The sequence below is a fragment of the Dyadobacter sp. 3J3 genome, assembly GCF_009801115.1.
Classification (GTDB): domain Bacteria; phylum Bacteroidota; class Bacteroidia; order Cytophagales; family Spirosomataceae; genus Dyadobacter.
In genome coordinates, this window is the sequence record NZ_VTOL01000017.1 from 57,672 (window position 1) to 104,330 (window position 46,659).

General features: G+C 38.8%; 40 protein-coding genes (1 of these 40 cut by a window edge). 19 read left to right on the plus strand and 21 right to left on the minus strand.

Annotation, left to right across the window (positions count from 1 at the left end; genetic code table 11):
* Nucleotides 1-11, plus strand: partial view of a thioredoxin domain-containing protein gene (locus FZF08_RS27145; protein WP_159476418.1) — the final stretch only. It extends 514 nt beyond the left edge of the window; only the last 11 of its 525 coding nucleotides appear in the window; the start codon falls outside the window, past its left edge; it ends in the stop codon at nt 9-11.
* Nucleotides 12-397: 386 nt separating this feature from the next.
* A complete protein-coding gene (locus FZF08_RS27150; RefSeq protein WP_159476421.1) occupies nt 398-2,338 on the plus strand; it encodes a KUP/HAK/KT family potassium transporter in 1,941 nt (646 codons plus the stop codon).
* A gap of 124 nt (nt 2,339-2,462) precedes the next feature.
* Here the strand turns inward: FZF08_RS27150 and FZF08_RS27155 are convergent, their stop codons facing one another.
* Both FZF08_RS27155 and FZF08_RS27160 read right to left on the minus strand, forming a co-directional pair.
* Nucleotides 2,463-3,008, minus strand: a complete 546-nt coding sequence (locus tag FZF08_RS27155; protein WP_159476424.1) for a DUF421 domain-containing protein — start codon at nt 3,006-3,008, stop codon at nt 2,463-2,465.
* A 30-nt stretch (nt 3,009-3,038) separates the two neighbouring features.
* Nucleotides 3,039-3,764 carry a hypothetical protein gene (locus FZF08_RS27160; RefSeq protein WP_229216716.1) on the minus strand — a complete coding sequence of 242 codons (726 nt, stop codon included), beginning with the start codon at nt 3,762-3,764 and terminating at the stop codon, nt 3,039-3,041.
* 304 nt (nt 3,765-4,068) lie between these two features.
* Here FZF08_RS27160 and FZF08_RS27165 point away from each other — a divergent pair, with 304 nt between their 5' ends.
* The 3 genes from FZF08_RS27165 to FZF08_RS27175 all read left to right on the plus strand — a co-directional run bounded on the left by FZF08_RS27165 (nt 4,069) and on the right by FZF08_RS27175 (nt 10,343).
* Entirely contained in the window at nt 4,069-4,620 is a 552-nt protein-coding gene (locus FZF08_RS27165) for a ferritin-like domain-containing protein (protein ID WP_159476427.1), read from the plus strand.
* Between the two features lie 20 nt (nt 4,621-4,640).
* Nucleotides 4,641-6,830: a catalase gene (locus FZF08_RS27170; RefSeq protein ID WP_159476430.1), complete on the plus strand. Its 2,190-nt coding sequence runs from the start codon at nt 4,641-4,643 to the stop codon at nt 6,828-6,830.
* A gap of 336 nt (nt 6,831-7,166) precedes the next feature.
* A complete protein-coding gene (locus FZF08_RS27175; protein WP_159476433.1) occupies nt 7,167-10,343 on the plus strand; it encodes an efflux RND transporter permease subunit in 3,177 nt (1,058 codons plus the stop codon).
* A gap of 64 nt (nt 10,344-10,407) precedes the next feature.
* Here FZF08_RS27175 and FZF08_RS27180 read toward each other — a convergent pair whose 3' ends face one another.
* Nucleotides 10,408-10,941, minus strand: coding sequence for a YceI family protein (locus tag FZF08_RS27180; RefSeq protein ID WP_159476436.1), 534 nt, complete (start codon nt 10,939-10,941; stop codon nt 10,408-10,410).
* A gap of 164 nt (nt 10,942-11,105) precedes the next feature.
* Here FZF08_RS27180 and FZF08_RS27185 point away from each other — a divergent pair, with 164 nt between their 5' ends.
* Together FZF08_RS27185 and FZF08_RS27190 are read left to right on the plus strand one after the other, a co-directional pair.
* Nucleotides 11,106-11,813 (plus strand): GNAT family N-acetyltransferase, encoded by a 708-nt coding sequence (locus tag FZF08_RS27185; protein WP_159476439.1) that lies wholly within the window; start codon nt 11,106-11,108, stop codon nt 11,811-11,813.
* Between the two features lie 661 nt (nt 11,814-12,474).
* The gene (locus FZF08_RS27190) at nt 12,475-12,810 is read left to right on the plus strand and encodes a hypothetical protein (RefSeq protein WP_229216717.1); all 336 of its coding nucleotides are present in this window, start codon (nt 12,475-12,477) and stop codon (nt 12,808-12,810) included.
* 6 nt (nt 12,811-12,816) lie between these two features.
* On the opposite strand, the gene FZF08_RS27195 is transcribed toward FZF08_RS27190, so the two are convergent.
* Nucleotides 12,817-13,920, minus strand: a complete 1,104-nt coding sequence (locus FZF08_RS27195; protein ID WP_159476441.1) for a Fic family protein — start codon at nt 13,918-13,920, stop codon at nt 12,817-12,819.
* Nucleotides 13,921-14,379: 459 nt separating this feature from the next.
* On the opposite strand from FZF08_RS27195, the gene FZF08_RS27200 reads away from it, so the two are divergent.
* A complete protein-coding gene (locus FZF08_RS27200) occupies nt 14,380-14,778 on the plus strand; it encodes a RidA family protein (protein WP_159476444.1) in 399 nt (132 codons plus the stop codon).
* Between the two features lie 32 nt (nt 14,779-14,810).
* On the opposite strand, the gene FZF08_RS27205 is transcribed toward FZF08_RS27200, so the two are convergent.
* Both FZF08_RS27205 and FZF08_RS27210 read right to left on the minus strand, forming a co-directional pair.
* Complete coding sequence (locus tag FZF08_RS27205; RefSeq protein ID WP_159476447.1) at nt 14,811-15,977, minus strand: glycosyltransferase family 87 protein; 1,167 nt, start codon at nt 15,975-15,977, stop codon at nt 14,811-14,813.
* Between the two features lie 221 nt (nt 15,978-16,198).
* The gene (locus FZF08_RS27210) at nt 16,199-17,044 is read right to left on the minus strand and encodes a sugar phosphate isomerase/epimerase (RefSeq protein WP_159476452.1); all 846 of its coding nucleotides are present in this window, start codon (nt 17,042-17,044) and stop codon (nt 16,199-16,201) included.
* 222 nt (nt 17,045-17,266) lie between these two features.
* Between FZF08_RS27210 and FZF08_RS27215 the strand changes: the two genes are divergently transcribed.
* Genes FZF08_RS27215 through FZF08_RS27225 form a run of 3 tightly spaced genes read left to right on the plus strand, consistent with a single transcriptional unit; the run spans nt 17,267 to nt 23,117 of the window.
* Complete coding sequence (locus tag FZF08_RS27215) at nt 17,267-20,032, plus strand: M14 metallopeptidase family protein (RefSeq protein ID WP_159476455.1); 2,766 nt, start codon at nt 17,267-17,269, stop codon at nt 20,030-20,032.
* 54 nt (nt 20,033-20,086) lie between these two features.
* Nucleotides 20,087-21,418 (plus strand): TldD/PmbA family protein, encoded by a 1,332-nt coding sequence (locus FZF08_RS27220; protein WP_159476458.1) that lies wholly within the window; start codon nt 20,087-20,089, stop codon nt 21,416-21,418.
* A 55-nt stretch (nt 21,419-21,473) separates the two neighbouring features.
* A complete protein-coding gene (locus FZF08_RS27225) occupies nt 21,474-23,117 on the plus strand; it encodes a TldD/PmbA family protein (RefSeq protein WP_159476461.1) in 1,644 nt (547 codons plus the stop codon).
* Nucleotides 23,118-23,321: 204 nt separating this feature from the next.
* Here FZF08_RS27225 and FZF08_RS27230 read toward each other — a convergent pair whose 3' ends face one another.
* Complete coding sequence (locus FZF08_RS27230; RefSeq protein ID WP_159476464.1) at nt 23,322-23,834, minus strand: molybdopterin-dependent oxidoreductase; 513 nt, start codon at nt 23,832-23,834, stop codon at nt 23,322-23,324.
* Between the two features lie 762 nt (nt 23,835-24,596).
* Between FZF08_RS27230 and FZF08_RS27235 the strand changes: the two genes are divergently transcribed.
* Nucleotides 24,597-24,965 (plus strand): BlaI/MecI/CopY family transcriptional regulator, encoded by a 369-nt coding sequence (locus FZF08_RS27235; RefSeq protein WP_159476467.1) that lies wholly within the window; start codon nt 24,597-24,599, stop codon nt 24,963-24,965.
* 13 nt (nt 24,966-24,978) lie between these two features.
* Complete coding sequence (locus FZF08_RS27240; RefSeq protein WP_159476475.1) at nt 24,979-26,283, plus strand: M56 family metallopeptidase; 1,305 nt, start codon at nt 24,979-24,981, stop codon at nt 26,281-26,283.
* Nucleotides 26,284-26,523: 240 nt separating this feature from the next.
* On the opposite strand, the gene FZF08_RS27245 is transcribed toward FZF08_RS27240, so the two are convergent.
* On the minus strand, nt 26,524-26,916 hold the full coding sequence (locus tag FZF08_RS27245; protein WP_159476480.1) for a LytTR family DNA-binding domain-containing protein: 393 nt from the start codon (nt 26,914-26,916) through the stop codon (nt 26,524-26,526).
* 603 nt (nt 26,917-27,519) lie between these two features.
* On the opposite strand from FZF08_RS27245, the gene FZF08_RS27250 reads away from it, so the two are divergent.
* Nucleotides 27,520-29,187: a glycosyltransferase family 39 protein gene (locus FZF08_RS27250; protein ID WP_159476484.1), complete on the plus strand. Its 1,668-nt coding sequence runs from the start codon at nt 27,520-27,522 to the stop codon at nt 29,185-29,187.
* 11 nt (nt 29,188-29,198) lie between these two features.
* On the opposite strand, the gene FZF08_RS27255 is transcribed toward FZF08_RS27250, so the two are convergent.
* The 3 genes from FZF08_RS27255 to FZF08_RS27265 all read right to left on the minus strand — a co-directional run bounded on the left by FZF08_RS27255 (nt 29,199) and on the right by FZF08_RS27265 (nt 31,684).
* Nucleotides 29,199-29,792: an outer membrane beta-barrel protein gene (locus FZF08_RS27255; RefSeq protein WP_159476490.1), complete on the minus strand. Its 594-nt coding sequence runs from the start codon at nt 29,790-29,792 to the stop codon at nt 29,199-29,201.
* A 66-nt stretch (nt 29,793-29,858) separates the two neighbouring features.
* A complete protein-coding gene (locus FZF08_RS27260) occupies nt 29,859-30,530 on the minus strand; it encodes a CAP domain-containing protein (protein ID WP_159476495.1) in 672 nt (223 codons plus the stop codon).
* A 179-nt stretch (nt 30,531-30,709) separates the two neighbouring features.
* Nucleotides 30,710-31,684: a DUF1080 domain-containing protein gene (locus tag FZF08_RS27265; RefSeq protein WP_159476498.1), complete on the minus strand. Its 975-nt coding sequence runs from the start codon at nt 31,682-31,684 to the stop codon at nt 30,710-30,712.
* 177 nt (nt 31,685-31,861) lie between these two features.
* Between FZF08_RS27265 and FZF08_RS27270 the strand changes: the two genes are divergently transcribed.
* Nucleotides 31,862-33,322 carry a TlpA disulfide reductase family protein gene (locus tag FZF08_RS27270; RefSeq protein WP_159476500.1) on the plus strand — a complete coding sequence of 487 codons (1,461 nt, stop codon included), beginning with the start codon at nt 31,862-31,864 and terminating at the stop codon, nt 33,320-33,322.
* A 24-nt stretch (nt 33,323-33,346) separates the two neighbouring features.
* Here FZF08_RS27270 and FZF08_RS27275 read toward each other — a convergent pair whose 3' ends face one another.
* From FZF08_RS27275 to FZF08_RS27285, 3 genes are all read right to left on the minus strand, one after another.
* Nucleotides 33,347-33,811 (minus strand): SRPBCC domain-containing protein, encoded by a 465-nt coding sequence (locus tag FZF08_RS27275; protein WP_159476502.1) that lies wholly within the window; start codon nt 33,809-33,811, stop codon nt 33,347-33,349.
* A 314-nt stretch (nt 33,812-34,125) separates the two neighbouring features.
* On the minus strand, nt 34,126-34,362 hold the full coding sequence (locus FZF08_RS27280) for a hypothetical protein (protein ID WP_159476504.1): 237 nt from the start codon (nt 34,360-34,362) through the stop codon (nt 34,126-34,128).
* A gap of 499 nt (nt 34,363-34,861) precedes the next feature.
* The gene (locus tag FZF08_RS27285) at nt 34,862-35,095 is read right to left on the minus strand and encodes an acyl carrier protein (RefSeq protein ID WP_159476506.1); all 234 of its coding nucleotides are present in this window, start codon (nt 35,093-35,095) and stop codon (nt 34,862-34,864) included.
* 495 nt (nt 35,096-35,590) lie between these two features.
* Between FZF08_RS27285 and FZF08_RS27290 the strand changes: the two genes are divergently transcribed.
* A complete protein-coding gene (locus tag FZF08_RS27290) occupies nt 35,591-36,823 on the plus strand; it encodes a PepSY domain-containing protein (RefSeq protein WP_159476508.1) in 1,233 nt (410 codons plus the stop codon).
* Nucleotides 36,824-36,848: 25 nt separating this feature from the next.
* Here the strand turns inward: FZF08_RS27290 and FZF08_RS27295 are convergent, their stop codons facing one another.
* Nucleotides 36,849-37,970 carry an AI-2E family transporter gene (locus tag FZF08_RS27295; protein ID WP_159476510.1) on the minus strand — a complete coding sequence of 374 codons (1,122 nt, stop codon included), beginning with the start codon at nt 37,968-37,970 and terminating at the stop codon, nt 36,849-36,851.
* A gap of 127 nt (nt 37,971-38,097) precedes the next feature.
* On the opposite strand from FZF08_RS27295, the gene FZF08_RS27300 reads away from it, so the two are divergent.
* Complete coding sequence (locus FZF08_RS27300; RefSeq protein ID WP_159476512.1) at nt 38,098-39,369, plus strand: MFS transporter; 1,272 nt, start codon at nt 38,098-38,100, stop codon at nt 39,367-39,369.
* Here the strand turns inward: FZF08_RS27300 and FZF08_RS27305 are convergent.
* On the minus strand, nt 39,366-40,751 hold the full coding sequence (locus FZF08_RS27305; protein WP_159476514.1) for a sensor histidine kinase KdpD: 1,386 nt from the start codon (nt 40,749-40,751) through the stop codon (nt 39,366-39,368). The genes FZF08_RS27300 and FZF08_RS27305 overlap by 4 nt on opposite strands.
* Before the next feature lie 143 nt (nt 40,752-40,894).
* Nucleotides 40,895-41,713 carry a phytanoyl-CoA dioxygenase family protein gene (locus FZF08_RS27310; RefSeq protein WP_159476517.1) on the minus strand — a complete coding sequence of 273 codons (819 nt, stop codon included), beginning with the start codon at nt 41,711-41,713 and terminating at the stop codon, nt 40,895-40,897.
* 137 nt (nt 41,714-41,850) lie between these two features.
* Here FZF08_RS27310 and FZF08_RS27315 point away from each other — a divergent pair, with 137 nt between their 5' ends.
* Nucleotides 41,851-42,705 carry an AraC family transcriptional regulator gene (locus FZF08_RS27315; RefSeq protein ID WP_159476520.1) on the plus strand — a complete coding sequence of 285 codons (855 nt, stop codon included), beginning with the start codon at nt 41,851-41,853 and terminating at the stop codon, nt 42,703-42,705.
* 82 nt (nt 42,706-42,787) lie between these two features.
* On the opposite strand, the gene FZF08_RS27320 is transcribed toward FZF08_RS27315, so the two are convergent.
* The 4 genes from FZF08_RS27320 to FZF08_RS27335 all read right to left on the minus strand — a co-directional run bounded on the left by FZF08_RS27320 (nt 42,788) and on the right by FZF08_RS27335 (nt 46,185).
* Nucleotides 42,788-43,081 carry a Dabb family protein gene (locus FZF08_RS27320; RefSeq protein WP_159476523.1) on the minus strand — a complete coding sequence of 98 codons (294 nt, stop codon included), beginning with the start codon at nt 43,079-43,081 and terminating at the stop codon, nt 42,788-42,790.
* A 150-nt stretch (nt 43,082-43,231) separates the two neighbouring features.
* Nucleotides 43,232-43,813, minus strand: a complete 582-nt coding sequence (locus tag FZF08_RS27325; protein ID WP_159476526.1) for a porin family protein — start codon at nt 43,811-43,813, stop codon at nt 43,232-43,234.
* 376 nt (nt 43,814-44,189) lie between these two features.
* Nucleotides 44,190-44,588: a two-component system response regulator gene (locus FZF08_RS27330; RefSeq protein WP_159476529.1), complete on the minus strand. Its 399-nt coding sequence runs from the start codon at nt 44,586-44,588 to the stop codon at nt 44,190-44,192.
* Nucleotides 44,575-46,185 (minus strand): ATP-binding protein, encoded by a 1,611-nt coding sequence (locus FZF08_RS27335; protein WP_159476532.1) that lies wholly within the window; start codon nt 46,183-46,185, stop codon nt 44,575-44,577. Before FZF08_RS27335 ends, FZF08_RS27330 begins: the two co-directional genes overlap by 14 nt.
* A gap of 134 nt (nt 46,186-46,319) precedes the next feature.
* On the opposite strand from FZF08_RS27335, the gene FZF08_RS32405 reads away from it, so the two are divergent.
* On the plus strand, nt 46,320-46,659 hold a 340-nt coding region (locus tag FZF08_RS32405), incomplete at its 3' end, for a transposase family protein (RefSeq protein ID WP_200837179.1).

Here is a 46,659-nt window from a genome sequence, read left to right on the forward strand (position 1 = left end):
CGACAGACTAATATTTCTAAAATCTAAATCGAAATCTGGAAAACCTGCTGCAAGTCTTTTGACGTCCAGCGGGTTTTGTTTTTTGGATTGTAGTGAAAAAAAAGTTAAAATTTTAATAATCAATTGATTGGATATTATTTTTGATTTAAAATAATAGTGAAATCCCGCCTGTAAAAATTGCTGCTTTTAACAGAACGGTTGCGAATCTGTAAATGATTAGAAAATGAAATTCTTTTTTTGCAGAAAACAAAATGGGATAAAATAAAAGATTAGCGAATTGGTATGATACTTTTAAGCAAATTAAACACCTTTGCAGCTGCAAAGGCCTGTTTGCGGTCTTTCTGAGATAGAATTAAGTTATTATTTTTATAAGCATATTACATTTTTAAAAACAAAAATGAGTTCTCTTAAACACAGTGACAGGGCTTCGGCAGCCGGTCTTTTGATTGCACTCGGGATTATATACGGAGATATCGGGACTTCTCCTTTATATGCGATGCAGGCTATTATTGGCAAAGAACGGATTTCCCTGGATGTGGTTTACGGTTCTGTATCTTTGATTTTCTGGACCCTTACGCTACAAACAACATTAAAATATGTAATTCTGATTCTGCGGGCAGATAACAATGGAGAAGGAGGCATTCTGGCACTTTATGCGCTGGTGCGGAAAAACGCCAGGTGGCTTACGATTCCGGCTATTATTGGTGCGAGTACATTGTTGGCAGATGGTATCATTACACCGCCAATTTCAGTTTCATCAGCGGTAGAAGGACTAAGAATTCTTTATCCAAACATCGAAACAATACCAATCGTCATCGGTATCCTGACACTTTTATTCATAATTCAGGTTTTTGGAACAACCATTGTTGGCCGGGCTTTTGGTCCTGTAATGACGATCTGGTTTTTAATGCTGCTTGTTCTTGGCCTTTCCCAGGTTATTTACCATCCTGAGATCTTCAAAGCGTTCAATCCTTATTACGGTTACGCGCTTTTGGCAAAACATCCTGGCGGATTTTGGCTATTAGGATCGGTTTTTCTTTGTACAACAGGTGCAGAAGCACTTTATTCCGACCTTGGACATTGCGGAAGAGGCAATATCAGGATCAGTTGGATTTTTGTAAAAAGCTGTCTGGTTATCAATTATTTTGGTCAGGGTGCATGGCTTGCACTTCATAATGGAGAATTTTTAAATGATCGCAAGCCATTTTATGAAATCATGCCGGATTGGTTTTTGCTGCCGGGAATTTGTATTGCCACAATGGCAGCGATCATCGCAAGCCAGGCCTTGATCAGTGGTTCATTCACGCTTATCTCCGAAGCGATCCGGCTTAATTTATGGCCGAAAGTGCGTCTCGTTTATCCCAGTGATCAAAAAGGACAGCTTTATGTGCCAAGCGTCAACTGGCTTTTGTGGGCGGGATGTGTCGGTATCGTACTTTATTTCAAGGAATCATCAAATATGGAAGCGGCTTACGGGCTTGCTATTACGCTGACGATGATCATGACTACGCTGCTGTTTTCGTTTTATCTGTATGTTCATAAAATCAATAAACTATGGATTGCCGCTTTTATGATCGTCTATCTGGCTATTGAAGGGTCATTCCTGGCGGCCAATCTGTTGAAATTTACACACGGGGGTTGGGTTTCGCTACTTCTGGCGATCATCATTGCGGATATTATGGCGATGTGGTTAAAGGCGAATTCGATTAAACTTCGTCTGACGGAATTTGTCAATCTGGATGAACACATACCGGCATTGAGAGAACTGAGCAATGATATCAGCATCCCGAAATATTCTACACATTTGATATTTATGTCAAATGCAGCCGGAGAAAATGAAATTGAAAGCAAAATTATTTATTCAATATTTCAAAAAAGGCCCAAACGTGCCGATATATTCTGGTTTGTTCATGTTGAAACAACGGATGAACCTTACACGATGGATTACCACGTCAATATTATGGCTGAGGACGATGTAATTAAAATCACATTCCGTCTTGGTTTCAGGGTTGAGCAGCGTATTAATCTTTTTCTCAGGAAAGTGGTACAGGATATGGTGCTGAATAAGGAAGTGGATATCACCAGCCGTTATGAATCACTGAACCGTCAGAATATTATGGGTGATTTCCGTTTTGTTGTGCTGGAACGTTATCTGTCGGTAGAAAACGATCTTCCCTGGTATGAAGAATTTGTCATGAATTTTTACTTCGCAATTAAAAATATTACTAACTCGGAAGATAAGTGGTTTGGTCTCGACAGTAGTTCTGTGAAGGTGGAAAAAGTGCCGTTGGTGATCCGGAGTAATGTTAAGATAAAGATGAAAAGGGTTTACAGCTAATGAATTATCACCGACAGATCGGGGAAATAGCTGCTAAATTTTAGTGTTTAAAATATTTCAAAAAGGGATGATTTAGCTTTAAAGCCATATCATCCCTGTTGTCAATATCTAACAAACTAAAATATTAAACTACACTATTTTCAGATTGTTTTTTTTGAGACAAAGGCCCGGCATCCAGTTTTTGTATAATACTGATATTACCACTTCCTTCAAGGCAGCAGGATTTTACCTGACTTATATCGTCAATACCCTGTTCCCTCAAAATCCCAAACATTTCATCCTCAGTGATCAGTTGACTTTGAAGGTTCTTCTTCTGTAATTCTCCATTTTTAATCAAAGACAATGGCTTGGGCTGGGCAAATTTACCAAATGCAATGGAATGATATCCAAGCCAGTTGATCGTGAAATCCCAGAAAACCAACGTTGCGATTAAAGCGATTCCTTCCGTTACAGACTTGTATTCCCCTGCCATTGAATTTTGTGCGGCGTCAGCAACTAATATGATAAACAGTACATCATTAACGCCAAGCTGACCGGCTCCACGGCGAAAAAACCTGAGCAAAAGAAAAATTACCCAATACGTAATACTACCGCGAATAATTATTTCCAGCACGGAACTGCTGGGTTTCCACATCGTCTGCCAGTCAACTGAAAAAAGTATATGTTCCATTTTTTTGAACGGTTAGCTATCAATTTTTAATTATTGAGGTAAAAATGTGAGCTGAAGAACGGCTCCCTGAGAACCATCCCGATTACTTCGTTGCCAGCCCAGTGAAAGGGGAAGGCGCTGGGTTAGAAAAATCTCCAGGCCCAGAGTCAACCTTCCTTTGTCGTGAGAACCAGAGATCCAGTCTGCCATAAGATGAAGCTTTTTGTACCACAGCCCCGCATCCACAGCACATTGAAATCCATAAGAGGGTCCCTGGCTCAAATATCTATGATTACTTATATATGGACCTGCCGCAACCTGATACTGATCCTGTTCCCCGGCAGATGCCAGCATATTTGCATAGCTGTAATAAACAAATTTTCTGTTATGAGAGCTTGTCAGGTTTGTACCTGCTATTGCGCCTAAGCCAAAAGATAATATGTCATTGATTTCAAAAACCTTTTGGGCATTGGCTAGCAGCAAAGGCGCGTAAGGTGATACAATTGAGGAGTCGTTGGTGTTAATTGATTTCTCTTTGATATTGTAATTAAGGTTGACAAGATTAAGACCTATTTCCCACTTTTTCCCTAAACCATAGGTGAGTGTCGTTGAAGATTCGATTTGATCCTGAATCTCAAACTGCTGCTGAACACTGATCTTACTTTTATCTGTAATGGTGGACGAGGAAACGTTAAATACGGTGAGCTGTGCTGATACCTTTGTAACGGGTGTTGCAAGCAAAAGCCAGCAAATTTTGTATGGTTTAAGTTTTAGCATATGCTACCATTTAAGTGAAGGAAATATCCCGTTGGGAAATCACTATTCAAAAAGTTTGCCAGCCTCATTGTGAGAATATTGATGTAGTTAATCTGCTATAAAATATATTTGTTAAACATAAGTATCTCACAATAAGAATATTGTTTCTTTTTAAAATGATTATAGGATTTCATTTAACGATGAAATTTGATGCAGGAATTACCCAGAAAGCACAATTTTTTTTGTGATCCAGGCCTTTTGACTTAGGTGCTGGTCTGGAACAGTTTTGTATGGATTAGAGCATACAAACAAATTATTCATCATCATGGAAAATCAGACTGGATCAGAACCAAAATTTAAAACTAAAACTTCGGCTCATGCAGAGCCGGCACTCATGGAATTATTTATGGATAGTATCCGTGATATTTACTGGGCAGAAAATCACCTTGTCAAAACACTGCCAAAAATGATCAGCGCCGCAACTTCGCCTGAACTTGCCAAGGCGCTTGATAGTCATTTGGCGGAAACTAAGGAACACGTAACACGGATTGAACAGATTTTTGATCTGCTTAACGAAAAGGCGATCGCAAAAAAATGTGATGCTATGGAGGGAATCTCAAAAGAAGGTGAAGGAATTATTGAAAGTACAGACGAAGGTACAGCAACAAGAGATGTTGGTATCATCTTGGCTTCTCAAAAAGTAGAGCATTATGAAATTGCAACATACGGCGGATTGACTCAATTGGCAAAAACACTTGGCCTGGACGACGTTGCAGAGATTCTGTATCTGACTTTGACAGAGGAAAAAAAGGCAGATGAGCTGCTTACCGAAATTGCAGAAAACGATGTCAACTATAAGGCTTCGGAAGAGGCATAATTAACTTTCAACCCATTTATATGGCAACCAATAAAACTCCCACAGATTCAGGCCAGAAGCCTGAAAATGATAAAATTGCAGATCTGCAACCTTTTATAAATGATGCACAAGGTCAGTCGATGACAACCAATACAGGTTTGAAAATAAACGACGATCAAAATTCTTTAAAAGCAGGCGAGCGCGGAGCTTCATTGCTGGAAGATTTTATTCTCCGTGAGAAAATAACACATTTTGATCATGAACGTATCCCGGAGCGCGTCGTACATGCACGCGGTTCAGGTGCTCATGGTGTTTTCAAGGTGTATGATTCACTTTGGTCTGTTACCAAAGCACAGTTTCTTTTGGATCCGTCCATTGAAACGCCGGTTTTTGTACGTTTTTCAACCGTAACGGGTTCAAAAGGTTCTTCCGATCTTGCCCGGGACGTCAGAGGTTTTGCTGTTAGGTTTTATACTCAGGAAGGTAATTTCGATCTTGTTGGTAATAATATGCCAGTCTTTTTTATTCAGGATGCGATTAAATTTCCTGATTTGATTCACGCTGTAAAACCCGAACCCGACAGCGAAATGCCTCAGGCAGCATCTGCACACGATACTTTCTGGGATTTCATTTCTCTTATGCCGGAATCCGCTCATATGATCATGTGGGTAATGAGCGACCGTGCTTTACCAAGAAGTTTACGTATGATGGAAGGATTTGGCGTGCATACATTCCGTTTTGTAAATAAGGAAGGCGTTGCAAGTTTTGTCAAATTTCACTGGAAACCAATACTGGGCGTTCATTCCGTTGCTTGGGATGAGGCGCAGATTATTTCCGGGAAAGATCCTGATTTCCATCGTCGTGATCTTTGGGATGCTATTGAAAGTGGTGCATTTCCTGAGTGGGAACTTGGTGTACAGATCGTACCAGAAGAAGATGAATTTAAGTATGACTTTGACCTGCTGGACTCAACAAAACTGATTCCGGAAGAACTGGTTCCGGTACAAAGAATTGGAAAAATGACTTTGAACCGAAATCCGGATAATTTCTTTGCAGAGACAGAACAGGTTGCCTTCCATTTGGGAAATATTGTTCCGGGTATTGATTTTACAAATGATCCGCTTTTACAGGGACGTTTGTTCTCCTATACCGATACGCAACTGTTACGTTTAGGCGGACCGAATTTCCATGAAATTCCAATCAATAGACCCGTGGTTGGCGTGTATAACAACCAAAGAGACGGTCATATGCGCCAGACTATCAATAAAGGTAAAGTAAGTTACAGTCCCAATTCACTTGGGGGCAATGATCCTGCCCAGGTGAAAGAGTCTGAAGGTGGATTTGTAACCTATCCGGAACGTATTGATGCCAAAAAGATAAGGGCAAGAAGCAAAAGCTTTTTAGATCATTTCTCACAGGCCAGATTGTTCTTTAACAGTCAGTCAGATCCGGAAAAAAATCACATTGTAGATGCGTTGAGTTTTGAACTGGGTAAGGTGAAAACGGTAGCCATTCGTGAAAGAATGCTTGGAATTCTATCACTGATAGATAATAATCTGGCGGCAGAAGTTTCATTTGCACTCCGTATTCCAGTTCCGCAGGATCCTTCGCTGCCGTTAAATCACAGTATGCCTGCTGATGCCGATCCGGCAGATTACGATTCAGAAATGGTTGAAAGTTCACTGGTTTCTTCAGATGCTTTAAGTATGGCCAACACGCCAAAAGATACGATAGAAACACGTAAAATCGCTTTTTTAACTGCTGACGGTGTTGACGGTAAATCACTTAACACTGTAAAAAATGCCTTGATGGCCGAAGGTGCTATCGTAGAAATAATTGCGCCAAGACTAGGATATGTTCTGACCGAAGACGACGAGCAAATTCCTGTTGATCACAGCTATTTAACTGCCGCTTCGGTACTTTATGATGCTGTGTATGTTCCGGGAGGGACTAATAGCGTGGCCACTGTTGAAGCTGAGGCCGATGCCATACATTTTTTAAACCAGGCATTTAAACACTGCAAAGCCATTGCTGCCGATGCGCAGGCCATTCAGGTTTTGGAAGCGACTTATTTCAATAGCAAACTTCCTTCCGATTTCTCAGAAGAAAATGTTTTAACGGAAGGTCTGATTGTAAGTGATGACGCTGCATATCTTGCAGAAAAGTTTGTTTTGGCAATTGAACAACACCGTTTCTGGGAGCGTGAAAAACCAAGAAAAATACCTGCATAGCCAATTTTAATATTAAAAAAAATCACCCGCTGATTATTATTGGCGGGTGATTTTTTATTGAGGGGATGGCATAAAAATATCTCGTATTTTTAGTCAGGTATTTGATATTGTCATAAATCAGAACAGACAAACTTTTATAAAAGCTTATCTATTGATTAAAATTCGATTATAATATATGGACAGTTACATTTTAATTGAATTGTAAACTTATCGTGCATTAATTTAGTGAATTCGGGATTGACAAACAGTTAATCTCTGATTTTGTATCGTTTCAAATGCCTTATGTAAATTGTCAACTAAAATATAAGTTTCCTATTTCTTTACCTTTACTCTATCATGAATTTAATTCTCTTAGCATTAAGGAAACCCATTACCATCATGGTAATTGTGGCGACCATGCTGTTTTTTGGGATCAATGCACTCCGCACGATCAAGATTGATATTTTCCCAAAACTTGATATGCCGGTTTTGTATATATCCCACCCGTTTGGAGGTTATACGCCTAACCAGATGGAAACCTTTTTTGCCAAACCATACATCAACCTTCTTTTGTATGTAAATGGTATCAAAAGTATTGAAACCAAAAATATTCAGGGATTAACTTTAATCAAGGTGAATTTTTACCCGGGTACCAATATGGCCCAGGCTGCTGCTGAAGTGAGCGCCTCTTGTAACCGGGCACAGGCAATTTTCCCCCCGGGTTCTTCGCCACCTTTTATTCTCCGTTTTGATGCTTCAACACTGCCTATCGGTGAGCTTATTGTAAGTAGTGATGTTAGAGGAAATAATGAGCTTCTGGATCTTGCCAATACTTATGTAAGGTCTTCATTTACAACGATTCCAGGCCTGGTTTCAGCGCCTCCTTTTGGTGGAAATATCAGGACTATCGTTATCAAAGCAGATCCTGCGTTGCTTCGTTCACATAATATGACTCCGGACCAATTGGTGGAAGCTATCAGGATCAATAACCAGACTGCACCTTCCGGAAATGTGCGGATGGGGAGCAAAAATTATATCACACCTACGAACACAACGATTCATAACATCAAGGATTTTGCCGATATTCCTTTGTTTAAAGGGGGCGTTCAAAATCTTTATCTGCGTGATGTGGCCACCGTTGAAGATGCTGCCGATATCACAGTTGGTTATGGATTGGTTAACGGCAAACGCTCTGTTTATCTCAGTATTGCCAAAAGTGCGGATGCATCGACGTGGGAAGTGGTACAAAAATTGAAAGCCAATCTGCCGAAAATGCAGGCTTTGCTTCCGGCAGATGTGCAACTTACTTATGAATTTGACCAGTCCGTTTACGTAATTAATTCGGTTAAAAGTCTTGTCACAGAAGGAGCGCTTGGTGCAGTTTTAACAGGCTTGATGGTACTGCTTTTTCTGGGTGATCCACGAGGTGCTTTAATTGTAATTTTAACGATTCCGACTTCCATCATCGCCGGTGTTTTGTTCCTGAATTTATTTGGGCAAACCATCAACATCATGACTTTGAGTGGTCTGGCACTTGCCATCGGGATTTTGGTTGATGAAAGTACGGTAACAATTGAGAATATTCACCAGCATCTCGACATGGGAAAACCCAAGCGGCTGGCCATCTGGGATGCCTGTCGGGAAATTGCCTTTCCAAAACTGCTCATCCTTTTTTGTATTCTCGCAGTATTTGCGCCTGCCTTTACCATGGGCGGTATTCCCGGATCGCTTTTTCTCCCGCTGGCCCTTGCGATCGGTTTTAGTATGATTATTTCGTATTTTCTCTCCCAGACTTTTGTACCCGTAATGGCCAACTGGATTATGAAAGGACATAAAGCCAAAGCAGATGACGCGCCGGAAGAAAAATTGTCACGGTTTGAAAAACTTCGTTTACGTTTTTTAAGATTCGTCGACCGGACCTTGCCTCTCAGAAGACCTATCGTTATTTCTTATTTGGTCGTCACCATTGCGCTAACCGCTCTTTTACTTTCCATTATTGGAAAAGATGTACTTCCGAAGGTGAATGGCTCACAATTTCAGGTAAGGCTCCGGGCCGCGGAAGGTACACGTATTGAAAGAACAGAAGAGAAAACGCTGGGCATGATCCAGATCATCAAAAATATTGTCGGTCCTGAAAATGTTTCTGTAACTTCTGCCTATGTTGGGCAGCATCCGGCACTTTTTTCTTCCAACCCTATTTATCTCTGGATGGCAGGGCCGCAGGAAGCTGTTTTACAGGTTGCCCTTGAAGAAGGTTTCAAGACTAATCTTGATGCGTTAAAAGAAAAGATACGGAGCAAAGTTCATGATTCTATCCCGGATGTAAGTCTTTCTTTTGAGCCTATGGAATTGACTGACAAGATTTTAAGTCAGGGATCTCCAACGCCTGTGGAAATTCGTTTTGGTGGCAGAAATAAAAAGCTTAATGAGCAGTATGCCAAAAAGCTTATGGTTGAACTTGCAAAAATCAGTTATATACGTGATATTCAATTGGGGCAATCAAACAAATATCCTGCTATTAATATCGAAGTAGATCGCGTTCGTGCCGCTCAGCTGGGAACAGATATGACCGATGTTTCGAGATCCATGACCGCATCAACATCGTCTTCCCGGTATACAGACAAAAATATCTGGGTGGATGAAAAGAGTGGTTTGAGTTATAGTGTTCAGGTTCAGATTCCTGAAAATCAGATGAACTCACTGGAAGAAATAGGGGAGATTCCGTTATTGAAAAATACAAGCAGACCAGTTTTAAGTGATATAGCGACGATCAAACTTGACACAACGTATGGCGAAAATGATAATCTGGGAGCTTTACCGATATTAACAGTCACGGCCAATCTGAATGACAAAGATTTGGGTGCTGCGACTGTCGATGTGCAAAAAGCAATTACCGCACTTGGAGAACTTCCAAGAGGAATTACTGTGGAACAAATCGGGATGAGCTCTACATTGACGGATACATTAAGCAGTTTGCAAAACGGACTTCTGGTTGCCATTGTGGTGATATTTTTAATGCTAGCCGCTAATTTCCAGTCATTCAGAGTGTCAGCGATTATTTTAACAACTGTTCCGGCGGTAATTCTGGGTGCTCTTGCGATGTTGCTTTTGACAGGATCGACCCTGAACCTGCAATCGTATATGGGAATTATCATGTCTGTCGGGGTTTCCATTTCCAATGCGGTACTTTTGATTACCAATGCAGAACAGCTTCGGCTGGTTAATGGCAATGCGTTAGCCTCGGCCAAAGAAGCCGCGGCGCTTCGGATGCGGCCAATTGTGATGACTTCTCTTGCGATGGTTGTGGGTATGTTGCCAATGGCCAGCGGACTTGGCGAGGCAGGTGACCAGTCTTCTCCATTGGGTAGGGCCGTAGTTGGCGGACTTATCGCTTCTACTTTTGCGGCGCTCTTTATTTTACCGCTGGTATTTGCCTGGGGACAGAAAAATGCGTCTATAGCATCGGTTTCACTGGAAGCTAATGACGAGGAAAGTATGGAATTTATGGCCTTGAATCCGGATAAGATTCATTGATAAAAAAAACAGCACTGCAAAAGCTATTAAGCCAATGTAGTGCTGTTCTTTTATGCAATGAGTACTAAACTTGTTTTGCGATCTGGATATTGGCAATCACTTTAATGTTTTCGCCCAACGCAAGTCCGCCGGTTTCAGTAAGGGAGTTGAAAGTAACACCGAAATCTTTGCGATTTACAGTTCCTGTTACTTCAAATCCAACTTTAATATTGCCATACTGATCTTTTTCAGTTCCACCATATTCTGCTTCCAGTTCCACTTCTTTTGTAACACCTTTCATTGTAAGATTGCCGATCAGGTTGAATAAATCACCTTTCGCTTTTTTGAAAGAAGTTGAAACGAAAGTGATTTCAGGAAATGCTGCTGCATCAAAAAAATCTGCTCCTTTCAAATGTTCGTCACGGCCTTCCTGACTTGTGTAAACGCTGTTTACATCCATAGAAAATTCTATTTTTGCATCTTCAAACTGATCATTTTCGGTAGTAGCCTGACCGCTGAAAGACGTAAATGCACCTGTAACAGTGGAAATAACAAGATGTTTTACTTTAAATTGTACTTCGGAGTGAAGTTTATCAACAACCCATGTAGTTTGTGACATTTTTTGAAAAAGTTAATGTTAATTTTACTTATTGAGACTCGTTTAAGGAGACAAATAAAATGGTAACCTCAAATATACACATCAAAGGTAGGTCTATAAAATCAGTATAGTAATAGGCCTATACTATTGTATAGTGACATAAATTGATTTGACAAAAACTCTCTATGCATTCTGATTCGTATAAAATTCTGGACAATCCTGTTTGGCACGCGTTACAGACAGTGCACCAAAACTTTGCTTTGGGAACAACCAATATTAGTCGCTACCAACCTGGAACATTGCAAATCCTGGGTTGTGAAAATCCTGAAAAAGCGGATCTAAATACTTTACGTCCGTGGGTATCGGAAGGTGAAAAGCTGTTCATGGTTGGCAAACTTGCTGCTCCGGCATCTGGCTGGACAATCAGCAGGAGACTGGATTGCATTCAGATGGTTTGCGAAAACAACGAAAGCCTGATCCTTGAACCTACCGAAGAAATCATTACGCTTACCGAAGCTGATCGACCTGAAATACTTGAATTGATAAATCTGGTACAGCCGGGATATTTCTATAAGGATACGCCGTTGCTTGGAAATTATTTCGGGATCAGAAAAGATAATAAAATCGTTGCGATGGCGGGAGAAAGATTCCGGATGACTGGATTTTCAGAAATCAGTGCCGTCGCTACGCATCCGTTACACACAGGAAATAGGTATGCGCAAATGCTGGTCAGCCATGTAGCAAAAAGTATAATGAATGAAGGTGCTGTTCCATTTCTTCATTTTATAAATACCAATGCAAGAGCTGGTAAAGTATACGAATTTTTGGGGTTCAGAGAACGCAGGGTTATTCCTTTTTGGGAGCTTATTGTGGAACCATTAAAGTTGAAATAATCCATGTTAAAATCAGATATGCATAGGATTAAGTTAAATAATACTTATGCAATATTCTTAAATGTATTGCATCATAAATTTCGGTTTATTGTAAGAAATATCTTAATATTAGATCAAATATTACAATGCAATCGACTCATTGCAATAATTAATTCTTAAATGAGATGAAGTATTAACTGGAACATTTACAAATGCGATGGTTATAAATTCGGATATCTACAATAATCGTAGTAATTTTACTACAAGTCTTACTAGCTAAGACTGTGAGAAATATTTAGTAAAAGAGCTTCGGATTTTCCGGAGCTTTTTCTTTGCTTTAACTTTCTATAAATCTGCAACTTATCTTTATATAATTTTAAAAGAATAAAGTTTAAGATTCAGAATTGCGTTACTGCAAATATTTTAGAAGGTTTTGCGTATATAGTATTCAGTTCAAAAAAAGGATTTAGAAAAAATAAAAAAATTGAATTATTTACCGATAGTTACTAATTTATTTTAATTAGGTTCAGTATTTTTTTTGACTGCCGTATAAAAACATGAATTGAAGAATATTTATGGCAAGCCGTCTGTCAGTTTTATTGAAAAAATTATAATCCAAATCTGGCTTGTTTACGGGCATTATTTGTAACTTTAAATAATCAAACCCTCAACGAACATACAAGTGAATAAGTCAAACATCTTCGTATACACAGAACTTTCCAAACTAGTAAGCAGTCTAAGTAGTAATATTTTACTTTCAAAGCAATATTTAAGATCTCAGGCAGCTTATTTCAATATCATAGTCCCCAAATATTTCTCCGATACGCTAAGTCCGGAGTGGGAAAGTATTACAATCCAGATTAAGAAAATGGGCCCGAAATTTGACAAAGATGGAAAGCTGACTGCAAACGCAATCATTAATACTATTGATCAAATGACTTCGGAGGAATGTATTTCACTTGCTATGCGGGTGATCAGCCTTTACGATAAAGTCCGGATTGAGTTTGAGAAGGCGTGATTTAGTCTAAATGGGAAGTAAATAACTTACACTGCGACCGCCGCCGGTTAGTAGTAACGCTTGTATTTCAACCAGATGTTGAAGATCCCTTGTAGCCGTGGATTTTGAGGTTTTGGTGATGCTCATATATTTTTTTGCCGTCATTCCCCCTGTAAAGCCATCTGGACCGGATTCGAGCATTTTCTGAATAGCTTTGGCCTGACGTTCATTAAATTTGTTTTTAAATTGATCATAAAACTTTGTTTTCTGTAAAGTGAAAGTCAATATTTTTCTTGCTTCCACTTGTGCGTCAAAGATCACTTGAACAAAGTAATGGATCCAGGCCGTAATTTCGTTATTACCCTGTGCTTTTTCCAAGGCACTGTAATATGATTTTCGGTCTGCTTCAATGCTACGTGACAGGCTTAACATGACAGGACGTCCCATAGTTTGGGATAAGGCTTTTTCTGCTAAAACTCTTCCAATACGTCCATTGCCATCCTCAAAAGGATGAATTGATTCAAAAAATAGATGAACAATGGCTGAACGAACAGGTCCTCTTTTGATTTCTTTGCTGCCACCAGGCGCTGTTGCGTTAAACCATTTTATAAATCTCTCCATCTCTTGTGGAACCTGTTGAGAAGGAGGGGCTTCGAAATGCACTTTTTCTCTTCCTATTGTTCCTGAAATAACCTGCATCGGTTCCATTCCTTTTCGCCATGTTCCTGAGTTGATTGTTTTATTTTCACTTAGCAACATCTCATGCCAGGCGAAAAGCTTTTCCTCTGTTAGTAAATTGGCATAGGTTTTACGGACATCAACCATCAGTGTACTTACCCCTTTGGCTCGCTTGTCTTTTACTATCTGCGGCCCGGAATTTAGTCCCAAATTATTTCTGATGGAAAAAACTACATCCTGGCGACTGATGTACTCGCCTTCAATTTCCGAGGTTTTAATGGCTTCCGAAACCAATATATCAAGTAGGTTTTCTGTTTTCACATGCTCAGGAGCGGCTTGCAGGATTCCTGAAATATTTCCGGTCTCTTCTGCAAAAGATAATAGCAAATCTTCTAAGTCCGAAAGGTTGTAAACGAAATCCGGCCATTCTGGTTGCTGCCAATTATAAGTCATGAGCCAATTAATTTTCCTATTCGGCTCAAATATAAGAAAATTATGAGCCGAATAGGTAATTTATTCGGCTCATAATTTTCCTATTTTCATTTAAAGCTGCTATAATCTTAACCCGTATGAACAGGCCCTCCATCAATAATGTACTCAGCACTTTTAAGATATGCCGTAGGTGGAGAGGCCGAAAATGCAAGCAGTTGAGCAACTTCTTTCGATTCTGCAAAACAGCTATAAAGCCTTTTGTGTAAACACTTAAAGTAGATTTTGCAGGAGCATAAGTCAGAGTTTATTCATACAGTGGAAATAAACTCTGAACGTGTTGAGGAAAATAATTCAATTGAGATAAATTCTTCCCTATTCTTTGAGTAAAAAAGTGTTAACTGGAAAATCGGTGAGTGATACTTTTGTAGCTTTGCTTGTAAGCAGAAGCTGAAATAACCTGATTTTTAATCGACAATATATATGAATCCGGGAATCAAAATTATAAAAACAGACAAAGCCGCACCGGCGGGTGGGCACTATGTACAGGCAACTGTATTTAATGGACAAATTTATATTTCAGGGCAGTTACCTGTAACGGCCGAAGGCCAGCACACTTTTCATGAATCTTTTGAAATACAGGCCAGACAAGCCATGAGAAATTTGTTGGCTATTCTTGAATCGGCAGGCGGAAATGCCTCTGATTTACTGAAAGTTACAGTTTATCTTGTTGGTGTCAAGCATTGGCCTGAGTTCAATATTATCTACGCGGAAATGCTGGGTGAGACGAAACCGGCACGTTCTGTTGTTCCTGTGCCGGAGCTGCATCATGGCTATATGATCGAAATTGACGCAATTGCCATAGTGCCCTCTGACTCGTAGTGATCATAGTAAGATAACAATTGTCTATTTTCTTACACTGGAAGATTTTCTGTTTTATTTGACGGTATGAACAGCTGAATTTGGACAATAAGCCAAATTAAAAGACAGGGTAGAACTCTTACTACCAGTGGTGGAATTGTTTCGTCAATGGGCCATGAGGATGGAAAGAAATCCCTGTTTACCAAAACACAAAAAGCCAGAACAAAAATGGATAGAGGTTTCCACCACCAGTTTTGATCGCTTTTGTTGGCAACAAAGAAAATTGCCGCACCCATGATGGCGATAATGTAAGTAGGAGATTCAGAAGCGTGATTAAAAAGTATTACCCATAAAAAAGCATAAGCCAGCAAAAGCAATCTTTGTTTTTGCGTTTTATAATCACCGCTTAGCCAGGTCCATCCCATTGTGATGGCAAACAGAATAACTCCCAGGAGCTGGACCTTACTAAGATCATTTTCTGTAAAAGATGGCATTGCCAATTTCATCATCCCCATAACAGAAGATCCAAAATTAACTTTATGGTCGTCAATCAGGCAGGTGATCCAGTTTTGATATACTTGCTGAAAGTAATCCAGTCCGGTAAACGGGAAGGGAAGAAGTGTTAGCGCTGCCAGCCATAAAATTGAATAAATGAAGTACTTTTTCTTTTCGGGATAAAAGAGAAAAAGCACGGCGAAAACAAGACCATACCCTTTGATGCAAAAGGCCAGTAACGGGAAAACGGCAGCCCATTTTGGCTTTGCCTTTTCCAGAAAAATAAAGGTAAATAATCCAAGCCCGGCTATAATGGAATTTGTTTGCTGACTGTGCAGGTTATTAAGCAATTCAATCAATACGAACCAATACATAAATACCTTCGCTTTTTCCGTAACAGGCATCATTCTGACCGCATAATAAATTAAAAGCGAACTGATAGCGGTCCACAAGATCAGCGATAAGGAAACCGGTATCAAACTTAACGGACTAAAAAAAACGGGGAATGCGGGGTGATACAAAAATATATCATAATACTCCGAAGGATATTCCAGATAAAGATTTTTGTGATCAAGAAGATGGAAAAACGACTGCCTGTAAATTATCAGATTATTATATCGACGAGGTCCCTGATTATAAAAAACTAAACTTATTACAAGGCTTAAAAGCAAATAAACGGAAAGAATTATTCTCTCTTTTGAGAAAAATCGTAATGCACTTTTCATTGTTAGGGATAATAGATATTTCTCAAAAGTAGTAATAACTTTTGGCCGTTAGCAGTCTGCTCTGGCAGGCAACGAATTTATAATGTATAGCTAATGTTGGAAACTCAGGATTTTTTGAAATTAGCGCTTGTTATATTCCTTTATCTGAAAAACAAAACGGGCTGATAATACATCTAAATTGATGCGTTATCAGCCTATTCTTAAAAAAATTAAAGCAATAATTACTTTAATTTTTTGACTTCGGTATTATAATATTTTGTGGCTTCCCGAACGGAATTCAGATTACTCGGTTTTTGGGTTTCATCCTTTTCAATATAAATGTTTCCTCGGAAATCCTGTTTTTTTAGCTCAGCGAAAATGCCAGGAAAATCTATAACGCCGGTACCAACCGTGACGTCTGAAAGTTTAGGATTATTAAATGCAGCGATATCTTTCAAATGTATCGCGATGATATGTCCTTTCAATTTTTTGATTGCATCCAACGGGTCAACACCACTTTTTGGCCAGTGACCAAGATCCGCACAAGCTCCAAAATTCGGATGGTTTTTGATAGCCGCCAGCACAGAATCCGGATGCCAGTAAGCGCTGACACCCTTCCAGTGTTCGTGAATGGCCACCTTCATACCATAAACACCTGCAAGACTGTCGATGCTGTTCCACATGCTCACGGGCGGTTCCGCACTAACGAACTTCACCCCGAAAGTTTTTGCGATTTCAAATTCTTTTTTCCAGGAATCTACCGTTTTACCACCTCCAATATAAATGGACTCAATTTTTATGCCCTTTTCAGTAACGAGTTTTTTCAACTTCTTAATTCCCGATGGAGATAGTTGCGAAATCAGACTGTCTTTCAATTCCGGCCCTGATTTATGGAAAGTCATTCCTTCAATATAACGGAGTCCGGCGCTGTCTACTTTTTCGACTGCATCCGGAAAGTTATAAGTGTGAAAGGTATACATGGCAACGCCTAGTTTCCAGTCGTCGGTTGCTTTTGTTTTTCTTTGGGCAAAGGATGAGGAAATAATAAAAATCAGCAGGAAAGTAAGAAACGAAGAACTTGATTTCATATTCAGCGATCAGGATGTAATGGTTTTTTTAAATCTAGTAATAAATTAATTTCTATTGACAAATTAGCTTATTTCAACTTTCTCAAATTGTAACTAAGTGATGATTAAAGAAAATAAATATTTGGTTTATCGTCAAAAATAAAGCATTTTTAAAAGTAGTATTCCGAAAATACCTCATTAATCTATTGATTTCACTCCAAATACCTAACTTAATCTACCGTAATGAAAATTTGCCATTATTTTTTATTATTATTCCTGTTTTTAAATTTTACATCATTCGCCCAGAAGATTCCAACGCCTAAAGAACATTTTGGATTCAATATCGGGGACGACTATCATTTGGCTTCCTACGCTCAGTCGGAAGCCTATTATTTAAAAGTCGCAGCCGCCTCCAATCGTGTAAAAGTGGTGGACATTGGTTTGACAGAAGAAGGTCGGCATCAATATATGCTTATCGTATCTTCTCCTGAAAATCTTAAAAAGCTTGATCGCTACAAAGAAATTTCCCAGAAGCTCGCTCACGCTGAAGGCATTACTCCCGAAGCCGCCAAGCTTTTGGCAAAGGAAGGAAAACCGGTGATTTGGATTGACGGCGGACTTCATGCCACGGAAACGGTTGGAGCGCATCAGCTGATAGAAACATATTACCAGCTCGTTAGCAGAACAGATCCTGAAACCATGGCGATACTGGACAATGTGATTATTCTTCTTTCACAGGTAAATCCTGATGGTCAGGAACTTGTCTCAAACTGGTACATGAAAGATACGGATGATAAAAAGCGGAATATGAAAATTCCGAGGTTGTATCAAAAGTATGTAGGACATGATAACAACCGGGATTTCTACATGAATAATATGAAGGAAACCACCAATATTTCTCGTCAGCAGTACATTGAATGGATGCCTCAAATTATTTATAATCATCACCAGACAGGGCCGGATGGCAGCGTTTTAGCTGGTCCGCCTTACCGTGATCCGTTCAATCATGTTTTTGATCCTATGATTATTACTGGTCTTGACGCTGTTGCGGCCGCTATGATCAACAGGCTAAATGTAGAAGACAAACCGGGTTATACACGTTTATCAGGTTCAAATTATTCAACCTGGTGGAACGGCGGACTTAGGACTGCACCTTATTTTCACAACCAGATCGGTATTTTGACAGAAATAATTGGCGGGCCAACGCCTTCAAAAATTCCATTGGTTCCGGAAAGACTGATTCCTGATAATTCTACACCGTTTCCGGTAACGCCGCAGGATTGGAAATTCAGACAGTCCATCGATTATTCGGTATCACTTAATTATGCAGTTTTTGATTTTGCCAGAAGATCGGGCGATGAGTTGCTTTTCAATATTTACAAAATGGGAAAAAATGCCATTGATCGCGGAAACATGGATCATTGGACTATGCTTCCAAAATTTTCTGCATCGGTAACTTCTGCTTATGAAGCGGATAAAAAAGTTGTGAAAAAAGATACGGCAGCTGCAAAAAGGGATTCTCTTCTGGCTGCGAGAAGTGATGAATATGGCCCGGGACCGGGAGTTCCTGTTAAGTTTTTTGATGCGGTTTATAAAGATCCTGCACTGAGAGATCCGCGCGGTTATATCATTTCCACCAAACAACCTGATTTTCCAACGGCTGTTAAATTTCTTAATTCCTTAATTAAATCCGGAATTCAGGTGCATATCGCAACGGCTGATTTTTCGGTTGAAGGGAAAAATTATCCGGCCGGTTCTTATATTGTAAAAACGAACCAGGCTTTCCGTCCGCACGTACTTGATATGTTTGAACCTCAGGATCATCCGAATGATTTCCAATATCCGGGCGGCCCTCCCTTGAAACCGTACGACGTAGCAGGCTGGACGCTAGCCTATCAAATGGGTGTAAGATTCGACCGGATTTTGAATGGATTTGATGGACCATTTACAGCAATTCCTTATGGTGAATTACAAAAACCAAAGGCTGATAAATTGCCTGATACCAAAGCAGGATATGTTTTAAGCAGTCAGAATAATGACGCTTTTACTACGGTGAATAATTTATTGAAAGCGAAAGTACCGGTGTCCAGGATCACAGAATCTTCGGCAACTATTCCGGCAGGTTCGTTTCTAATTGGAGCAAAGGGAAAAGCATTACTTGAAAAAGCGGTTACGGATTATGGAATTAAAGTGACAACTCCATCGACTAAACCAGCTAAAACGACACAAATCACAGCTTCCAGAATTGCACTTTTTGACCAGTATGGTGGTTCAATGCCATCAGGCTGGGTACGTTGGCTTTTAGAACAAAATAATTTTGCTTTTACGGTGATCTATCCAAAGGATATTGATTCGGCAGATCTTCATTCCAAATACGATGTAATCTTGTTTATGGGTGGAGGAATTCCTTCGGTAACTGCAAAATCGGCAGATCTGGCAAAAAGATCAAGAGATCCGAAAGCTTCGGAAATACCTGCGGAATTCCGTCCCTGGCTTGGATATCTGACAGCAGAAAAATCTATCCCTGCTTTAAAGAAATTCATGGAAGATGGCGGATCGGTGGTAACGGTCGGAAGCAGCACGGCATTGGCTTATCATCTGAAACTTCCTGTTCACAGCGCACTGGTTGAAATGAATAAAGGTGAAGAAAAACCACTTCCAGGCGACAAATACTATATTCCCGGAAGTATTTTACAGGTTGCCGTTGACACAACAAATAAGGCAAACTGGGGTATGGGTTCAACGGCAGATATGGTTTTCAGCAGCAGTCCTGTTTTCAAACTGGATCCGGATGCAGCTTTGAAGGGTGTGAATCCGTTGGCCTGGGTTTCTGGCAAAAAATCTCTTCGCAGTGGCTGGGCCTGGGGCATTTCTTATCTGGACGGCGGTGTGGTTTCATTTGAAGCAAAAGTTGGAAAAGGAAAACTTTATGCCTTCGGGCCTGAGATCATTTTCAGAGCTCAGTCGCACAGCACTTTCAAGCTTTTGTTTAACGAGCTTTATAAATAATCGGGGTTGTTAACTGGTTAATCCTACAATTTTTGTTTCAAAAAGTTTAGCAAAATGGGCATATTATCACAGCAGGAAGCAAAAAAGATTATTGACAAGGTTTTGTCTTTTTCAAAGGCAGATGAAATGAGCGTTAGCCTGAGCGGGGAAAATGTCGGAAACATACGGTATGCCAGAAATTCCGTAAGTACCAGCGGTGACTCCCGAAATGTATCCTTAGCCGTAACTGCGGTTTTCGGTAAAAGAACGGGCACCGCGACGATCAATGAATTTGACGAAGAATCGATCAAGAAAACGGTAGCAAGGGCAGAAGAACTTGCAAAACTGGCACCGGAAAATCCGGAATATGTAAGTATGCTTGGTCCGCAGAAATATCCTGAAACCAAATCTTACTCGGATAATACTGCCAATATTGACCCGGATAAAAGAGCACAAATTGCCTTGGACAGCATCGACCTTTGTAGAAAGAAATCCGTTGTGGCGGCCGGTTATCTGGAAGACTCTGCCGGATTTAAGGCCATTGGAAATAGTAAAGGCCTTTTTGGGTATTATAAAACCACATCCGTTGATTATTCAATAACAGTCCGTACGGAAGATGCAAAGGGTTCCGGTTATGTGGTGCGTGATTTTAATGATGTTTCCAAACTAAACAGTGCGTCGCTTACTCAAACGGCACTGCAAAAGGCTATGGCTTCCACGGCAGCACAAGCGATTGAACCTGGAAGATATACGGTCATTTTAGAACCTACGGCAGCTGCGGAACTGATGCGCAATATGATGTCGAATATGGATGCCAGAAGCGCGGATGAAGGAAGAAGTTTTTTGTCAAAAAAAGGAGGCGGAAACCGGTTGGGAGAAAAGCTTTTTGACGAAAGAATCACCATTTATTCTGATCCGATGGACATTGATATTCCGGGTTCTCCGTTTGTAATTGGTGATAATACCGTCGACGGAAGAGCGCAGGAAAAGGTGGTATGGATTGAAAAGGGTGTTGTCAAAAACATGTTTTACTCACGCTTTTGGGCTGAGAAAAAAGGCGTAAAAGCGATTGCCGCTCCATCGGGATTTATATTTGAAGGAGGTACAGAATCGATTGCTGACCTGATAAAAAGTACACAAAAAGGGATTCTGGTCACGCGTTTCTGGTATATCCGTGATGTGGATCGCCAGACGCTTTTGTACACAGGACTAACACGTGACGGTACTTTTTATATTGAGGATGGAAAGATCAAGTTTCCTGTCAAAAACTTCCGCTTCAATGAAAGTCCGATTGTGATGCTCAATAATATTGAGGCGATGGGAAAACCGATGCGTTCGGGCGGTAACATGATTCCGCCGATGAAAATCCGAGATTTTACATTTACAAGCTTGTCGGATGCTGTTTGATTTAATATCAACAAGATAGCCGGTCTTATTTTTCAACCTCAAATAAAATAGTGTTTTGAATAGAAGAGATTTTATCCAGCAAGCCAGTATCGCAGCCGGTGCTTTTATAATTCCGGTACTTACACCCGGTGGAAGATCGGTTGCCAGTGAGGCATTATTGGAACCAGGACTTGACGTGATCGTCAAAAAAAGATTGGCCGATGCGGGACTTAATGCCGCCACTGCCAAGGGCGCGTCATATGCTGATATTAGAATTGGCAGATATCTCAACCAGTTTGTCATTACCCGTGAAGACAAAGTTCAGAGTATCGTTAATACAGAATCATACGGAGTAGGCGTGCGTGTGATCGTGAATGGCTGTTGGGGATTTGCATCCTTAGGTGAAGCAAAAACGGAAACTGAGGTGGCCAAAACGGCTGAAATTGCAGTTGCGATTGCTAAAGCCAATGCAAAACTTTTGGCAGAACCGGTGCAGCTGGCCGTGCAAAAAGGTTTTGGTGAGGTTAGCTATAAAACCCCGATTATTAAAAATCTGTTCGAGGTTCCGATCAAGGAAAAGGTTGATCTGCTGATGGCTGTAAACGGAGCCGCTCAGAAAAACGGAGCAGATTATGTGAATTCACAGCTGTTTATGGTAAACGAACAGAAATACTTCGCATCCACGGATGGTTCTTACATTGATCAGGATATTCACAGGCTTTGGCCGACTTTTACGGTAACAGGAATTGATAAAGCCAGCGGACAATTCCAAACCAGAAATTCTCTGGGAACGGCGAAGGCGATGGGTTACGAATATCTCGAAAGTAAACCTGCTGACAGTATCACCGGCAGGAAAACGACATTGTTCAACAGTCGTTATGATATGATCGATGATGCCACTTTGGCGGCTGTTCAGGTGAAGGAAAAAATAAAGGCAAAATCGGTTGAACCGGGGAAATATGATCTGGTACTTGATCCGACGCATCTTCGTTTAACCATTCATGAGTCTGTCGGACATGCTACCGAATTGGATAGGGTTTTGGGCTACGAAGCCAATTTTGCCGGTACTTCTTTTGCGACAATGGACAAATGGAAATCCAAAAACTTTAACTACGGAAGCAAGATCGTAAACTTTTTTGCCGACAAAATTCAGCCTGGTTCGATGGGTGCTGTTGGTTGGGATGATGAAGGTGTGAAAAGTAAAAAGTGGGATTTGATAAAAGACGGTATTCTGGTTAATTATCAGGCCACGCGTGATCAGGTGCATATGATCGGGGAGACGGAATCGCACGGTTGTTCGTATGCCGATAGCTGGAATTCGGTACAGTTTCAGAGAATGCCGAATGTTTCTTTGGCACCTCAAAAGGAAAAATTATCGTTTGAGGAAATGATAAAAGATGTCAAAAAAGGAATTTATATTGTCGGTTATGGATCTTTTTCAATTGATCAGCAACGATATAATTTCCAGTTTGGAGGACAGCTTTTCTACGAAATTAAAAACGGGGAAATTGTGGGGATGCTGAAAGATGTGGCTTATCAATCCAATACCCAGGAGTTCTGGAATAGCTGTGTGAAAATATGTGACGACAGTGATTTTCGTGTGGAAGGATCTTTCTTTGATGGAAAAGGCCAGCCTTCACAAAGCAGCTGTGTCTCTCATGGAAGTTCCACTTCACGCTTTGATGGGGCAAATGTGATCAATACGGCAAGGAAAGTTTGATACTGGCAATGACTAAAGCCTGGGAATTGGCGGGCTGCTTACTACCCAGGGTTGAAACCCTGGGTTAATTTTATGGAGACACATTGACCGAGATCAAAAAATCATGCAAAGTACCTAACCCAAGGTTTTAACCTTGGGTCTCCGGGCTATCTGAGATGCTCCTGGCTTTGGCCAAAGCCAGCATCTTTATTACAAAGCTACCTATCAATCCTTAGCAAAAACAACCTTTATCGACTGTACCTCCCGGATCCAACGCGCCTGTTTTTTATCATTGGGAGTTATAATCCGGAAAGGACCTTCACCATTTGGCAGCGGTTGCCCGTCTTTTTCTGTTGCAAGCATGATCACCTGATCCGTAAATTCAGGATCAATTTCCGGTAAGGAATAAATTACTTCATATCCATCCGCAGCTTTAATCAAAACATATTTTGCCAGATTTTTACCTCTCAATTTTCCGCCGGTTGTGACACCTGCTTTTTCGAAAACCTCAATGAGTGCAACTCCTCTAAATTCATGCTCTTTCCCGTCCTTATCTTTTACTTTATGGCTGATCTGCTTATAAGCCGACAAATCCTGAACTGAAAGATTAAGTGGTATGGTTACTTCACCCGAAACTGTAATACTACTTGTATTTTGAGAAAAACCAGAAACTGAAATGCATAAAAGGCAGATCTGAAGCAATTTGGATTTGTAATAATGAGATTTTAATAAATACATATTATTAAGATTTTAAGGTTAAATGCAGATTGGTAATGAAGGACGGTTTGGATAACATGGATAGAAATGAGATTATAGATGTTTTTTCATCCTTTGTCGATATGTCTAAGTGGATATATCGACAAATATAGAGACTCTTTTATACTAACAGTTTTTTGCTATCCTAATCCGGTGACCAAACTTTTTTATTGTTCTGTTTAAGAACAGTATATATCTGTTTTAAAAATAAATATGGCCTGTAATTTTTTGAATTTTTTAAATTAATATAAAATGAAAATATCTGAAAAGTACAAAATTTTCTATTTGAGATGGATATTTTGTAACCTATTGTAAGAAAATATTTTTTATTGTAAATAGCTGTTAATCAGCAACTAAAATTTTTATTACCAAAAAAGAAGATAAGTATATTACCGTTAACTAAGTTTTGTATTGCCGGTTAATAAATAATTTATAGACTTGTATTATAAAATCCTCCTTTATCAATGGTAAGTGGAAATGTCAGCTGTAAAAAGCTGACATTTTTTATAAGTACCTTTTACACACTGCAGAGCAATGAGCTTTTGAAATTTTTAGATTTTTATAATTTCGACCAGATCTTTTCCCTGAAATAACTGCAATATTCTATAACCAAATTCACCTGATAAAATTTTCTGTAACATAAATACGAGGTTTTTTTTAAAATAACTATTTAATTAGTTGTTAGAACTAATTAAATAGTAGTATATTTGACGTATCTATTTCAGACTTGTTTAAGTGCAAAAAATGAAATCACTAACCCGGGCAGAAGAAGAAGTGATGAGGATATTATGGCAGCTAAAAAAAGCTTTCGTAAAGGATATTATTGCTGAAATGAAAGATCCCATACCCGCTTATAATACGATTTCAACCGTTATCAGAATTTTGGAAAAGAAGGAGGTCGTAGGTTATAAGGTATATGGAAACACACATCAGTATTTTCCTTTGATCAGCGAAGAAGAATATAAACGGCAGGAAATGAAACAAATGATAGCCAGCTATTTTGACAATTCCATACCCAACATGGTTTCGTTTCTTGTTAAGGATAACGACCTCGATGTCAGCGATCTGGATGAACTGCTGAAACTTATAAAAGAACATAAAAGCAAGAAATAACCCTGAAATCGCGATGGAAAATCTGATTTATCTGGCAAAAATGAACTTGTACTGGATCATACTGTACGCTTGTTTCTGGTTATTTTTCAGAAAACATACTTTTTTCAGACTCAACCGATTTTATCTTTTAGGAACTTTGCTTGCAGCCATGTTTCTTCCACTGATCCCTATAACTGAAACTACTACCGAAAATATTCCTGGGGGCGTATATACTATATCGGTAAGTACGGTTTTACAGGTCGAAAGACAGATCTCCAGTGAAATTACAGACTGGGTCTTTTTCATTTTCATGATCTATCTGGCAGGAGTTATTTTCATGTCTTTCAATATGCTTAAAGGATTAACGGATCTTTTTTATTTTATCAAAAAAGGAGAGCCTCTCAGGTTTGAAGATCACACCCTGGTGTTATTACCTCAGCAAGCCAGTGAGCATAGTAAGACAGGTTCCTTTTCATTTTTTAAATGGCTTGTTGTTACCAGAAATGATTACGAAAATTGCCTGGAAAACGTACTCAGACATGAAATGGTACATATCCGGCAGAAGCACAGCGTTGATATTATGATCGTTGAATTCCTGAAAATTATATTCTGGTTTAATCCGGTATTGTGGTTTTATAAAATTTCAATGCAGCATATTCATGAATTCCTGGCTGATGTATCTGCTTCCGATCCGGAAGATTATGCAATTTTTCTTATTTCGTATTCTTTTAATGCTCCTGCCCAGACATTATCAAATCCGTTTTTTAATTCTTCTCTACTAAAAATTCGAATCAAAATGATGTTTCAAAATCGTACGCCATGTTGGTTATTAAGTAAATACATGATAATTTTCCCAGTTATTGGTTTGTTAATTATTCTCACTGCTGCGAGAGAACCATTAACCAAAATTTCGGATTTAGGTGTTAAAATCATTGAAAATAATCGTTCTGTGCAGGTCGAGAGATCAGTAGAAAAACCGGAACCTTTGAGGCAGCTTAAAATTGAAAAACCAGACAAAAAATTGAAGACAGCATCCAGTGATACTTTGCCAGAAAAGTCAGGTTTGACCAGTGATTTTAAAATTGCATTTTATTACAGTACAAACTTCAGTTACTCATTTTACAGGGGGTTTTCAAACAACGACAGTAGTGCAGGAAAAAAGGAAAATTATTTAACTGCGAAGATTGCTCCTTTTCAGACCATCTCGGAAATAGGACGATTTTTGAGGAAATCTATTGATTTTTCAGAGGATAGTCCACCGAAATTAAAATTGGGGTCGTACAGGTTAGGATTTGGGAGAAGGATTCCAACCGATTCTGTAAAAACCGAAAAACCCTGATAGGAAAAAACCGGAAAAATGACCTGATTTTTAATGTAAATTTTAAATTAAAATTCGGCGAAAAATTTCAGGTTTAATGAAGGATTCATAGTTTTTGTATCCGTGTAAGTAAAATGAACAGGAATCTAATCAGTATACTAAGTTGTTCTAAATCATGACTTTGTCTGATTATTAAAAGAGAAATTCCTGTTCACTTCGTCCAATTAGGCTACTAGTGCAGAAAAACCCGCAACCACCTAATCAACCGACATTAAGATATTCTCCAGCGAGTGTTTCCTGAATTTCCACAATTCTTCTCCGTGCAATTGGTAGTTGTTTGCCACCGTTCAGTACAACCCTGTCCGGATTAATACGAGCCAAAAGGTGCATCGGATTAATCATGTATGACTTATGTATACGCAAAAATCCTGCATTTAGAATTTTCTGGATGGCTTTCATCGTCTTGGAAATAAGATAACGCTTGCCCTGTGTCGTGTATACGTAGGTGTAATTCCCGTCTCCCTGAAGATACACGATTTCATGGAATTCGAGCAATAGTATTTTACAACCCAGGTGTACATTAATTACATTTCCCGTTTTTTTAATTGCTGAAATTGTCATGTTTTCAAAGGGCTGGTTTAATAATGTTTTCATCACGTTTTTAAGATTAAGACCCATTTGCAGGGCCGGGTTAATAAAAATTTTTGATCCAAATAGTGTTTTAGAAATTAATTAAGTTTTGTAAAAAAGCTGACAGCTAACACATCCTTCCGGATGGTAATAGGTTAGTCGTGATGGAATGGGAGGGAGGTAACAAGAATTAAGTTTTTTCGGAAAATTTTTTAAACCAAGTCCGGGAGGGTGGCGTATTCTTTTTGAATAAATAGTCTTAAAATCAAATGTAATGATTTTTATAGCGCTATATATCAGTCTGTTGTTGTGGAGGTATTTATTTTTTTTGACTTTTTCTGCTGAAATATTTTCTCAATAAATCAGCCTCGTAAAGTTTTTTTTCTGAGAAAAACTGGTTTTAACCATAATCCTGAATAACCCGGCTTTGGCATAAATTTTTATCCTTTAAGCGTGGTCAGTTGAAAGCTGTTTGCAATACTTTCAAATTTTTTTTAGAACACACTGCATTAATCCGACAAGACGTTGCGTACATGCTAATGTTATCATTTTGTAATCAATGATTTTGACCGAAATTTTACTCCTTTTAAACGGTTAACATTGAACAGAAATACGAAAACTCAGCTTATGAAAACAACCGAACTTTCTTTGCAGCGATATTTTCCATGGTTACTAATAATCGGGATATTACTGAATATGCCCGGTTTGTGGCTCGATGTAATGGAACCGGATGGTGCTTTGTATGCCACAATTGCCAAACACATCGTGCTTCACAATGACTGGATTAATTTATTCGGAGACGGTCACGACTGGCTTGATAAGCCTCATTTTCCGTTCTGGATGGCTGCTGTCAGTTATAAGCTCTTTGGCATTAGTGGTTTCGCATATAAGTTTCCGGCATTCGTTTTCTGGCTGGTAAGTCTTTTTTATACCTATGTCACTGCCCGGGATTTATTCAATGCCACCGTGGCCAAAATCGCATTATTGCTTTATACAGTTGCATTACACAGTACACTGGCCAATTTTGATGTACGGGCAGAACCGTATTTGACGGCATGCACCATTGCAGCCGTTTGGCATATGCTCAATATTTATAAGGGCAAACACTGGATTCATATCGTTGCGGCTGCTTTTTTTATCGCTTGTGCAGTCATGACAAAAGGGATTTTTATTCTTATAACCATAGGCTCGGGATGGTTTATTTTCTTGGTTATCACGAAACAGTGGAGACAGTTCCTGAATTACCGCTGGTGGGTTATGATGGGGCTTTCTTTTATTTTTATTCTACCCGAATTATATAGTTTATATGTCCAGTTTGACCTGCATCCCGAGAAAGTAGTCTTCGGCAGAACCAATGTTTCCGGCCTTCGTTTTTTTTTCTGGGATAGTCAGTTTGGGCGGTTTTTTAACACGGGTCCCATTAAAGGAAGTGGAGATCTCAGCTTCTTTTTACACACAACTTTATGGGCATTTTTGCCTTGGTCGGCCGGTTTGGTGGGAGGATTGGTGTATTTATTCCGGTATGAAAGAGACAAGAATTCACTAAGATGGATTCTTTATGGCAGTTCTCTGGTTACATTTTTACTATTTTCTTTATCAAAATTTCAGCTGCCGCATTATATCGTTATAGAATTTCCCTACTTCGCTATAATCACTGCCTACTTTTTATATCAAAAAGCAAATGATCCGGTCCTTGACTGGTTTGCCAAGATTCAAAGTGGACTTTTGTATATTTTATGCGGTTTGATCTTGTATCTATTTTACATCACGGACATACAAAATGCCTGGATCGGAGCTGTACTGGCTGTTTCGATTGCGATCATTTCTGCGTTTTTGAGGGATAAAATTGTGTTGAGGAAGATACTTTTCCGGGGATATGCCACTGCTTTAATGTTGTATATTTTTCTATTTGTTTTCTTCTATCCTTTTTTACTTCAATACCAGTCAGGCGCAAGTGCTGCCAGGCTAATTTCTCAAAAAGAGGATGATATTCCAGTGGCTTCCTATCAATCATTTTCCTACGCTTTCGAGTTTTATACACCGGCGGGAGTAAATCTTATCAAAAGCAGCAATCAGCTGGATGATTTTATTGATGATCAAAATCCCTGTTATTTGTACACCTCTGCTGCGGTAGGAGATAGTCTGATCCGGTCAGGAGTAGATGCTGAAATCGTTTCCGCCTCGAAAAATTTCCATATTACAAAACTTAAAATGGGATTTCTGGATCACAAAAAGAGAGGGCAGGCACTTGAAACAAGATACCTGCTCTACATCAATGAAACCGATTTCGACTAACGGATTTTGCCTTAAAACGAATAACCAATTCCAACACGACCGCCCGAGTTGATCATACTTCGTCTGGATCCCTGGTGTGAACCCGCAATGCCAATGAATGCATGTCTTTCCAAAAATGGATTGACAAAAATGGAAACATTCCTGAATTTATATTTTAAACCGGCACCCAATCCAAATCCGATACCTGATTGTTTGTTAATATCATTTTCCTTTTTATCAATCTCTGTATCGATAAGCGCACCACCGTTGATAAAAAGATATCTCAAAAATGTTAAATGTGCATATACAGGGATGGAGATAAGTTTGGCTGTTTTCTGATTGTAGGGAATCGTTACATCAGGATTGTCCACGTAATCAAGTTTGAAATGATAATTTGAATATTCAATTCCAGTTTCAATTGTAATAATCTTAGTGCTTTTCATAAGATATCTTATTCCAAAGGAACTTGATGCTACCGGTTTGTATCCGGCTCCACCAACGACATCTCCATTATACACAGGTTCCGGATTTGAAAGTGCATAAGTCAGAAATAACGTATTGTCATTTTGAGCGAAACAGGCAGAATTTAATAAAAGTAGCAGACTTAAAAAGAAGAGGTTTTTCATAACAATTTGAGTAAAATTTAAATTACTAATATTGGTGTTAAGATAGTGTATGTCAGTGACATTCTATCATTTTTCTCCACCAAAATTTTGAACCAGTCGTCCATAAGGTGCACGTCTTTCCTGGTAAGGAGCGGGGCTTAGTCTGGCTGCACATCCTAAATAAGTATATTGTTTATTTAAAAGATTTGCGCGGTGTGGTTTAGATTCCATCCATTTGCTAACACAATAGTGGGCATAATCTGCATAGGTGTAGGGTTGGCAAACGATATTTTCTTCTATATCAATATATTCATATCGACGTTTTTGGGAATCCCAGTGGGCGCCAAACCATTGTTTTGTAATCAATGTCTGATACTGTCCGATGTTTTCTGCCGTCCGCATAAAACGTTTGGTGATCAACTCAATCCTTTTATCAGCGGTTCTTTCAAAACCGCTGTATGGATTTCTGTGATTATAGAAATTGTTGACGATCATCGAACGTGCATGGTTGGATGAAGATAGATATAAGCTAAAATCATAGTTGAAAATCGGTATTCCGTTTTTTCGACGGGCTTCGTTGCTGGCCTGGAAGATAGCCGCATCCAGTAATAAAGTATCTGGCGCAGTTAGAGGAATGATTTGCTGTAATTTTGGTAAGGCGAAAAAGTCCTCATCCGTCATTCCGTAATACCCGAGCTTGCCACTGTTGAGGAGTGAATATACATCCAAAAATAATCCAAAGATTATAAAATATCGCATGGCGGGCAAACTTTAAGTCCCTCAAATTTATTGATTTAGTTTTGTAAAATAATGTAAAAGTGATGAAATTTAAAAATGCAAAAGAAGTATAAGTTATTGTGACAACCAAAAATAAAAAGCAGTGATAAACGAATTTACCACTGCTTTTATATGCTTTGTTTTGAAAAAATATTGTCTTTTTATTTGGCAGGAGTTATGACAATGTTACGATACTCAACCGGACCGTGATCGCCCTGAATAAGTAATGGACCTGGTTCTCCTTCGTTGCTATCTAACGCACCGCCGGTAATACCAGGAATTTCCTGATTTGTGATTACCGTTTTACCATTTACAGCCAATGTCAGAATTCTGCCAACAAGTGTCAGGTCAAAAGTTTGCCATTCTCCCGGTTCTTTTGCCATCATTTCACTTGGACTGATAAATCCGTAAACTGCTCCCAATTGATCCACGGCTGGTTCGAGGCCTTTGCCGTCGGTCACCTGCATTTCGTAGCGGCCTCTCAAATACACGCCACTATTGCTTCCTTTTGGAATGCGGAATTCGGCATGCAATTTGAAATCACCGTATTTAGCATCTGTTATCAGGTTTGCACCTGATTTCTCACTTTTTAAAATACCGTCTTTGGCAATCCACTGATTTGTGCCTTCGGCGTGCCATCCTTTTATTTCATTTCCACCCGTTAATGGAATCGCTTTTCCCCAAACTGGCTGTGTCGTTTTACGTAGTGACGGTGCACGAACACCCGTCCAGTTATACGTTTTTCCATCCACAGTATTCATCGTTCCGGTAAGTTTATCACCTGAAAGTGAGCCTTCAACTGTTAAATCTTTATCTCCTTTTTCCCACTGCGGTGGAATTGCGAAGGTTAATTTTCCATCCTTGAAATGAACTTCCGAGATAGGACGGGCGCTGCCTGAAAAGCCAACAAATTGTCCAATCAAAGTGTGATTTCCTGAATGTCTCACTTCCAGCCAGGAAGGTGAAGGTTTTCCAGCTACGTCAACCGTAATATCCCAACGGCCTTCAAGTGGTGATGCAAGCGGTTTTACAAGATTACTGGCCATAGCTGACCCAACAGCTATCAGTAAAGAAAGTACCGGAAGAAAAAAATACCGGGAAAGATGTTTGTGGTTTGTCAGGAATATTTTTCGCATACAATTTTAAGAATATTATAAGCCGTGAATTTACCTATAAATCTTAAATAAATTGTTTTTCATGACAAATGCTGTGGAATCGAAAGTAATATTGAACTTCGATTTTCTGAAATTTCGGCAAAAACCAAATACCTTTCGGTTAATTAATCCTCCGTAAATTCAACAACCCGATAAGCCATGAAGATAATCAAAACGCTTCCAGTAGTGATACTGATCATTTATTTTGGACTGGCATGTAGTAAAAAAGAATCAGGAAAAGTAAAAATTTCAGTACATGCTACCGGGATGAAAAATTTGAAAGTCCAGGCTTTCACCAACGATATGGTAAGTATGGAACCGGTTGTGATCTCAGAATCTGTGTTGGATAGCTCAGGAAATGCTGTTTTGGAATTTAAATCTGATCATCCGGTGTTGGGATTTGTGAAAGTGGGAGATATTGAAACCTCAGCATTTTCAAAGCCAGGAGATGAATATGATATAATATTGGACAGTCTGCAAAAAGCAGAAGGTGTTCGGTACGAGGGTGACGAGGCCGATATGAATGATTACATCGTAAAATGCGAAGCTGCCCGATTAAGATTCGAGAGGATAAATGATAAGTATTATTTTCAGCTGGAACCAGATGAGTTTTTATCGTTAAAAGATTCTCTTGAAGCAAATTATCAAAAACTTTATACACTTTTAAAGGAAAAAACAAGACTTGATCCTGAGCTTGAAAGGGTACTGGAAATCCAGCAAAAAATGAACATTACATATTTCGTCCATAATTATGTGCGCTCGAAATATGGAAGTCAGGGTGAAATTCCAACCGCTTTAAAAAGTATAATTGATAAAACACCAGACGATTCTCTTGTCTTAAACTATAAAATGCGTGTTTACAGTCTTGTTGTGAACGCATTTTTGGAATCCAGGATTTACGCTCCATTATATCAGGAGCACAAAGATTTGTCGCCAGATTCAATCAATGGAATGATGCCGCTTTTGGGATCGGCAAAAATTGAAAAATCGGATTATCCGAATTTTATGAAGGAGCTTTTACTAGCTAAAAACGTAAATAACTATCTGGTATTTAGTGGTATTACTCCTGAGGTAGATTCGATTTATCTTAAATTTAAAAATACTTACAAAAACAAAGATTATTTAAGCGCATTAAAAAAATCGTATGATAAATGGCTCAGCATCGGGCCGGGAAGACCAGCTCCGGATTTTAGCGGAGATACGCCTGATGGCAGGAAAATAGCTCTTTCGGATCTAAAAGGGAAAATCGTTTATATGGATGTGTGGGCTACCTGGTGCGGACCTTGCAAAACAGAATTGCCATTTACAAGAAAGATTCAAAAGGATTTCAAGGGCAATGACCAGGTTGCTTTTCTCTATGTGTCTATTGACGAAAGTATTCCCGACTGGCATAACATGTTAAAAAAAGATAAAGAATTTGGTGGAATTCATATCAATCAGAAACAACACCAGCAACCTGGCGCTATTTGGGAGTTGTATCTGATGACGGGAATACCGCGGTATGTGCTGATTGATGCAGAAGGGAAAATTGTACAGTCTAATGCGTCAAGACCTTCGTCGGGCAAAGTAACTGGCGAAATAAACGCACTTCTGAAACCAAAAAGATTGGTTATTAAATAATAAGGGATTCATTCCTTTATCATTTTATACAGTATATTTTTGTGCGGAAGAGTTTTCCAGAAATCCTTTCAGACTTCCCAAAGCAGCTTTCCAGGCATCCTGATGGGGTAAAGCGGCTGCCTCTCCTGGTAATCCTTCCTGTTTTACATGAAGAATACTACCCGATTCTTTGTCTTCAAAGCCAATTGTTAAGATGTACCTTTCATCGGGCAGATCGTTAGAGAAATCCCATTCCCAACTATAGACAAGTTTTTCATTAATCCTCACCTGCTGATATTTTCCAGTTACACGAAATTCTTTTTTTTCAAATTCATAAAGTACCTCTCCGCCATCCTCTAACTCATTTTTTACATCTGAAAGAGAATTTTCCATCGGATACCACCACTGTTTTAGTTTTTCCGGCACGGTCCATGCTTCAAAAAGTGTTTCTGCCGGCACTGTAAAGTCCTGGCTGAATTCGATACTATATTCGTTTTCCTTGATTTCCATCGTTGACATCTGTATAAAGTAAATCTCTGTTTTACATGATAATCTAAATCATCCGGCAGCTTGATCAACTATAATAATTATGCCTCCAATAAAGCTCCTTTTTTTAATTTTTATTTGGGAATAAATGCAAAAAGGCCCCGACAAGTATCGGGGCCTTTTATACTTATGCTATATCTTAAAGAGGTAGTTGAAATTTGGTAAAGTACACCAAATAACCTTTGCAAAACTGTCTTGGGGAAGAGTAAATCATAAGTATTATCCATACCTATATTTACTCGTTTATCCTTCTGACCGCTTTTTTTGCTTCAATTATTTTACTTGATGCTTTTCAATTTTAGCTCAACAATATTTGCTTTTTGAATGGCAGTTTTTGTTGATTCTGCTGATAAATTAACACGTTGTGGTGCTGGACCGTCCAAAATTGGAAGAGAAGCTGGCAAGATTTTGTTTATCAGGGTAACTTTTGATTTTTCTTCGTTAGAAGCAATAGCACTTGTTGCGATAGTCAATGCTAATAAAGCCAATGCTATCATTTTGTTTGCATTTTTCATAGATAATCATTTTTACAACTTTTCTGTTGTTGTTGTTTTATTACAATGCAAATATACTACATATAATTATAAAATGTACACTCAGTGAAAGTTATGTATATTTTTTCATTTTATTTTTAGCCCTAATTTAGCTTAAATATTGATTTTTCACCAAACTATATATAGGATTATTTAAATATTAAAATCTGGAATGTAACCATTTTGTATAAAACAGAGCCTAATAAGATTTTGACTTGTTGGCTGCATAGCAATGATCTTATCAGTTAAAGTTTTGGATCGATACTTTATATTGACAAAATGTGTCTTTCTGAAATTTTATTCTGAATGGACTTTACTAATGGGCAATTTTCGGGGATTTGTGCAATTTTATTTTTTATGAGGCTAAAAATATTTTGAAAATAATTTAAAATATTTTCAAAGATTGATTCAACGGTCATTTCTAGCACGGGATCACGACCCGAATTTCAAGTTGAAATGAAGAATGTCATGAATTATATGTTCAGGCTTCGGCTCTTTTCTTTACCAGATAATCGGAAAACTGTTTTACTGTTTGAAGGTCCTGATACTCTTCGTCAGGAATGGCAATTTTAAACATATCTTCCATTTGTAAAATCAGGTCGACGGTATCCAGACTATCCAGACCGAGGTCTTTCGAAAGATGTGAATCTTCCGTGATGGATGTAAAAGGCAGGCCGGAGTTCACTGCGAGAAGTGCCCTGAGTTGATCATTCATATGAAAAGTATTTAAGATTTTTAAAACGGAAATGTTTCCAGGTAAAAATTACTTCATATGATCAGCGCTGTCTTTTTCTGCTTTTGTTATAAAATTTTACATGCTCGCCAATTAGCAAGCTATCCTTCAAATAGCAGTACATGCAAAGACGCGATAATGTGGCAAACCATCTAATTTTTAAGATTTGTTAACATAAAAGACGCCTTCCGGAGCTGATGATGGTTGAGTAAAAATAGTGAAATTAATGTAGACCGCCATATTGCATGGCAACACAGTCTAATGGATCAAATTGTCACATTAACGACTGGTTGCAGGTTGATTTACTTTATAATTTCGAGAAGAACTTGTAATTTTTTGAGAATATTGTAATTTATTTGGACGAATTTAAAATAAGACTAATCTTGTGTATATTAATTCAATTTGGAATGATTAAGTCTAATGATTTGACATTCTTTTTTTTAAAGAAGTTATTGAACTATACGGTCTGGCGTTTATATGAAGAAGAAATACACATTCAGAAAACTAATTAATGACCTTCATCTTTGGGTAGGCCTTCCGAGTGCGATCGTTCTTTTTGTTATGTGTTTGACCGGCACAATTTACGCTTTCAGGATTGACATTACGCATTTTCTGGATACGGATAAATTTACAATGACGACCGAAAATAAAAGGCTGATGCCAATGGCCGTCCTTATGGCAAAAGTCGAAACGGAGATAAAAGGAAAAATAAGTAATATCCAGATTCCGGAAAATACATCCGAAGCCTGGACCGTTGCGCTGAACATTCCTGAAAAAGGAGTAGCAGAAGGAAAAGTTAAGGAAGAAAGCGCTTCCAAAATGTCACGGAAAAAGGAAGAACGCAAAGTTAAATCAGTCAGTTATTTTGTCAATCCATACACGGGAAAGATACTGGGAGATGCGCAGACATCTTCTTCTGCGTTTTTTGCCACGACATTAAAACTGCACAGATGGCTTTTAATGGATAAAAGCATTGGCGGCGTAATAACCGGCACGGCTGCCGTCATGATGATTTTTCTGCAAATTTCAGGACTGATCCTATGGTTTCCGGCAAAAATAAAAAGCTGGAAAAAATCAGGAAGCTGGACGCCTGGATTTAAAGTTAAAACGGATGCAAGGTTTAAAAGAGTAAATTTTGATATGCACAAAACGTTGGGATTTTATGCTTTTGTTTTTGTGACGATTATGGCTTTAACTGGCCCGTATTTTGCTTTTGACTGGTACAAGGAAGGATTTACGAAATTAATGGGTGTTACGAAAAAAGAAAACCCGGTTTCTGCAATTCCGGGGAAGAACACACCAGTTGATTTGGAAACTGTTTTAGCGAATGCTGGCAAGGTGTATTCGTATACCGGTAATATTCGCATCAACATGCCGTCAGATTCCGTTGGTACTTTTACCGTTCTTAAAAGCCAAAGCGGATTTTTAACACTGGCCGCAGTCGACAGGGTTTATTTTGATCAATACACAGGAGTATTGGTAAGGCTGGAAAAATATTCAGATAAACCTTTGGGGGAAAAGATTACTTCCTCTGTCAAATTTATCCATACCGGCGAACTGTTTGGAACATTTTCCAAAATACTTTATTTTTTAGCCTGTCTTGTTGCAACCTCATTACCGATTTCCGGCTTTTTTATATGGTTTAATAAAGGCAAAAAAGAACCGAAAAAGGGAAAACTGAGAACAAAGGTTTTGGTTGACCAGTTATAAATCATTTATTACTTTGTTTTCAGGGCTAATTCGCTACCGGATTAGCCTTATTTTTTTCGTCTTCCGCAAGCTCCTGCCTGGCAGATTTTGAATCGGGATGGCTGTCATCGTCACCCAAAACCATTCCCCAAGGTTTCAGGCCCTCAACGCGGTCGAAGATTACTTTGATAATCGCAATGACAGGGATGGATAAAAACATGCCTGTAATTCCCCATATCATTTCCCCGAGCACAAGTCCGATTAGCGCAATCAGTGTATTTATTTTCACTTTTGACCCAACAATTTTAGGCATAATGTAATTGCTGTCGATCAGATGTATGGCCGCAATGGCTGCCATCACGAATAAAATATGACTGGAAGTTGATGTGGCGAATGTGATCAAAATGGCAAGCAATAATGCTGTAAGGATGCCGATGTAGGGTATCAGATTGAAAATTCCGGTAATAAGTCCAAGCAAAAAGCCATATTTTATGCCCAGGATTGTAAAGGCTGCAACAGAAAGGCCTGTCACGATCATCATTTGGAGAAATAAACCAACAATGTATTTTTTGACAATATATTGAATCTGGCTCACCACGTCATACACAACACTACTTTGTTCCTCACTAAACAAAGAAACAATGAAGCGGAGTAGCAAACGTCTGTGCAGCAGAATGAAAAAAGTATATAAAAAGGTAAAAAGTAAAAAGAGCAGCACGGAGGAAACTGAAAGTAAAGTGTTACCCAGCAAAGTTGTTCCGGTATTCAAAGCTTTTTCGGTAGAGTCATTGATATAACTCATTTGCTGGTCGCTATCCACATGGAATCTCATAGAAATCCATTTTTGTAAATCCTCTGTACCCGTCAGTACTTGCTGCTTAAAGGCCGGCCAATCCTGGGCAAGTGCAGTAAGTTGAGATCCAAGGATGGTTATGATGCCAACAATCGCAAAAATTAAACACAACAACGCAATTAGCGAGGAAGCCCATCTTGGTAAACGAAGCTTATTTTCCAGAAATACGGAAAAAGGAAGCAGTAATAATGAAAATAAAAGAGCAAAAATCAGCGGAGCAAGTAATGTACGCCCTATAATTGCTATGTAAAAAACACAAATTATGCTGATCAGGATTTGAGCTAACCGGGTATAAAAAGGTGTGACGCGTGTCATGGAAACGGAAATTTTGGAATTTGATTTTGATAATAATAAATATAATCATGCCAGACAAATATGAGCAACTAAACCAGGTAGTGTTTTCTATTATTGGCCTTTACACAATAAAGCTAAACACAAACGTATGAATCAGCCACTGGCTCCGAAGCGATGGTTTCGAATTATTCCCATTGTATTTATCACATACAGTCTTGCCTATCTTGACCGGGCCAATTTTGGTTTTGCGGTAGCGGGAGGGATGGCTGCTGATCTCAATATTGACAAAGCTACTTCATCTCTTCTGGGATCTCTATTTTTTCTTGGATACTTCTTTTTCCAGATTCCCGGCGCTCATTATGCGGCAAATAAAAGCGCAAAAAAGCTAATTTTCATTTCCCTGATATTATGGGGAGCTCTGGCCGCAGCCACAGGGATGGTCAGTAATGTTGGTTCTCTGATCACGATACGTTTTATGCTGGGCGTAGTTGAAAGTGCCGTTATGCCGTCCATGTTGATTTTGTTGAGCCATTGGTTTACAAAAAAGGAACGTTCAAGAGCCAATACTTTTCTGATCCTTGGAAATCCGGTCACCGTATTATGGATGTCAGTGCTGTCGGGCTATCTGATCGACTCTATGGGTTGGCGCTGGATGTTTATTATTCAGGGAATTCCCGGGATAATATGGGCATTTATCTGGTGGAAAATGATCGATGAAAAACCAAAAGATGCAAACTGGCTTGATGAGTCTGAAAAACAGGCTGTGGAAAAACAGCTTAGTGAAGAACAAGCGGGCATTAAACCAGTGAAAAATTACGCCGAAGCTTTTAAGTCTGCAACGGTAATACTTCTTTGTTTTCAGTATTTCTTTTGGAGCCTGGGTGTATACGGGTTTGTAATGTGGCTCCCGTCTATCATCAAAGCTGCGCCAGATATGGATATTGTGAAAACGGGTTGGCTATCGTCCGTTCCCTATTTGCTTGCGATTACTGGTATGCTAGCAACTTCGTATTTTTCAGATAAAACGTTGAACCGGAAAATATTCATCTGGCCATTTCTGCTGACCGCTTCTGTTGCATTCTTTTGTTCTTATTTTATCGGTACGAATCATTTCTGGATATCATTCGTATTGTTAGTAATCGCCGGTGGAGCACTTTATGCACCTTACGGGCCGTTTTTTGCTGTAATAACTGAAATATTACCCAAAAATGTTGCAGGAGGTGCTTTGGGGCTGATCAATAGCATAGGAGCGCTCGGATCATTTATCGGAGCTTATCTTGTGGGATATCTGAATGGGAAAACCGGAGGTTTTGAAGCTTCGTATTTATTGATGGCCGTGGCTTTGCTGATTTCCGGGGTCATTACTATCATCGTTGTTAAGGCTCCGGATTATAATCTAAAGATGACAGTACAAAACTAGCTGTTATTATGTTCAAAAGGTTTACTGGATACGGCTGCGTGTCTGGGAACGGAAATGTAGAAACACGAACCTTGCCCTGGTATACTGTCAAACCATATTTTCCCATTTTGGGCTTTAATGTATTCTATACATAGCAAGAAACCCAGGCCAACTCCTTTTTCACCTTTGGTGCCAAAAGTGGATTCTGCTTTCAAAGAAAAAAGATCTGGCTGTCTTTCAAGGGGGATTCCTATGCCCGTATCTTTTATGACAATAATACAGTTGTCCGGCCCTGTTTTGGCATTCAAGGTTATAGCACCCCCTTTATGAGTAAACTTTATAGCATTTCCAACGAAATTTCTGACAATGAGCTGCATCATGTCCTTATCGGCAAAAATTGTCAGATCAGGATCGAAAGAATAATCAAGTAAAATATCTTTTGCGGAAGCAACGGTTTTCTCAAAATCCAGCGTTTCGGACAACAGATCAATAACATTTAAATATTCGGGATAAGCAGCAACCCCATGAAGCTGGGATTTGGACCAGGCCAAAAGTTTAGTTAGTAGTGCGAGTGTATCCTTTGTTGCGTGGAGGAGATCTTTTTCGATATCTGTCTTCTCTTTTTCTTCGAGTCCGTAAGAGGAAAGTAATTCAAGATAACTCTGAATGCTGGACAAAGGAGATCTTAAATCATGGGCGATTATGGATATAAGTTTGCTCTTCTCCGCACTCAGGCTTTCAAGTTCCTGATTTTGTTTTACAATTCTTAAATTCTTTTTCTCGATGGATTTACTCTTTATCAATGCAGATATTTTCTCGCGCTCATAACTTTTTCGAATGTAAGAAGTACAGAAAAAAATCAGCAATGCAACTTGAATATATGAGGAAGTTTGATCAATAAAATGTTCAAGCCTGCTAGAATAGGGGTCAGGGAATAATTCTGGATAATAATATTCAATAGCATACAATGATAACACAATGCCTATATTGGTAGGAATCCAGATTTTGTATTGTTCTACCGGACTTATTATAATGCTCAGAAAGAGAAAAAGCAGAAAAGACTCATCAACAGGCCCGTATAATCCACCGTCTGCAAAGTAGATAAATATGAAAAGCCCTAGTCCAAGACAATTGGAAATTAATATACTTATACCGACTTTATGTAAAAATCTGGAATTATAATATAAACCTAGACATGTAATCATCACTACCAGACTTGCCAAAGCTATTTCCGGTATGTTGATTAAAATATGGAAGGGAATATTGTAAAATAATGCCGCAATAGATATAAGACAGGCCGAATGGAATATACGTGCGTTAAGCGGGAACTCGGATGGATGTCCCGTTAACTTAACACAATACTTATTTAAACGCGCTTTAATTGAAAAATTTTTACTTTTCATTTGTACAAATATAAGATTAACTTATACGGATACAGTTGCATAGCTTAAAAAAAGGTCATAGTAATGGAGGGAAATATAAAAAAAGTATCCTGGTTAAGGGATACCTTTAATTTTCAAGAATGTAAACGGGCTGGCAAAATTACTTATAAAATCACAGGATTCAGGTAGGAATCAAGCGGCTCACCCGCAGATCCACCAGCCATCCAGCGCTGACGATCAGCTTCCTGATGTTTGTTTTGTGGTTCAGTTATTTTGGCACCATCGGCCACAAAAATAATAGTCATGACTTCCCTTACCACCTCGGTAGATTTATTTCCCGGTGCAGAGTGCAGTGTCCAGCCATAATGCCAGGTAGCATCACCGGCGTTCATGGTTTCCGCTCTTGCTATTTTGTAGCCTTTATCATTAACAAACTTTTGCAGCATAATTTCTGATTCGTCAGAAATCGGTACATTTTCAATAAAACCGCTTTGATGTGAGCCGGAAGCAAATGTGAGCATCCCCATATCCGAATCAATATCAATCAAAGGCATCCACATCGTAATGGTTTTGTCGGTGTCAACCGGCCAGTAATACTGATCCTGGTGCCAGGGTGTAAAACCGCCTCCGGGTTCTTTGTATAAGGCCTGATCATGATAAATTCTAACATTTTCGACACCGAGTAAGTCTGCGGCAATTTTGCCAAAACGTTTTGCCAGTGAGAAATTCTTTACATTTTCATCAACTTCCCATAAATTAGTAATTTGCAGAAAAGCCTTTCCATAAGTGTCTCTGTCTTCCAGTTTGCGCTTTTCCGTGTTGTAGGCTACGGCCGCTTTGTTGATAACATCTCTGTAATAGGAAACTTCGTTTGAGTCAAGAACCCCGGGAATCATCACATGCCCGTTTTCTTTAAAACTCTCAATTTCAATTTCGGTAACTGTTTTGTAACCATTAATGTCGGGAGCGGTAGGGGTAATCATAAAAATTTAAGGTTTAGGAATAATCATGCTCAAATTTCGGGGCTTTATTGATTTTTAGTTAGGCGGATAATGGCAATTTTATGGCGTATATTATCTATTTTTATTGTTAAGATTGACAATTGATTAATAAAGTCAATATGAAGCCTTTATTCGAAAATTTACAGCCCGGGCCGGAAAGTTCTTTCATTGTAAGGTCTTTTGATCTGGAACAATTTACCGTTCCCTTTCATTTTCATCCTGAATTTGAACTTACACTGATTTTAAAAGGAAGTGGAAAACGATACGTTGGGAATAATATGTCGGATTTTAAGGAAAAAGATCTGGTTTTAATAGGCCCGGATCTACCGCATTGCTGGAAAAGTGAGAAAGAAGATGGCGTAAAATCAGTTGTTGTACATTTCATAAGGGATTTTCTGGGTAACGATTTTTTTGAAAAGCCTGAGCTATCCAATATTCTGAATATTCTCAAACGCAGTGCTTCCGGTATTCTTTTTACCGGACAGACGGCAGAAAATGCTGTAACCAAAATGCAGTTGCTTTCGGCTGAGGAAAACCCTTTCCGTAAAATGCTCCGACTATTAGACATTATGGAAGATCTCGCCGCATCTTCCGAATATCAATTGCTTGATCGTGTAGGAACAGTTGCTCAGCTTCCACATGTCAGCAAAGAAAGAATGAATGTGGCACTGGGTTATATTGTCGATAATTTCAGGCAGGGCATTATTTTGAATGAAGTAGCCGCCGAAGTCAATATGTCGCCAAATGCGTTTTGTAAGTATTTTAAAAAAGCAACGGATAAGACATTTATGGAGACGGTAATTGAATACCGTATAAATTTTGCCATGCAACAGCTTTTATCGACTGAAAAACCAGTAGCTGAAATTGCTATGGAAAGTGGATTTGGAGATGTTTCTCATTTTTATAAACTTTTCAAAAGATTGATAAAAATAAGTCCGCTGCAATACAGAAAGGATTTTCAAAAGGGAATTTGAGAAAAGAAACTTTTTCTTTTCAAAATAATTTTATCACATACATCAATGATACATTGCTGCTAATGGCCTCCTATTTTTACAATTAAATGTACTTTGTGTAATCAATTTCAAGGAAATCTTCCACATTTTTCACCCATAGTTTTTCAACAAATTGAACGTGATCCGGATGGGCTGAATAATCGTCGTAGCTTTTTTGGTCATCAAATTCCATCGTCAGACCGTAATCGAATTTATTTGATTTACTAACCTCTCTTACACACTGAAAATTATTAACTCCCGGAATAGATGACAATTCCATCGCTGCATTCAAAAATGTGTTTTCTTCTTGGGAACCTTGTGGATGTTTGAGTTTAAAAAAAACAGAATGCTTTATCATAGTTTTAAAAAGGAAGTATAATGGTTGCAACGGCTAAGTTAATAGTTCGGTTCTGATTCTTTGTCATTGAATTGAAATCTTAACTTGCCATAAAATAAGAAGAGGGAAAAGAACTTAATCTTTTCCCTCTTCTTATTTTTATGATTTGACTTAATCGTTATTTATCAAAGGAATTGCCCAGAAAATACTGGCCTGAATCACGCTGTTCTTGAAATCAGGATTAATATTTTGTCCTGTGAAATTACCAACTTTTGAAAGTCCGGCGATGTAGCGGGCTCCAATTCCTAAACCTATTTTAGTCTGGTACCCAATTCCTGCGCCAACTGCAAGGTCAAGATTTTTGGCGAAATGATTGATCGTTTGGTCAGGCAGATCCTGTGAAGTTCTGAAACCAACCTGCGGACCCGCTTCTACAAAAAAGCCTCCATTTGTTTTCAATTTGAACATCACCGGTATGGTAAGGTAACTTATTTTAAAATCCTGCTGACCAGCCGGACGCTGAACTTTGGCTCCTTGTGTCGAAAACAAAACTTCCGGCTGGATCGAGAAATTTTTGCCAAAACCAAAATTCAAAAGACCACCGATGTGATAACCTACCAAAGGATCTGAATCAATATCACCGCTGGTATAATTGCTGATATTAATACCAGCTTTTGGACCGATACTGAAAGTTTGTGCAAAAGTAAAAGTGCTGATTGTTGCCAGGCATATTGTAAAAAATAGCTTTTTCATGTCTTTTGATAAGTTATAAAATTAGAAAGTTTTATTTTTTAGACTATTTTGATGTTTCAGTCTAAAAACTTTCGTTTAAATAACTATACCTGCTTTTTCAAGTCTCATTTAGCTGACATTTACACAAATTTGGATTAAACTTGGTATATAATCACTTTTATTTTAAGAAAGCATCCTGATGAGATATCTTATTTCGCTATTTTAGAGCAAACCGAAATATGACAATGGTTCGATATAGGCCACGGAATTCATTTTTGTCACCTTTGTTAATTTAACTGGGGAAATTTTTCTCATCATCGGGAAAAGCAATCCGCTAAACGTATGTTATTACTTATAATTTTCAAAAAATAGCGAAAGTGGGAATCTAGTAAAATATTTACATCTGTTCAACCAGTTTTTTTAACATATCAACGTCAATGGGTTTTCTGATAAAATCTTTTACTGAATCAATAGCCATAGCGCGGTTATAGTCATCCTGATCGTCAGAGGAGCTTGTCATGTAGAGCGTCATTTCTTTTTCTATAACAGGCTTCAGCTTGGAATAGCCAGCCAGAAATTGCCATCCGTCAAGAATTGGCATATTGATATCAAGCAATATTAATTCCGGAAGTTCTTCCGGCTGCATTTTCTTGTCTACAAAAAATTGGAGGGCATCCAGACCGTTCTTGAAAAAAATGGTGTTTTCTGCAACTTCCGCATGTTCAATTATTCGCTTGATAAGAAATGTGTAAATTTGATCATCGTCAATAACACAAATAAGATTAATTTTTTTCATAAAACGTTACCTTAAATTTGGTTCCTTTATTTAGTTTACTTTCCACTGTAATTTTGCCTCCCTGCGATTCAATTTGGTTTTTTATCAGGAATAATCCTACACCGTTTGAATCTTTATGTGTGTGAAATGTTTTGTAAAGCCCAAAAATTTTCGCGCCGTGTAATTCAAGATCTATACCCACGCCATTGTCATTATATTCAAGAATTGTGGTCTGATTTTTATCAGTGTAAGTTTTTAGTTCAATGCGTAAGTCCTCTCCTTGCTTTTTATACTTAATACCATTGGAAACCAGGTTCATGATAATACTTTCAAGATAAATCTCGGGATACAAAATCATATCAACTTTAAAATCCATATCGACGACAGCCTTACTGTCAATAAGCCCGGTCTCAAGAATACTTAATACCTTTTCAGTTGTCGTTTTAAAACTCAATTCCTGACTTGGCAAATAGCTTTCCCTGATTTTAATGACAGCTGAAAGGTCGTTTAATGTTTCGTTAAGATTTGCGGAAACACTTTTGATTTTCTGGAAAATTTCAGTGTTGTTTTTATCCAGCGTGGTTTCGTCAACAATGTCAGTGAGCATCGTAATATTACTGGAATGATTCCTCAGATTATGTGACAGGATATGTGTGAAATTTTTAAGCTGATTATTTTGCTGCGCCATTAAATCAACTGACTGGCTAAGTGCCATTTCATTGGTTTTATATTTATCAATATCCATAATTACACCCCTCATTTTGACTAAATCTCCGTTTTGGTCAAAATGAGGCTTGCCATAATAACGAATCCATTTTTTGTATTGATCGGGCATAACGAGCTGCAATTCCAAATCCCAACCAATACTTTGCATATGAGCATTTTCTATTGTTTTTCTGAGGATTTCCTGATGAGGTTTCACGAAAGAGGCCACTAATTCCTGGGGCCCGATAAAATAGTTTTGGTCACGCCCGTAAATTTCATATGCTGTTTTTGACCAGTTGAATTGTTTGGTCCGCACATCAAGCTCCCAGCCGCCAACACGTCCAACATGACCCGCCTCTGATAGTAAAAATTCGCTTGCGGCTAGTTTTTCTTCTACCAATCGGCGTTCATTTATTTCATGTTCCAACTCCTGCACGGACCTGAGCAGTAAAACGTTTGGCAAAATCCTGTAAAGTACATAAACAGTTGTCATGGATACTACCGCAGTGAGCAGCCTGATAAAAGCACTCAGGCGATAGACTGGCCACCAGAAAATAATCGCATCAACAAAGTGAGTGGTGCCGCACAAAACAATAAAAGCACCAAAAAGCCAGACTACTTTTGGGAAAGGAAAATCTTTCCGAAGAATGACAAGACGAAACAAAAATATAGGAATAAGGAAATAGGCTGCCCATATCAAAATATCAGAGATAATATAAAGCCAGCCGTGAAAATCTGACCAGTTTCCGCAGTACCACCGGGCCGGCCAGTCACTTGTATCGAAAAGGCCAGAAAAAAAAGTAGTAAACTGTTCACCCAATCCGGCCCGGGCTGTTACTTGATGCTTGTGCCCGATTTCACAAATTGGGCCGCAATCCGGGATTTTGGAAATAGTTATGGCATGTGGTTTCAAGATGAATAGTTTAGGGGTGTTGTAGTTGAGTACTCATTAAATAAATATTTTTTAACTTATTTAAATAATAGACAATATCACGAATAGAATTGTAAGAGCATAAAAAAGGCCGCCCTGTTTTTAAGTTTGTAGCTGTGAAACAAATAAACGAAAAAGCCCGGGCGACCTGCGACAAATTTAGAGCTCTTAGTAGTCTGAACAAAGCAGAATATGAATCTTTATTTTCTGTTTTTGACGATTTAGTATCTAATCGGTTAAAACATTACACTTTAAAAGGCGTAAAAAGGGTTGCAAAATTTTACAGGGAATCCCGTAACAGTAGCTTGTATGGAAGCCGGTCTAAACTGGATTTTATTCTGATGTATCTGAAAGAAAACCCTAATCAGTCCTACCATGGTTTGCTGTTTGAGATGTGTCAATCGAAAGTAAGTGAATGGATTAAGTTTCTGTTGCCGTTACTGGAGTCTTGTTTGT

Bases quoted from the DNA above. Each gene is read 5' to 3' on its own strand.
- FZF08_RS27150 (WP_159476421.1), top strand. From the start codon at position 398: ATGAGTTCTCTTAAACACAGTGACAGGGCTTCGGCAGCCGGTCTTTTG.
- FZF08_RS27155 (WP_159476424.1), bottom strand. From the start codon at position 3,008: ATGGAACATATACTTTTTTCAGTTGACTGGCAGACGATGTGGAAACCC.
- FZF08_RS27160 (WP_229216716.1), bottom strand. From the start codon at position 3,764: ATGCTAAAACTTAAACCATACAAAATTTGCTGGCTTTTGCTTGCAACA.
- FZF08_RS27165 (WP_159476427.1), top strand. From the start codon at position 4,069: ATGGAAAATCAGACTGGATCAGAACCAAAATTTAAAACTAAAACTTCG.
- FZF08_RS27170 (WP_159476430.1), top strand. From the start codon at position 4,641: ATGGCAACCAATAAAACTCCCACAGATTCAGGCCAGAAGCCTGAAAAT.
- FZF08_RS27175 (WP_159476433.1), top strand. From the start codon at position 7,167: ATGAATTTAATTCTCTTAGCATTAAGGAAACCCATTACCATCATGGTA.
- FZF08_RS27180 (WP_159476436.1), bottom strand. From the start codon at position 10,941: ATGTCACAAACTACATGGGTTGTTGATAAACTTCACTCCGAAGTACAA.
- FZF08_RS27185 (WP_159476439.1), top strand. From the start codon at position 11,106: ATGCATTCTGATTCGTATAAAATTCTGGACAATCCTGTTTGGCACGCG.
- FZF08_RS27195 (WP_159476441.1), bottom strand. From the start codon at position 13,920: ATGACTTATAATTGGCAGCAACCAGAATGGCCGGATTTCGTTTACAAC.
- FZF08_RS27200 (WP_159476444.1), top strand. From the start codon at position 14,380: ATGAATCCGGGAATCAAAATTATAAAAACAGACAAAGCCGCACCGGCG.
- FZF08_RS27205 (WP_159476447.1), bottom strand. From the start codon at position 15,977: ATGAAAAGTGCATTACGATTTTTCTCAAAAGAGAGAATAATTCTTTCC.
- FZF08_RS27210 (WP_159476452.1), bottom strand. From the start codon at position 17,044: ATGAAATCAAGTTCTTCGTTTCTTACTTTCCTGCTGATTTTTATTATT.
- FZF08_RS27215 (WP_159476455.1), top strand. From the start codon at position 17,267: ATGAAAATTTGCCATTATTTTTTATTATTATTCCTGTTTTTAAATTTT.
- FZF08_RS27220 (WP_159476458.1), top strand. From the start codon at position 20,087: ATGGGCATATTATCACAGCAGGAAGCAAAAAAGATTATTGACAAGGTT.
- FZF08_RS27230 (WP_159476464.1), bottom strand. From the start codon at position 23,834: ATGTATTTATTAAAATCTCATTATTACAAATCCAAATTGCTTCAGATC.
- FZF08_RS27235 (WP_159476467.1), top strand. From the start codon at position 24,597: ATGAAATCACTAACCCGGGCAGAAGAAGAAGTGATGAGGATATTATGG.
- FZF08_RS27240 (WP_159476475.1), top strand. From the start codon at position 24,979: ATGGAAAATCTGATTTATCTGGCAAAAATGAACTTGTACTGGATCATA.
- FZF08_RS27245 (WP_159476480.1), bottom strand. From the start codon at position 26,916: ATGAAAACATTATTAAACCAGCCCTTTGAAAACATGACAATTTCAGCA.
- FZF08_RS27250 (WP_159476484.1), top strand. From the start codon at position 27,520: ATGAAAACAACCGAACTTTCTTTGCAGCGATATTTTCCATGGTTACTA.
- FZF08_RS27255 (WP_159476490.1), bottom strand. From the start codon at position 29,792: ATGAAAAACCTCTTCTTTTTAAGTCTGCTACTTTTATTAAATTCTGCC.
- FZF08_RS27260 (WP_159476495.1), bottom strand. From the start codon at position 30,530: ATGCGATATTTTATAATCTTTGGATTATTTTTGGATGTATATTCACTC.
- FZF08_RS27265 (WP_159476498.1), bottom strand. From the start codon at position 31,684: ATGCGAAAAATATTCCTGACAAACCACAAACATCTTTCCCGGTATTTT.
- FZF08_RS27270 (WP_159476500.1), top strand. From the start codon at position 31,862: ATGAAGATAATCAAAACGCTTCCAGTAGTGATACTGATCATTTATTTT.
- FZF08_RS27275 (WP_159476502.1), bottom strand. From the start codon at position 33,811: ATGGAAATCAAGGAAAACGAATATAGTATCGAATTCAGCCAGGACTTT.
- FZF08_RS27280 (WP_159476504.1), bottom strand. From the start codon at position 34,362: ATGAAAAATGCAAACAAAATGATAGCATTGGCTTTATTAGCATTGACT.
- FZF08_RS27285 (WP_159476506.1), bottom strand. From the start codon at position 35,095: ATGAATGATCAACTCAGGGCACTTCTCGCAGTGAACTCCGGCCTGCCT.
- FZF08_RS27290 (WP_159476508.1), top strand. From the start codon at position 35,591: ATGAAGAAGAAATACACATTCAGAAAACTAATTAATGACCTTCATCTT.
- FZF08_RS27295 (WP_159476510.1), bottom strand. From the start codon at position 37,970: ATGACACGCGTCACACCTTTTTATACCCGGTTAGCTCAAATCCTGATC.
- FZF08_RS27300 (WP_159476512.1), top strand. From the start codon at position 38,098: ATGAATCAGCCACTGGCTCCGAAGCGATGGTTTCGAATTATTCCCATT.
- FZF08_RS27305 (WP_159476514.1), bottom strand. From the start codon at position 40,751: ATGAAAAGTAAAAATTTTTCAATTAAAGCGCGTTTAAATAAGTATTGT.
- FZF08_RS27310 (WP_159476517.1), bottom strand. From the start codon at position 41,713: ATGATTACCCCTACCGCTCCCGACATTAATGGTTACAAAACAGTTACC.
- FZF08_RS27315 (WP_159476520.1), top strand. From the start codon at position 41,851: ATGAAGCCTTTATTCGAAAATTTACAGCCCGGGCCGGAAAGTTCTTTC.
- FZF08_RS27320 (WP_159476523.1), bottom strand. From the start codon at position 43,081: ATGATAAAGCATTCTGTTTTTTTTAAACTCAAACATCCACAAGGTTCC.
- FZF08_RS27325 (WP_159476526.1), bottom strand. From the start codon at position 43,813: ATGAAAAAGCTATTTTTTACAATATGCCTGGCAACAATCAGCACTTTT.
- FZF08_RS27330 (WP_159476529.1), bottom strand. From the start codon at position 44,588: ATGAAAAAAATTAATCTTATTTGTGTTATTGACGATGATCAAATTTAC.